Origin of the sequence: Paenibacillus sp. J2TS4, from assembly GCF_018403245.1 — a bacterium.
In the GTDB taxonomy this organism is placed as follows: Bacteria; Bacillota; Bacilli; order Paenibacillales; family NBRC-103111; genus Paenibacillus_L.
The window spans coordinates 115,344-173,014 of sequence record NZ_BOSH01000015.1; the positions used below are offsets into that span (position 1 = coordinate 115,344).

The following is a 57,671-nucleotide window of genomic DNA, read 5'->3' on the forward strand; positions in this document are numbered from 1 at the left end:
TGAGAACGAAAGGAATGCAGGAATATGGCTGTCTGCCATGGTTCTGGCATTGGGTTCAAGCCTTTACCTGCACCTGGGAAATGACGGATCAGCCGCAAGTTAAAGAAACGGCGGCAAGTATTCTGGAATGGCTGTGGACCTATCGAGCCAAATGCTACTTGAAAGGAGTATGGATCGGACCCCGTTCCCGCTCCTTGGGCCATGATGCCCCGGCCGATCGAAACTTCATTGCGGACTACATTCAATTCGGGGATTTCGAGCTTCCGTCCACTATTTACCGACTGGAAGGATTCGCCTTATTCGACTATGAGGTGCCAGCCACAATTGTAGAAATGGCTCTCGACGAGACTCCCACAGAGTGGAACTTTGCCGTTCCTCCTCATCCGCATACCGCCAATAAAGAACCGCTGTACCAGACGATTTATCGGACGGGACAATTTGCTGTTGGCGGAGTATACAAGCGGGTGGAGGAATTCGATAACGAGCAGATTCGCTGGACAGTCTCGTTACCTATCCGGAAGGACGCTACCGCCAACCAGGCCTATTTCTTCCATCCGGGCAAACGGTACAAGCCTTTGGATCTGCGCCATGCCAGCGATTATGGAGAAATCCTGCTGCATCGGCAGGCAGTGGCAGCCTTGTACCCCGTTCCCGAAGGGGAAGACGGTACGATCGTCGGCTCCTTGCCTCTCGGTCAGTGGACGACTCGCGGCAACGATTGGTACGGCCGCATAGACAACCTCTATCTCGCGGTTTACCTGGCTAACCCGGCTTCCGCTTCGATCGCGCGGGATCAGCTCGCTCTTGGCTGCCCGGGATCAGATAACGGCGTCCTCATGGAAGTGATCGAAACGGAAGCCGCTGAAGCCCAAGGGATAGCATCCCTGGAACAGCTGGCCGAGAAGCTGGCGGGGAGACGGCCGCAGTTCGTGAGAGACGAACAAGGAACCGCAGTTTCCTACCGCACGTTGCGGAACGATGACCTGCTCCTCCACGTTGCCGATAGCGGACAGGTTGAGCGGAAGATTAACGGCCGTGATCTGGCCTTCGACTCTTTTGAATCGATGACGCGAATAGTGACGAGGGATTAACGATTTCCAGGTATTTGCAAATGTAAATGACTATCTTCGTTTCTCCACAGTCTGGTGAAAAATAAGTAAGACCTGCAAAAGTGCAGGTCTTAGGCAGGATTTTAGTCGAAATCAGCCTATATCATGCAAATGTGCAGGTCGCTTTAGCCATTTGGCCGATTTTCTCCTTTTGGCAGGGAATGAACATGCGCTTTTGCACGTCTTCTTCGATATTTACCGGATTTTCGCAAATCGACATGCACTTTTGCATGTCGATTTTTGCTCATGTCCTTGCGCATGTGATTGTGCCATATCTTGGCACCTTTCGAGTAAACATTTATATATTAAGGAGCCATTCCTTCGGAACGGAATGGACAACTGCCGCTATAATAATCAGCCGTTCACTTGCATAAAATATACGAGAATTTCCATCTATCGAACAGACTTCCAATAGTTTTAAGACCCTAACTTACATTATTTTATCCTGCTTTCCATCACAGAAGAGGAGACAACAGCCGAGCCGCCGATTCCATGAAGCGGATGTACCATTTTTTGACAAATTTATCCCTGTTGATTTGAGTCGAATCTTGAAGATCCGCCTGAAAATCGGATACGAGCGTACGGGTGCTTTCCGTCTGATAAATGAAGGCATTGACTTCAAAATTAAGATGGAAGCTTCTCATATCCATATTGGCGGAGCCGATCGACGCCATTTCTCCGTCGATAATTAATATTTTGGAATGCATGAAGCCTTTTTCATACTCATAGATCTGAACCCCGGCATCCAGAAGCTCCCGAAAATAGGAATGTGAAGCAAAATAAGGGAGCCATTTATCCGGTTTTTTGGGAAAAAGAAGCTTAACATCTACCCCGGACAGCGCCGCTACTTGCAAGGCCGTGTAAATATCATCATCCGGGATAAAGTAGGGGGTGGCGATCCAGATCGAGCGTTTGGCCGAAGTAATCATCGAGAAGAATAAATTTTTGAGTGTCCGCCACTCGTTGTCCGGACCGCTGGCTATCATTTGAACCGCCCCGTCCCCTTGCGTTTCCGTTAAAGAAGGAGATAAATATTCCGGATTCAGATGCGCCTCCCCGGTCATATAATGCCAGTCCTGCAAAAAAATAATTTGCAGCGTGCGAACGGCTTCCCCACGAACGAGAATATGTGTATCCCGCCAAAATCCGTAGGTGGTGCTGCGGCTTAAATATTCATCCCCTACATTCAACCCGCCAATAAAACCGACTTCCCCGTCAATGACGACTATTTTGCGGTGATTACGGAAGTTTACTTTATTCGACAACAGCGGAATATATACAGGAGCAAAGGCGACTACCTCCACCCCGGCCTGTTTCATTTCATCCAGAAAAAAGGTCGGCAGCTTCAGACTTCCCACCGCATCGAATAAAAAGCGGACCTTTACCCCCGCTTTGGCCTTCTGAATTAAAACTTGTTGAATCTGGGTGCCGATCTCATCATTTCTATAAATGTAATACTCCATATGTATATGGTGAACCGCCTTCTCCAGCTCATTCAAAATAGCCGAAAAGGTCGCGTCTCCATTGGTCAATATTTCCGTTTCGGTCGAGAACGATATCGGACTTTTGCCCACCGTCTGTGACAAGCGGAACAGATTTTGCTGACTTTCGGGGAATTTCGCCAGGATATGCTCATTAGCTAAAGAACGATTTTCGATAAAAGTATACGCCTGCGCGTCCCGTAATGCTTTCCGATTAAAGTTGCGGCGCTTTCTGTAGTTCTGACCGAACATCAAATAAAAGAAGAAGCCCACAACCGGCACTAACGCCAAAACCAAAATCCATGCCACCGTGCTGGAAGGATGACGATTCTCCATAAAAATAATCAATCCGACAAAAAGGACGGCCAAAGATGTCGTCACACTAAAAAAAGTGGCGAGAGTATGGCCAAAGTTTAGATTTAAGTAGTACAGCAAGGCAGCTACAATAATAGTTAAAATAGCGATTTGAATAGACCGTCTCATCTGCTTCCCTCATTTATCTGGCACCTTTTGTCAAAACATCACGGTGATTAACTTGGGCAGTCCCGACCCGTTCGGCTGCGGGTCTCCAAATTCCGATCCCGCTCCGTTATCCAGAAAACCAGCTTCCTTGTTCACCGCAACAGCCAAGCTATTTCATTATAACCGATAAATTCACAGATTATCGGCTTTTGGAGGAAAATTTATCCTCCATTCTATAGGCAGGTTACATTTATCCTCTCAAAATGCGAAGAACGAGCTTCTCCAGCCACCGCCACGGCAGAATCCGCCGTCCGGCGCGAAGCAGGAGCGAGCCCCGCCCTGTCGGATAACGAAGTCCGGGCCGGGAAGTGCGGGCGATCTTGGCGACCATCTCCGCAACATGCTCGGGTCCGGGAGCAGTATCCGCCGCCCGGCGGGAAAAGCGCAGCACCGCCTCCATCCATTCCCGGTAAGGGGAGCCGGAGCGGATCGTGATCGTGTCGAATCCTTTTTGCCAAATGGCGGTGTTGTAGGCGCCCGGCTCAATGAGCACCACGTGCACGCCGAACGGGAGCAGCTCCAGCCTCAGCGCTTCGCTGAAGCCTTCCACGGCAAACTTGGAAGCGGCGTAAGGAGCATACCCGGGAAGCCCGAACAGTCCGCTTATGCTGCTCATATTAACGATCGTTCCCTGCCGCCGCTCACGCATATAAGGGATCACCGCCTTGGTGACAGAGACGAGGCCAAAGAAATTGGTCTCGAATTGTTCACGCCATTCCTCCAGCGGCACTTCTTCCGCATATCCTCCGCAGGCATATCCGGCATTATTGACTAACAAATCAATATGGCCATATTCCTGAACCGTCTGTTCAACGACATCGTCGATAAGCTGTGCGTCGGTGACGTCCAATTGCCTGAGTTGGATGGCCGATGCTACTTCCGCTCCTTCCTGCTGCGCCATCTGAAGCAAGGCGGTTCCTCTGCCCGTGTTCCTCATCGTGGCCATTACCGTGTATCCTTGCTTCGCCAGCGCGATACAGATGTGCATACCGAAGCCGCTGGAGCTCCCTGTCACGAGCGCCACAGGCCGGCCGTGTTTACCAGCGTTCATCCGACACCCCCCTTTGTCTAATGCTTTATCCAACGATTTTGTCCACTTCCTTACAGCTTTCGTTTCTGCATGATCGGCACTCCCCAGCGGTGCGTAATGTCCGCCAGCACCGTCCAGCGCATTCTCCTAGTGGCAGGCAAATGCTTGTCGTAGACGACGGTGTACTCGATTCGGGGAACAGCGCCGCGACACCGCTTGAAGCCGGCCGCTCCCGAGCTCTCATTCAACAGCAGCCCCTGCCGCTCGGCCTCGCGAACCAGCACTACCGACAGCATCCGGTAAAGGCCTGTTTCCATAGGCAGGCTCGTATCGTAGCCAAAAATAGGGGTCGTCATCACACCATTGCGGGTAAAGTACCCCAATACGGCGTCGATCTTCCCCTGCTTGCGCAGAACGTGATAACGCAGCGTCCCTTCACGGAGAGTCGTCGCGAAATAATGCTCGGTGAACTGCGGATTGCACCGGGAATATTTGTCCAAATACAAAGCGTTATAAAGCTCAGCCATTCGCGGGACGTCATCCGGACCCAGATCTTCGGAGCCGATCACTTCATAGCCGCTCTGCTCCAGCAGCTTGCCGTCTCTTTTCAACAGCCAGCGGGCCTTGGACGGAAGAGACTCCGGGTGCACGGTGTCCAACTCATACACTTGCCGGCTGCCGATCATTTTGTAGCCTTCGCGCAGCAAAGCTTCATAGAGGACAGGGTCCGTTCCCGGGTTGACCGAGCGAAAGACGAGCGCGTGCGCCGGAAAGGCTTCTCGCAGGCGTGCAGTCAATAGGGAGACCTCTTCCGCGGTCAGAGCCGGATACAGGTTGGTGGAGACGAGCCAATTGTTAAGGTGCACCACCTGATTGATCCGGCCCATTCTGAGCCACAGACCCATCGACCGGAGAACCGCTCGCAGCGCAACCTCCAATCCGGGACTCTTCAATAGAGCCAGCTCCTGAAGCGTATAGGTCACATAATGAGTATACGGGGAGCAAACATACGAATTATTATACTCCCCGTCATTGACGGTCAGAGGCACCACTACCCTATCGTTCACCTTCGCCAACATACAGCGGGTCCGTACATTGTGGATGTAGGCCTCTGTTCCTCCGCGCATCAGCGGCAGCCAGTAACGGCAGGCATACTGGCCATCCTCTGTGTCGGGCCACCTCATCCGCTCCATATCATTCCGATCGTACAGCTCCACCGATGTCAAGGAGCAAACCTCCTCTCCACTCGCCTTAGCTTGCGTTCAAGTGATCCCCGTGCGTATTCCCGGAATCGGATATCCGGGGCTTCGCAGCGCAGCCGTCCCCACAGCTCCAGCAGCGCTTGGCGAACCTGCTCCTGGCAGATCATCTCAAGCTCCGGCTGAACCTTAAGCGCACATTCGATGAGACGTTCGGAATGCTGTACGATCGAGTATTCCTTGATCTCTGACGAGGCGCTCAGAACCGCTCTGCGAATGAAATCCGGGAAGACCGGCCTCCTGCGGCCGTCGGCAAGGGAACGCACATAGTAGACATCATCGCTGCGGCCCTCTATTTGTTCCAAGGCAAGCCGTTGGGACCCGCATGGACAGGGCTCCTTTCGTTCTGTCAAAATATCGTTAAGCCGATAACGGATGATCGGCTGGGTCATTCTCCGAAAATCAGTCAGAATCGGAATAAACTTGCGCTCAGCGCCTTCCAAATACTCCTTCTCAAAGATGACCAAATCTTCATTGAGGTGCAGCGTGCCATGAGTGCAGGTAGCCCCCAGGAAGCCTTCCGTACATTGATAAACCTGGTGGATCTTCCCGTTCAAACGCTCACTTATGTATTGCTCGTCCAATGGATCGAGAACCTCGGCTACGGATACGATTTTGTCCGGCTCCATACGCAGGCTCCCCTCATCCGCCGCTTCGGAGAGAAGCCTCAGCACCGATGGCGGAGCAACGAGCAAGGTCGGGCGGTAATGATTTAAGGCAGATACATGCTTCTCGACCGGATCCAGCATATCGAAATACTGGAACCGAATCGGTCCCTTGCGCACCGAATTATACAAATTACTGTTCGCTCTTAGAAAAAAAGCAACCCGGTGCTTGCGAAACGGGCTGCCCGGCAGTACCTTGGCCATTATGGTGCCGGCCCAGGCCATTTGTTCCCGCCTGCTGACCAGAAAGACTCCCCTATGTCCAGAGGTACCCGAGGATAAGCCGACGGTGACGCCTCCGAGGGTCGGCGAGAAATCCCGGCTCTTTTCCGCTTCCCACGCAACCTGCAATGCTTCCTCCAAACGAATTCCTACCGTATTCAACCGGTCAAAATGGTCCATCATCACTTGTTTATCGATAATGGGCAGCTCTCTCCATTGTTCCAGCAGCAGCCCTTCCGAACGCTCCCGGTAAAAAGGAGTCTTCGCCAGCACAAGCCGAAGATGCTCCCGTACCTTCCGTTCCTGCCATAGCAGCAGATCTCGCCGGCTCGGCCAATGTTGTCCGTAGCGAGTCCACAGGTAATCTTTCATTAGTGTTAACGGCATCCGGGCATCTCTCCTTTCCGGATATGGGACCAGACCTCCCCGCAATGCGTCGGCACAATTCTCACCCCTGGATTGGCCTGATGCAGACGGTGCAGATGATCCAGGTTGCGCACATATTCCTGCCAATCGCTTTTAATGAGCTTGGCCAACGGATGGGGCAGGCGGTTCTCGCGGTAGGCCCTGCTCGACCAGGCGGAATCGGCGCAGAGGAACACTTCTTCTCGTTCGGTAGAGAAGTAAAGGCCCAGCATGCCCGCGGCATGACCCGACACCTCGACAGCGATCAAGCTGCCGTCTCCCAATAAATCGTAGCCTGTCCTGAACGGGTGCATCCGCGCATCGAGCTCAATCGGCACGGCATACTCCTCCACGAGAAGAGAACGGGCCTCAATGTTCGAAGGGACGAGCCCTGGAAGAAAGCCGGCCAGTAAAGCGGACCAGCCTCGCCGTGAAGCAACAGCTCTGTACGCTTTACGCATATAGATGAAGGTAGCCTCCGGGAAATCGATCAGACCGCCAATATGATCGGCATGAAAATGCGAGACAATGATGTATTTGATACTGCGGGCATCGATCCCTTCCCTCTGCAGCTGATTCACGGCGCTTTCTTCCTCGCGAAAAAAAACCGGGGTCATCCGTCTGTACAGACTATAGGGAAATTGGACCGTTTCCGTAAAGAAACGGGACGAATACCCGGTATCGTAAAGGATCGGACCCAGGACCGGGTGCTCGACGCAAGCGAAGACAGCGGGAAATCCGATTGTGCGGCGAGTCCCCCCGCGCAGAGTTAAGTACTCCGAATGCGTGCAATATCCGGCGGCGAATAACCGGTACCGTACGTTGACTCTATTATTAATCATCGGTCCCTTTCCTCCACCAATCTGCAAATTTAAGGATACCGTCGGAAATCGTTACTTTAGGTTCATAACCGAGCTCAACCCGCGCCCTGGTTATATCCAGCGTCTGATTCGTCCCAAGGACTCCGACGGTATAGCGGGTAATCAGCGGTTCCTTGCCGCCGGCGAACAGTTTCGCCCCCCATTCCAATCCTCCCGCCAACCAATAGACAGCGCGAAAAGGCAGCGGCTTGGCACGCAGAGGTTGCCTCAGGACGTAGAACAGGTTCTCCAACAATTCAGCCAGCATAACCGGTTCTCCGTTAGTAATATTATATTTGCGGCCAAGCGCATCCGGACCGGCCTCGGCACAGAGCAGAAGAGAATCGACGACATTCTCGACATAAGTAATGTCGATCTTCGCCTGCCCCCCGTTAATGAGCGGAACTTTCCCTCGTTCGTTCGCTTTGAGAAGACGGGGGAGAATGGCCTGGTCGCCGGGGCCAAAAACGCCGCGGGGACGAATGGTAATCGTCTCAAGGCCGCGCTCGTAAGCTCGATCCACCTCCGTCTCGGCCAGCAGCTTAGTAGCCGCGTAGAAGTTTACCGATCTCGCAGGCAGCGGGTCATCCTCCTTGATGTTCAGCCGGTCTGTATAATCGAAATAGATACTGGGCGTCGATACGTGAATAAGCCTCTTCACCTTATGCTCGAGGCAGCCGCCGGCCACGTTGCGTGTTCCGATCACGTTGCTCTGATAGAAATCGTCATATTTTCCCCAGGGAGAGGACAAGGCGCCGCAATGAAAGACATAATCTTGGCCTTCGCATGCCTTCATTATAGAGGCTTCATCCTGCAGATCGGCCCGGATATAAGTGATTCCCTCAGCCGCGAGTGCGATCTTCCTGCCCTGCTGTGCATTCCGGCCAGCCGCCGTCACTTGCCATCCCATGCCGGCCAACCGCAAGGCCAGCTTGCCGCCGATGAATCCGGTCGCCCCGGTTACTAAAGCCCTCATGCTTCGCCATTCCATTCCATATCCATAGTCATCGCCTCCGCAATCGAAATTCCGTTTGCCCTGCTCTTTCGCCAAAAATACAGCAGCACCGCCCCTTGAGCTGCAAATGGCATCGGGTCGGCTATCCGAAACACCGCATCGCGGCTGTTAACTAAGGCAGACAGCCAGTCGCGGAAACAGGAAGAAGCCCCTTGTTTCCATCCGTACAGCAGCATCGCTCCCTTAATGACGGTGGGCCGGTTATCCGATGGGAGGACGATTGGCCTGTTTCCAGAGTTCAAGAAGGCCTCGTCCAGTCTGTCCTTCAGACGGAACAAGTGGATGCCGCTGGTGGAACGGGGATTGCATTCCAGCGGATATAGCTCCCCCTGCTCCGTCTCTATAAAATCAAATGCGATCTGTCCGGTAAATCGGATGGCCGTCACAAATCGGGTTACCCAATCGAGCAGTCCCGGGTGGTTCATCAACTTAAACCCAATGCTGGCTCCTTGGCCCGCCGTGAATTTAGCGGCATAAACGGCGTGGGCCGCCAGCTTGCCGTCATGAACGATGCTGTAGGTGCAGTAGGGCGTCCCGGAGATGAATTGTTGACCGACCCAAGGATAGCGGGGAGAGATGAGAAGATCTTGTGCGCTTATGTCTACGTTCTTCCCGCCATGAATGACTCTTACCCGGGAGGCAAACCGCGAATAAACCGGCTTCAGCACATATTTCATGTCCTGGCTTCCTTCCTGCAGGTAGGCCTCGACTTCGGAGAGCGATTGGAGCAATCGTGTCCCCGGCGTCAGAAAGCCCAGTTCGTCTGCCATCCTTATAAATTGCCACTTATTATGGAGCTGGCCCAGATTGGCAATGTCGTCCACAAGCACCTCGCAATAAGGAAGCAGGCGGTCCCGATACCGGGAAATAGCAAATACCTCTTCGCACGTAGGAATTAGCCATTGCACCTGTTCGGATCGGACAATTTCTACTAAAGCATCAATATAGGCGGCCGGGCCCCGATTTATCTCTGGCAGCACATAATTGCGGGCGGTGTGTCTGGATGCCCCGCAGAGCGAATGAGGGACACTGTCCGCCGTCACCACTCTATGTCCTGCACCCGCCCACAGTCTTACCAGTTCCAGAGCCGCAGGAGCTCTGCCTCCGGTAATCAGAATGGTGATCGGACATTCCCGGCCTGTGGACCGATCAATAGACAAGCACCATTCCTCCCAGCGATAATCCTGCGGATGTACCGAGCAGCAGCACGCGGTCTCCCCTGTTCACTCTTCCTTGCTTAGCCGCTTCATGAAGCCCCATCGGGATCGAGGCAGCAATCGTATTCCCATGATTCGGTGTAATATAAACGAGCTGTTCTCTGGAAATGCCCAATTTTTCTGTAATCAGCCGCATAGCCATAGCACTTCCTTGATGAGGAACGACAACATGAATGTCTCTCATGGTCAGTCCAGCAGACAGCAGGAGCTTGTCGACAAATGGCGGGAGCAGCTTGGCAGCCATCTTAAAAATTCCTCTGCCATTCATATGAAACAGAAAGTCTTCTTCTCTGTCCGCCGTATGCTCCCTAGGGTGAATCCGCGTTCCACCGCCTCTGATTTCCGATAGATGGGCACCCTGACTGTAAGTCTCCATACTGGAACACACTATTTTCGATACTGCGCCTGCAGCCGATCTTCCGATCACTACCGCTGCTGCCCCATCTCCGAACAGCGCTCCGCTTTCCTTATGGCGCCAATTCAGCCCTATGGAAGCGACCTCCGTAGAAACTAGCAGCACTCGTTCATATCTTCCTGCGTCTATTAAATAGGAAAGCACATCCAATCCCGTCAAAAAGCTGAGACAGGTAGAATTCACGTCAAAGCAAGGGATTCCAGAGGTCTCCCCGCCCATCGCCTTCTGGATCAAAGCGGCCGTACAGGGAATCGGCTGCTCCGCGGTGCCGCTCGCACACACCAGACAATCGATATCGGATAGACGGAGCCCGGCATCCTTAAGTGCTTCATAAGCGGCGGCTGCTCCCATTTCTGATGCCGTTTCCCCCACCGCGAAATGGCGGACATGCACATCCGTTTTGCGCAATGTCCATCCCTCTGAGGTGCCTAATCTCCGATCCATTTCATCAGATTGGACTCTTCTAACAGGCAAATACTTCCCTGTTCCTAGAATTACAACGTTTCTTGCTTGCATTATCGGATTTCTCCTTTTATCCCACCGGAGTTTATTCCATGAGTTCTACCTTTTTGCTTCTGCTGCCATTTCAGTGTTTAATTGTTTAATAATGATTGCCTCTCTCTTTTCCAATATCAGTGAGTTTACATTGAAATAATCCTATTATATCATGCTGTACATAGATTCCTACACAATTTGTACCATGGTATTTCCAAGTATTACTTAATATTGCTAAATAACACTAAATCCTTAATTCTTAGCCGATATTTTTTAGTGATAAGTTTTATTTATGGACCAAAAAAAGCATTTAATTTCCTTTTATCAGACATTTCCTCTATAATAAAGAATTACTAAGCGGTGAGTTGGTCGTCAAGTTCAAAAAAGATTATATCCAGAAAGGTTGTTGATAACCATGCAGGCACAAGTTGTAGGACAACAAGAAGATCTAAACCCATTTGATATTGTGCAGAGGCAAATCGAAGCTGCAGCATCGATCCTCGATCTGCCTAAGCATGTTGTTGAAATTTTAAAGAAGCCCAAACGAGTGTTAGCGGTGTCCTTCTCGGTAAGAATGGACGACGGATCGGTCAGAGTGTTTGAAGGGTACCGCTCCCAGCACAACGATGCGATCGGACCTACCAAGGGAGGCATTCGCTTTCACCCGGACGTGACGATGGATGAAGTGAAAGCATTGTCCATGTGGATGACCTTCAAATGCGGAGTCGTCGGCCTTCCTTATGGCGGCGGCAAGGGCGGAGTCATCTGCGATCCCCATACCTTAAGCAAGGGCGAACTGGAAAGAGTCAGTCGCGGTTTCATGGAAGCCATTGCCGACATTGTCGGACCGGAGAAAGACATTCCCGCACCAGACGTATATACGACCCCTCAAATTATGGGCTGGATGATGGACACCTACAGCCGTATCAAAGGTCAATATTCCCCTGGAGTCATTACCGGCAAGCCTCTAATCATCGGCGGATCCAAAGGACGCAACGAGGCCACAGCAAGAGGCTGCGTCTACACTATTATCGAAGCACTTAACGAATTGAATCTATCCCCCGGACAGACAACGGTCGCTATCCAAGGGTTTGGTAACGCCGGACGTATTGCTGCAGACCTGCTATCTGAGATCGGCTGCAAAATCGTAGCTGTAAGTGACTCCAAAGGAGGCATCTACAATCCGGAAGGACTGGACTTGAAAGAGGCTGAACGACTGAAGGACAATGCTTCTCTTCTCGATTACGGCACTTCTTATCATATATCCAACGAAGATTTGCTGGCATTGGATGTGGATATTTTAATTCCTGCGGCTTTGGAGAACGTTATTACTTCGGCTAACGCCCACCGGATCCAAGCCAAAATCATAGCAGAAGCGGCTAACGGACCGACGACCCCGGGTGCCGACAAAATTCTGATCGAGAAAGGAATCATTGTCATACCGGACATTCTGGCTAATGCCGGAGGCGTTACGGTTTCCTACTTCGAGTGGGTTCAGAACCTTATGAACCATTACTGGAGCGAGGAAGAAGTGAATTCCAAGCTTCAGGAAAAAATGATCAGCTCCTATCACGCCGTTCGTAAGCTGTCCAAAAAATACAATACCGATATGCGTACAGGCGCTTTTATGATTTCCTTGCTCCGAGTTACCAAAGCTATGGAAGCCAGAGGCTGGGTCTGATCGATTTTTTGGAGCATACGTAGCATTAACTGCAATACCTGAAGAATACCTCAAGATTTACACCGCTGATGCGCAGTTCGAAGAGGGCTATCCCGAGGCAAATGTGTTGCTAATGGGATGGCCCTTTTTTAATTACATATTGAACGTCCGCTGCTCCCAAGGACTCTGACAGAAGTTTTTCTCATATGTATTGACAATTTTAACCTGGACATAATAACGAAAGAGCATTGATTTATCCATAGAAGCTTCTTGTATTCTCCAGCACTAATTGAGCACATTCACGAGAATCCACCCTCTTAAGACGGGCCAGCTTATCGACAACGGCGGCAAGCATCCATGGATGGGTTCTTTTGCCCTGGAACGGTCCTTCGAATGGCCATGGCCCGTCCGTTTCCACCATCATTTGCTCCAATGGATACCGAGCGGCCAGTCGCCAAATCTCTTCCTCATAGACGATATCCGGCGTTACAGATACGTAGTATCCATTGCGGATCATTCGTTCCGTAGTCTTGTCACTTCCTTTGAACCAGTGAAAATGCGCTTTCGCCACATTATGCTTTTCCAGCAAGTCGCAAACCATCTCTGCATCCTCGTAGACCGCATGCAGAACGACAGGCTTGTTCACCTCTGCCGCCAAACGCAAACAGGATTCCAGCCATTCTACATAGGGCTGAAGGTCTAAACCGCCCTCATTCTCCTGAGCCCACTTCGCCCGGCGGGTATAATACGGCAAGCCCACTTCCCCGATGGCCGCCATCGTTCCCTTCTGCTCTTTCATCCAGCTCAGAAGAGCATCCTGTTCCTCCTCCGGCAATAAAGGCTGTTCGGGGTGGAAGCCGTATGCGGGCCGAATCAGCCTTGGGTAGTCCGCATGCAGTACCTGAGTCCTCCGACAGGAAGGCCCATCCGTCGATACCGCCACCAGCCCTTCGATACCGTTCTCGGGCATTTCCCGCAGCATGCCCGCTAGTTCATCATCAGAGTACTGATCCAGATGAATATGAGCGTCTATATAACTCGCTTTGTCCATTTCCGCTCACCTACTTCGGCTACCGGCTTGCTCCCGCATCTTGTGCTGTTCTTCCTTCATCCGCTCGTAAATCTCCTGTCTTAGTTGAATAAAAGACGGCTCAGACAGCAGCCGTTCCTCTCGTGGGCGGGAGAAAGGGATCTCTATCCTTCGCAAAACCCGAGCGGGCTTACTGGATAAGAGATACACAGTATCCGACAACAGCAAGGCCTCTTCGATATTATGCGTAATAAACAAAACCGACCGTTGGTTTTCTTCCCAAATGTCCAATAGCCAGCGCTGCATCTCCGCTCTCGTCAAAGCGTCCAAAGCGCTGAACGGCTCATCGAGGCACATCAACTCTTTAGGGCTCAGCAACGCTCTAATGAAGGCGACGCGCTGCTGCATCCCACCGGATAATACATGCGGATAAGCTTGCTCGTAACCGCTTAGTCCGACCTTTGCCAGCCAGGCTCTCGCTTCCCTCCGCGCCTCCTGCTTCGGCAGCCCGACAATTTCCCGAGCCAGGATGACGTTATCTTCAATCGTCCGCCAGGGAAACAAAGCCGGCTGTTGGGGCATGTAGCTGATATGACCTTTTTGCCCGGTCACTTCCTTTCCTTCAAGGATTACCTGACCTTCGGTAGGCTGGATCAAACCACCGATAATATGAAAAAGAGTGCTTTTCCCACAGCCGGAAGGACCGATAATCGAGACAAATTCTCCTTTGTGTACGGTTAACGATATGTCTTCCAATATTTGTGAAGCTTTGCGCTTGCTCTCAAACCTTTTGTAAATGTTCCGTAAAGCCAATTGCTCGCTGGCCATTCGACCTTCACCTCCGCATTTCGAGCCCCTGTAAGATTTTGCCCAGGAAGCCGAAAGCTATAACCATTCTCGTGTTAAAAAAACGCCCCCTTCCGGGAGCGTACGCATGTCAAATTAAGCCAAAAGCAGCTTCTTTTCCTACGCTGGCATTACCCAGATCAGGTTTAAGGGTTCGTATCTTGAGGGATACCATCTCAGCCGGCCAATTCCAGCACCCCGAGCAATATTAAATGATAACTACCGCAAGGATACGCAGTGCGGTTCTGATGCCATTATAGCCTTTGCCGCGATGTTTGTCCATATTTATGGTGCTAAGCGGTGCTATGGCCAATCGCGAATTAGCTCTCGCTCCAACCAACGAGAATAATCATTTTACAGCAAAATTGAGCAGGCCTAAAGACGAAGCTTTTTTGCCAGAATAGGTTTATTGAATGGCGAAATCATAGTAATATATTTAGGTAGTCTAATTTGTAGCAACTTGTCGATTCCTGACACCACTATATATTCGTAAAGGAGAGCGTTATTTTAACATGAAAAAAGCACTAACAATCGCAGGTTCTGACAGCAGCGGCGGCGCCGGAATCCAGGCCGACCTCAAAACCTTTCAGGAGCTGGGAGTGTACGGCATGACCGCCCTGACTACGATTGTCGCTCAGGATCCTCACAATAACTGGTTCCATAACGTCTTCCCGATATCGACGGATGTTCTCGAAGCGCAATTAGAGACAATTATTTGTGGAATAGGCGTGGATGCCGCGAAGACGGGAATGCTCGGATCGATCGAAATTATCGAGCTGGCCGCAAGCAAAATCGAGAAATACAATCTGACCAATGTCGTAGTAGACCCTGTGATGGTCTGTAAAGGGGCAGACGAAGCGCTGCATCCGGAAACTAACAACAGCTTGCGTGACGTGCTTGTTCCCAAAGCTCTCGTGGTGACTCCAAACCTGTTCGAGGCTTCCCAGCTCAGCGGATATGGCCCTATCAAATCAGTCGAGCAGATGAAAGAGGCCGCCGCCAAAATTCATTCGCTGGGAGCGAAATATGTGCTCATTAAAGGAGGCGGCAAGCTGGTCAGCGAAACCCGTGCCATTGACCTTCTGTACGATGGGGATACCTTCGAGATTCTGGAATCGGAGAAAATCAGCACCACTTACACCCATGGAGCAGGCTGCACCTACTCGTCCGCTATTACCGCTGAATTGGCCAAGGGTAAGACCGTCCGGGAAGCCATTCACACGGCCAAAGCATTTATTACGGCGGCCATCCGCCACTCCTTTGCACTGAACAGCTATGTCGGTCCTACGAATCATGGAGCCTATCGCAATTACGAAGGCGGCGGCATTTAAACAGATAACATAGTCCGGTTGCTGTGCGAGAATGTTTCGCCGGTTCCCGGACTTTCTTGTTGCGGATATACATAAGATACTGGATAATCGAGCTTTTATCATGAACTATAAAGTTGAGTTAGCTTGGTCAACCGGTGCGAACCTCTTTTAGGCCATTGAAGTGCAGTAAGTACCTCTTAAATTTCCTCGTTTACTCCTCTTGAGCGTTTGAGGTGCAAAAGTACCTCTTAATTTCCTCATTTATCCCTCTTGAGCGTTTGAAGTGCAAAAGTACCTCTTAAATTGATGAAATCATCCTTTTTTCGAGAAAAGTGGAAAATGGAGAGCATTTTTACACCTTACTCACAAAAAATGCGAAAACAGCACTATTAAAGTGCACATTTGCACCTTGATTTCATTTCCCATGTCAAATCGGCTTCGTGGTATACTTCGTGATCAAAGTCGCCTTATTTGACCTATATTTTGGCACTATAGGTACAAGAGCCATCGCACGGAAAAAGACGTCTTTAGGATGGGTTTTAACTTTGCAAGCCTACCGCGCGAAGGCCCATTCGCGACCTAATGGATTTGTTTTTGGTTTTTGGTTTCTGATTTCCATATAATGTGATAAAGTGATGAAGAAACAAACTATAACCGTTTTCAAGGGAGGAATAAGAAGATGGCTGAGCTAGACACAACATTACAAATGCTTAAAGCTTTAACGGATGCGAATGGAGTGCCGGGTAACGAGGACGAGCCCCGCGCCGTAGTGAAGAAGTACATAGAGCCTTATGCTGACGAAATCTCCACAGACCGGTTAGGGAGCCTGATCGCCGTCAAGAAGGGCAGCTCCGAAGGACCCAAAATTATGGTGGCCGGCCACCTCGATGAAATCGGATTCATGGTTACCCATATTGACGATAAAGGCTTTCTCCAATTCCAGACGCTGGGCGGCTGGTGGGAGCAGGTTATGCTGGCCCAGAGAGTCACGGTCGTGACTCGTTCCGGAGAAAAAATTCCTGGAGTGATCGGCTCCAAGCCTCCTCATATTCTGCCTCCCGAGGCGCGTAAGAAGCCAGTGGAGAAGAAAGATATGTTCATCGATATCGGCGCCTCCAGCAAGGAAGAAGCGATGGAATTCGGCGTCAGGCCGGGAGATTCCATCTTCCCCGTCTGTGAATTCACCGTGATGAAGAACGAGAAGCTGCTGATGGCCAAAGCTTGGGACAACCGGATTGGCTGTGCGATTGCCATTGATGTGCTACGCCAGCTTGAAGATACGGACCACCCGAATACGGTTTATAGCGTTGCTACCGTGCAGGAAGAAGTCGGCCTTCGCGGTGCGAAAACCGCTACCCACCTGATTCAGCCGGATATCGGCTTCTCCGTGGATGTCGGAATTGCCGGAGATACTCCGGGAGTAAGCGATAAGGAAGCATTGGCCAGAATGGGACTCGGACCGCAAGTGCTGGTCTACGATGGCTCCATGATCTCCCACCGCAGATTGCGGCATCTGGTAACCGATACGGCCGATGAGGTTGGCATTCCTTATCAGTTCGACTTTGTCGCCGGAGGTGGAACCGACGCCGGAGCTATCCATGTGACCGCTAACGGAGTCCCCGCGCTCGCCATTTCCATTCCGACGCGCTATATTCATACGCATGCCGCTATTCTCCACCGCGATGATTATGAGAATGCCGTGAAGCTTATTGTGGAAGTGATCAAGCGGCTCGATCGCGCCAAAGCGGATGAAGTCATTTACGGTTAAATTACCCTAAACAGCGCCCCACTCCTCTATTCCAGAGAGTGGGGCGCTTATTGGTTTCCCGTAATCAATCAGCCATGCCACATCAGCAGTAGCAGAGTTAACAGAAGAATATTAATGAGGATCATCCCGCCCAGAATCGGCTTGACGGCGCTGCGGTTTCTCCGCTCTCCAGCAGTGGCTCTCCCATCATTCCCTGTCCGAATGGGATGACGCGGAGGCGATTCTTCCTCCAGAAGATTCCTCATTGCGGAGCGGGCCTTTAACGAATAAGGAGAAGATAAATCCGGTCCCGCTTCCAAGTAATGATGCAGGGCTTTGGAATAATTCCCTTGCCGTTCGTATTTCTGGCCTAGATGATAATGTGCTTCTGCCGACGAAGGGTCGACGTAACGAAGCACTTTATCATAATAGGCGGGGTCGCCCCGGTTCAAATATAGATTGTGACGGATGTGAACCAAATTCTTTTTTAAATAAGAGGGGAATCTTCCTAAGCTTCGATCGATCACACTGCCCGTCCCCAGCCTGGCGTTGTCCATAACCTGCCGTCCCCTTCCTCACCCTAGCCATAGTTTGTCCGATAGAATTATCTTCCTGTAATCTATAGCTATGATTAAGAAAGCCATACTATGACTTCCCATGGTTGGCAGCCAGCAGATCCATGGACAAAGACTTCACTCTGCTTCCTCTGATTAACCCTGCTGTGCCGACTTCTGCTCCCCCGCATTCCGAGGCAGGAGAAGCGAAATAAGGAAGCCTGCAGCCGCGATGACCAGCAAAGCAAGAAAAACATGATTCACCCCGACAATGAGCACCTTGCGAAGGCTATCCTGAACAGCAGGGTCCAGCTGGCCGGCCAACTGCGGGTTGATCAGCCGGTTCATCGCGTCCATATCGACTGATTCCCCGGCAGCCTGCTTCTCCTGAATGCCCGTAAGGAGTCTGGAATTGAAGTACGTTCCCAATAAGGCGGCTCCGACGGTCTGACCCAGGTTGCGAAAAAACACGTTGGAGGAGGTAGCTACTCCGCGCATCGACCAATCCACCGCCGACTGAACGCTCACGGTACCCAGCGTTACGATGAGACCGAAGCCGATCCCCTGAATCGCTGTGATCAAATAGAGCTGGAACTGCGGGCTTTCCGAGCTCAGCAAAGAAAGCCACAGGGTGATGACAATAATCAAGCTGTATCCAATGACGGAAGTAAACCTCACTCCCCGCTTCATCAGCAGCTTCCCGCAAAGAAAGGACCCAAACATCCAGGTTAAGGACATAGGAGTCAGCACAAAGCCCGATCGAGTAGCACTAAAGCCGAGCACCCCCTGTACCCAGATTGGAATGTATACGGTCAATCCAATCAGAATCGCGCTGACCAACAAAGAGACAATATTCGTTACCGATATAGCCCGAATGCGGAACAGCTGAAGCGGGATTAAAGGGTCCTTCACCCTCGACTCGATGAACAAGAACAGCACCATCAACACCGCAAAGGCGACTAACAAGCCAACAACAGCGGGAGAGGTCCATTGATCGCTTTCTCCCCCTTTCTGCAGAGCATACAGCAGCGAGAACATAGCGGCCGCAAAAACAGCGGCTCCCCAGTAATCGATATTTTTCTTCGTCTTTTCCACCGTCTCCTTAAAAGAAATTCCAAGCATCAGCATCGCAGCAATGCCGAAAGGAAGATTAAAGAAAAAGATCCAATGCCACGAGATCTGGTCGACGAAAAAACCGCCCACCAAAGGGCCAAGAACACCGGAAATTCCCCACACCATTCCGAGCATCCCGATCATCTTCGCTCTCTTCTCTACCGGGAATATGTCCCCGATAATGATGGAGGCTATAGGAATGATGGCTCCGGCTCCAATGCCTTGCAAAGCCCTAAATACAATCAGCTGCTCCATCGTCTGTGAAACGCCGCACAAGGCCGAGCCAACTAGGAAAATAATCGTTCCGACAAAAAAGATCCGTTTGCGGCCAAACAGATCGGACAGCTTGCCGAAAATAGGCACCGTTATGGCGGAAAGCAGCAGGTAGATGGAAAAAACCCAGTTCATTAGCTGAAGCCCCTGGAGCTCGCTGACGATTTTGGGCATGGCCGTACTGACCACCGTCCCTTCTATCGCTGTCAAAAAAGTTAGAATCATCAGTGAGCTCATCACTAGACGCGCATTGCTTTTCATTGTATTCCCCTCGAACTCCCCTCAATTCCATAATTTACACTGTCCTCTAGTATAGCAAATCACCCTATGTAAAATGAACCAAAGGATTAACCCAAATATATAAACTGCCCTCAACCTGCTATTTCTTCGACACCTGATCCCACAAGACAGCGACCATTCTTCCATACATTTCTACAGCTTCCGCCGATATTCCTATCTACCATTTCTCGGAGAGGACTCCCCCTTCTATAAGTGGCGAGGTGAATCGGCAACTTCCCGAATCTTCCTGCGAGATGTTCTTCCCTTCCTAAATCATTAGCGATACAATTATAACAGGAACGTGCATTCGTTTTTGGGTAGCGGAAGGAGGTGAAGTCATGCCAGATTCAACGTTCATGTACAGAACCCAGCAAGTGTGGATCAAGCCAGGCCATCGCTTGTTTGCTTACTTGGATCAAGCATGTCAGAATGCCAAGAACGTATATAATACGACGAACTTTTACATCCGACAGGTATTTACTGCTTTTCGATCGAAGAAGAAGTTGCAGCCGTTGCAGCAGCAAGTTTTGGATACGATCACAGCGCATGTGGATTTGATGAACGAGCGGCGAAGCAACAAGAACCGTCTACATCCGTTCCAGTTGCCATCACAAGAAAAACCCTTTATTCATTACCACTTTTTGGACGCCTTGTTCAAAGTGATAGATCAAACCGATTATCGGTCGCTCCCGGCGCAGAGCAGTCAGGGGATCATGAAGGTCGTCTTCCACAATTGGAAGGCCTTTTTCCAGAGTGTCAAGGACTACCGCAAGCATCCGGATAAGTACAACGGGCCGCCCCGTATTCCGGGCTACGCTCGAAGCAAAGTGAAGGAAGTTGTGTTCTCCAATCAGGATTGTGTCATCAAACATCAGAAGTTTCTCAAATTTCCAGGGACCCAGCAGCAACTGAACATCGGCAAGCTGGGCTGTACCGACGGGAAACTGATGCAGGTGCGCGTCATTCCCAGCCATGGCCAGTACGTAGTCGAAATGGTCTTCGCGCATTCGATCGAAAAGAAGGAAGTCTCGTCAGAACATGTGCTGGCGATAGATCTTGGTGTCGACAATCTTGCAACCATCGTCACGACGACCGGGGCCAAACCGGTGGTGGTGAAGGGCAAGATCGTGAAATCGATCAATCAGTATTACAACAAAATAAAAGCGTACTATACCGGTATTCTTCGACAAGGGAAGAAGCCGCGTGAAGGCATACACACCTCCAGACGATTAGAACGGCTGCATCTAAAGCGTCAACGACGAATCAAGGACCTGTTTCACAAAGCGAGTCATCGTATCGTCCACATCGCCGTGGAGCAAAAGGTGGGTACGATCGTCATCGGTCATAACGATGGATGGAAGCAAGCCCCTGCGATGGGACGGCGTAACAATCAAACCTTCTGTCATCTTCCCCACAAGAGGCTGATCGAAATGATCCGGTATAAGGCGGCTGAACGGGGGATGAAGGTGATCCTGACCGAGGAATCATACACTTCTAAAGCCAGCTTCCTGGATCAAGACCCGTTGCCGCGCTATGATGAAGAAGGAACATGGTCCTTCACAGGCAGACGGATATATCGCGGGTTGTACACAAGCCCACAAGGATTGATTCATGCCGACGTCAATGGCGCAGCCAATATCATGCGAAAAGTATTCCCAAACGTTTCTGCCAAAGAAGCGAATGGGATAGAGGGGTTGGATGGTCACCAGACCATCAACGTGTCAACTCCACTGGTGTTAAGCCTCCTGAGATAGCTCAGGAAGAGACATCAGAAACCCCCACTTCCATCGAAGCGACAGCGTGGATAAGTGGCGGAGTATTCATTACAATAGACATCGGTTATTATATTTTATAGGAGCTGCCGAATGGATAAAAATGTGAAATCTTTATCTGCTAAACATAAATATTCGACTGTCGATCTGCTAAAATTTATTGTTCCTTCAATCGTTGGCATTCTATTGTTTATGACGCCCATCGTCTGGCAGGGGCAAGTGACGATTCCGATCGCGATCCTGGCCAAAGAATTGCAGGCCCTATTGGTCAACTGGCTTCCGCAGCTCACCGCTCTGCTCGCCATAATCAGCTTTATCGGCAGCTTGGGGTGCAGACTGCTTCAGCCCGATTGGCTTGCCCGCAAGCCTTTTCTAAATAGCCTGTTTAACGTATCTCTTCTCTGGTTAATCATTAGAGGTCTGGGAGCCGTGTTTGCACTCGTCACTTTATTTCATGCCGGACCGGAGTGGGTATGGTCTGAGAATACCGGGCAAGTACTGCTGTTTGACCTGTTGCCGTTATTGTTTGTCGTCTTTCTGTTAGCCGGAATGCTGCTGCCGCTGCTGGTCAATTTCGGGCTGCTGGAATTTATCGGGGCACTGATGATTAAAGTGATGCGGCCTCTCTTCACTCTTCCAGGCCGATCTTCCATAGACTGTCTTACCTCCTGGTTGGGGGATGGAACGATAGGAGTCCTGCTTACCAGCAAACAATATGAGAGCGGATATTATACGAGGCGTGAAGCCGCCGTCATCGGAACTACCTTCTCCGCCGTATCGATTACCTTCAGCTTTGTCGTGCTTGCGCAAGTGAAGCTGGAGCATTTATTCGTTCCCTTCTATATAACCGTCAGTCTGGCAGGTGTCGTGGCTGCGTTGATTATGCCGCGGATCCCTCCGCTGTCCAGGAAGCCGAATACGTTCTATGGTTCCATGCAGGAAGCGGACCAAGAGGTTATTCCGAAGGGATATACTCCGATGCAGTGGGGAATGACCCAAGCTGTAAGCAAGGCAAGAGAAAATACCCGTCTGGGCAGCTTCATAGCAGACGGATTCCGAAATATTCTCGATCTGTGGATCGGCGTTATACCGGTCGTTATGGCGGTAGGAACTCTGGCGTTAATTTTGGCGGAGTATACTCCTGTTTTCAAATGGCTGGGCCTCCCGTTTTTGCCTTTGTTGGAGCTGATGCAATTGCCGGAAGCCGAGGCCGCTTCTCAAACGATGGTCGTAGGCTTTGCGGATATGTTCCTGCCGACCGTCCTGGCGAGTTCGATCGAGAGCGAACTGACCCGTTTTGTCATCGCTGCTCTGTCCGTGACTCAACTAATTTATATGTCGGAGGTAGGAGGATTGCTGCTCGGCTCCAAAATCCCCATATCGTTGAAAGATTTGTTCCTTATTTTCATTGAACGGACGCTCATTACTCTACCGATCATCGTGGTGGCCGCTCACCTTATTTTTTGATTCCCGGAATTGCTCGATAGACGCATATCAAGCAGTGAATTTTTAGTAGAAATCGGATATATCAGGATAGCTAAGTTACCTGCCTATCTGCTAAACTTATTTCATCCCGGTCTTTCTAACCGAATAGCTATCATCATTTAATAATATAGTTGAACTTATATTGGTTTTCGACTAGACGCAATTGAAGCTTGTAACATCATGAGGAAAGGAGCACGGCTTATAATGAATGAACATTCCAACGTTCTAATCCTGACTGCCGGCTACGGGGACGGCCATCTTCAGGCAGCCAACGCCTTGCGGAACCAGTTTCATGCCCAGGGAGTCCGCGGCGTCCATGTGCTCGATCTGCTGGATGAAGCCCACCCCCGCTTGAATTCGTTGATTCGATATATGTATTTAAAAAGCGGCTCTTCCTCCAGTGCCGGGTTCGATTACTATGGATGGGGCTATTATTCCACCCGGAATTTGGACCACAACAAATGGCTGGCCAAGCCGCTTCTTTCGTTAGGAAAACAAAAATTCAAGCAGGTCGTTCGAGGCTTGCAGCCTAACGCGGTCATCAGTACTTTTCCCTATCTGCCGGTATCACCGCTGTGCCAGAAGTCGGGAATGGCCATTCCAACATTTACCGTGCTGACCGATTTTGCCCTGCATAATCGTTGGATGATTTCCAAGTCGGATCGATTTTATGTAGCCACCAAGGATTTGAAGAATGCGATGATTCGAAGGCAAGTCCAGCCCCAACAAATTATGGTCAGCGGCATCCCTATACGTGAAGCGTTCTATGCTTCGATCGACTCCCGGCTAATCTTGGAACGTCACGGAATAGACCCGGCCAAGCCTGTCGTTCTTATTATGGCTGGAGCCTATGGAATTCTACAAAATATGAAAGCCATCCTGGAGAGCTTGTCCGCTATTGAAAATATTCAATTAGTTGTCGTTTGCGGCAAAAACCGCAAGCTTCATCAAGAGTTGGAATCAGGCTTCGGTCAACAAGCGCAGGTAAAGCTGCTTGGGTATGTGGAAGCTATTCATGAATGGATGAGAATCGCTACCTGCATCGTAACGAAGGCGGGAGGGATTACTCTATCGGAAGCCATCAAGCTGAACCTTCCTATTTGTATCTTCAAGCCGTTTCCCGGTCAGGAGAAAGAAAACGCCTGTTATCTGGGATCCAAAGGGGCTGCGCTGGTCTCGGGTTCGACGACCGAGCTTGGAGAGCAGGTGAAGCATTTGCTTGCCAATCCCTATACTCGTAAAAGAATGAAAGCGGCTCTGGCCCGCATCGATTCGCAGCAGCAGGCCCACGCCGCCCGGTCCATCGCTCTGGACGTTCTCTCCATCGTTCACCGCGTGGATGAGCGGGGTCCTTCGTTTGTTTCGACGATGGATCGAATGACGTTCTGATTAGCACAATCGGGTCAGAACTTCGATGCTACTTTGGGCCTGTTCCAATTGAAAAAAGCATCTGATATACTAGGTCCATAATTTTATTAATTAAAGCAGGTGAACCAACGTATGTGGAATGAGTTCAAAAAATTTGCATTAAAGGGGAACGTCATTGATCTGGCCATCGGGGTCATTATCGGAGCGGCCTTCGGCAAAATTGTCTCTTCGCTGGTCGATGATGTCATGATGCCGATCATCGGCTTAATAATGGGCGGAGTCGATCTGACCAGCTTAGGATATCCTCTAGGCGAAGCTGTCTTGAATTACGGCGCTTTCATCCAAACGATTATTGACTTCTTTATTGTCGCTTTCTCGGTCTTCATCTTTGTCAAAGCCTTTAATAAATTGAAGCGAAAAGAAGAAGAAAAACCGGCCCCGCCGGATCCTTCCAAAGAAGAACTGCTTCTGACCGAAATTCGGGATCTGCTTAAAGCTCAAAGCAATAAATAACCCTCTTACCCTCTTTAGCCTTAAAACCAATTTGCCGGTGGGGCTGCGGTCTTGCCGGCAGATGATCCTCTCTCCTCCTCCCTTTACTTTCTTTAGGCCCTTATGCTAAAATGTAACTGGTTAGGTTACAAAGGAGGGGTGGCATGTTCTGTAACAGTCAGTTTTCCGTCGCTGTTCACATGCTGGCTTTTATTGCCAAAGACCAGTATGACCAAGTCACCTCGGAGCAAATGGCCGAGAGCGTGAATACCAATCCCGTCGTTATCCGACGCATCCTATGCAGACTGGCTAGAGGCAATCTGGTCGTATCCCAACCCGGCGTATTGGGTGGAACCAAGCTGTCCCGACCGGCTGAGCAAATCACTCTTCTCGATGTTTACCGGGTCATTGAAGGCTGTGGAGCTTATTCCCTGCATAGAAGTCAGCCGAATGAAACGTGCACAGTCGGCAGGAATATTGTCCCGGTAATTGACGGAATCATGCAGGAAGCAGAAGCCGTGATTAAGGATAGATTGTCGCGGTATACAATTGCAGATGTGCTTAAGCAAGTGCTTGTATTACCGCAATAGACTTGCCTTCCGCTGGCCGGACTGACATCAGCTTCCATTGGCGATAAGAAAAGCTTCTAAACGCGGAGGCCCATTCTTGAAGTGCTCAATCAGGAGTCTGTCCATAGCACATTTGCTTTTATTAGATTTGTAACTAAGATAGTGACGGATAGTGAGTGGTAGAGAACCTCGCTTTATCTTATTTGTAACCAAATCAGTTTCTAATCTAGGCGGATTCACTACTTAAGGAGGAATTATGCAAGATGTCAACTGTTCTGTTCATTAAAGCCAATAACCGCGCAGCCGAGCAATCGGTCAGCGTTAAATTGTATGACTCTTTTCTTCAGTCGTACCGAGAGGCCAATCCCGGCGATGAGATCGTAGAATTAGATTTGTTCGCGGCCAATCTCCCCTATTATGATGCTACTATGATCAATGCCATGTTCAAGTCGAGAAGCGGGATGGACTTGACTCCGGAGGAGCAATCCGCAGCTGAGCTGGTGCAAAAATATGTTGACCAGTTTATATCCGCTGATAAAATCGTCTTTGCCTTCCCGCTGTGGAACAAGACCGTTCCTGCGGTGCTTCACACCTATATCGATTATTTGAATCAAGCCGGACAAACCTTCCGTTATACGCCTGAGGGTCCTGTTGGTCTGGTAACCGGTAAAAAAGTGGCCATCCTTAACGCCCGAGGCGGGGTCTATTCCGAAGGACCCGCCGTTGCCCATGAAATGGCTGTCAATTTCGTTGTCATGAACCTGCAGCTGTTCGGATTTACCGACTTTACCAAAGTCATCGTTGAGGGACATAATCAATTCCCCGATAAGGCCGCTGAGCTTATTCAACAGGGATTGGAACAAGCCGCTAAAGCCGCCGGAACGTTCTAATCGACTCCTTCTATATAATAACCCCGGACTCCGCTTTCGCGGACTTCCGGGGTTATCTGTTATTCTTATCTGCTTCCTCTTTACCTGCGGTACCAAGGGGTTCCCAAGTATTGAAGCGCCCACCGGTCTACACCATACCAGCCGGCTACTTTCCATGCCAGCACAAGCCAGGTGGCCAGAATAAAGAGAAGCGGGTTCGTGCTCACCGTTCCGGCAAATAAGAACGCAGCATTCATCATTCCGCCAAAAAATGCGGCGATTCCCGTTAATAAGCCGACAATTAGTCCAAGTCCGACCAACACTTCCCCATAAGCGACCATGAAGGAGAACACCTTCGCATTCGGCAGCACGAAATCTTGCAGGAAGTTAGCATACCAGCCCGATACGTCCTTTCCTTCCTCTGCCTTGGCCAACGCGCCTTTAACAAATCCTTGAATAGCGCCTCCGGCATTCTTTCCGGTCCAAGCCTCGCTCGTCACCTTTCCCCAGCCCGCCATCAGCCATTGGTAACCGAGATACACCCGGATCACCAGCCAGATTATAGCCGATCTCGTACTGCTGAACAAGAAGTGAGAGAGCGGATTCTCGGGAATAACGATTTCATTGCCCACTTTTACTGGATTCATTTCTTTTTCCGTTTGTTGATTCATCGACTTTTCCTCCTGCACCTGTAAGATCATTCTACTCCGCGGTCCCATCGAACTCATCCCGCGATCACAAATAAGCCTGTCATAGATATGGCGAACTTCTTCTTTTTCCTCCTATTCCATTTTCATCCAAGCCCTCTCATTTGCCCTGGGGAAAAAGGAACGCAGGATTAGAATCCTCGTCCGTTCTGACAGAATAGTCCCATTCCGCCTTTTTGCGATATAGGACACGAGACCTATTGTAACTGTTCTTACCTATTTATAAAAGAGGTATCGGTAAAATTACCCTTTTATTTAATATAAATTTTTAGAGTTGATCGTTAGGGCTCAGATCACAATGTTTGAAGCTTTGAACATTTCCCTTCGGAACGAAATCGAAGGTTTTCCATTTCCGCATCTATAATCGAGGCAGGAATAGGTGGTAAGTGATTAGATGCATTTTGAAGTATATGTAGCAAACACAACAAAAGTGCTTGTCAACCGTCTCCGAGCAGAGGATTCTCCGCTGCCGTTCTGTTAACAGGCACTTTTGCAAAATCGATATTTATATGATGGTAAAAAGCCCCTTATCCCGTTCATTGCTATTGGTTTAGGCTATACCCCGCCTTCCATTTCGGCACAGGCGAGAATGAACGCCCCGACTCCGTGGAGGTCGTTGTCTTTGACCGGCCGGGTTACATAGTTGTTATAGTCACCGGCCGAGGTGCCAATGCAAATATCCGGAATAATGACGTGACCCTCCTCATTAAATCGGACTCTGTTAAGCAAGCCTTGGTACCCCTGGACGGCGCTCTGCAGAAGCTCCTTGTCTACACAACCGTGCTTGACCGCTTTAGCGATCGTATACACGAACAGACTAGATCCTGATGTTTCCAGCCAGTTATCCGGAAGCCCGCCTTTGTCCACAACTTGATACCAGAGCCCGCTCTCCTGATCCTGGCAGCGAATCAGCGCCAGCACGAAAGATTTCAGTGCCGCCTCCAGCTCCTTCCTCCCGGAATGAGCTGCCGGAACATGATCAAGGAAATCGGCGAGAGCCATGCCATACCAGCCTAGAGAACGCCCCCAGAACTCGGGAGAGCAGCCCGTTACGGCGTCCGCCCAAGGAAAGCTTCGGCTTTCATCCCAAGCATGATACAACAGCCCGCTTTGTTCATCCTTCATATATTTACGCATCAGCTTTTCCTGATAAAGCACCATGTCTATAAGCGAAGGCTCCTCGTATTGCTCAGCATATTTCAGAGCGAACACCCCGCCCATATAGAGTCCGTCCAACCACATCTGGTAAGGATATTTATCCTTATGCCAGAATCCGCCCTCGGAGGTTCGATTCAGCGTCGCAAACAATTGTCTAAGCTTGTCTGCCGCAATCCTGTAGCGCGCTTCCCCGTAATGCTTATCCAGGGTAAAGAGCAGCAATCCCGGCATAATGGCGTCGAGCTCATCTCTTGCAAAATAAAAGTTGCCATCGGCATCGATCAGCTTGTCGACATATTCTTTGGGATAGGTTAAATACGCTTCCTCTCCGGTTTGCTCCCATACCTGAAGCATTCCGTATAGGAACACCCCCTGATGGTAATGCCAGCGGTTTTCCGGCGGCAGCTTCTCCGGACAGGGATATTGAGCCCTCAAGCCGTCACAAGCGGCTTTGGCCCATTGGAGAGGAGAATAATCGGTGCGCGGCACCGTCGGATCCAGTGTGTTCATAGAAGCTTGCACTCCTTTTGCATCATGTTGATCATTTGGCCATGAAAAGAATAATTAAGTCGCATGCGTATAAGAACGGAACAAATCCGGAGGGGAAGACAGCGGCGGGGCATCGATCCCGGCGAGCTCGTAACATAAATGCCGGATTAAGATCGCCTGAGTGCCGGCGTTCATATCTCCTTCCACCTTGCCGAGCCCCAGCCTAACGGGCTTGGGCATGTCGGGGTAGAATTCCCCTGGCTTCACCTGTGCTACATTAGGGGCGGGCGGAGAATGATCCAGCTCTCTGGAGAACCCGCCATCCTTACGTTTAAGTCTACTCATATTGTAGACGGTTATTTCAATAATCTCCAGCAGTTCGTCTAAGGGGGTGCTTCTCCTCATGGAATACAGTAGATGAATAGGGTTACGAATGTAGCACATATCTACAGCCGTCTCCTTGCGGAGGCAGTGCAGCAGACTGTTATACATCTCACGCACCCGGGGGATGGGCACCCGAAACCGCTCGTAGAACGTATGGAGCTTGAACGTTCCGGAAACTTTTACATACCAAGAGCCCTCACCCCACAGGCCGCTTTCCGGATCCTGAAGCGCCTCAAAATAGCGAAGGGCGGCATCCAGATACGGCTTCCTGTCGGCTTGCGGCATTTGGGCCAAATAAGCTGCCGAGGTGCACAGCCGATCACAGCCCCTCCAACTGTTGCTCAGCTCTACGCTTTGCAGCCACCCGACATAGGTGTCCGGGGTGCGGATATAATCGGGCGAAGCCTGTCGATCATTAGGCAGCGGGTATAGCGGCTTCGCCCCCAGCTTCCACAGCGCTCCGAGGCTGTACCCGATCGCTCTGGCCACCATAACCTCGTCTTCCCTCATGAGCGGATCAGCATCATAAAAATATCCGGTGGAAGGCTCCTGCTTTTGCTGAAAAAAGGTAATCATTCGCTGCTTCATCGTATCATCCAAAGCCCCAAAGAGCTGGCAGCGCGCCAACAGATTTAAGGCCTGGGCGGTAGACTCAATGTCCGGAATAAATTGATCCGAGGCTTTGGAGCTTTGCGCGTAGTAGAACGCTCCATGCTCCGGATCATACTGCCCTTCCAGCCATTCAAAGAACCCGTGGAACAATCCGTCCATTTCCTTAAGAGCGCTGCGCAGCCGGTCATTCATCGAATCTGTTGGTTGCATCCGCTTACCACTCCCCTTGAATTGCAACGTTTTTGGCCAGTTAAACAAATACATCCATCTCACTTGGACCACACAACTCGCCAACAGCCTCGCTCTACTCTACCCTTCTCTTCCGTTACCCTTTAATCGATCCCAGTAGCGCTCCTTTGGCAAAGTGCTTCTGAAGGAACGGGTAGACCAGCAGGACCGGAAGGGTCGCCACGACAATAACAGCCATCTTGACCGTTTGCTCCGGTGGAGCGATGAAACCGTCGTCAAAGCCGGAGGTGTCGGCACTGATCCCGCTCGCGAGAATAACGATCTGCCTTAATATAATCTGCACCGGCCACTTGGCCGAATCGTTCAAGTAAAGAATCGCCGGCATGTAGGTGTTCCAATACGTTACCGCATAGAACAGCGAAATCGTGGCAATGGCCGGCATGGACAGAGGGATGACAATTCTGAACAGAATCCCCCAGTCGCTGCAGCCATCTATTCGCGCCGATTCCTCCAGGCCATCCGGCAAATTCTGAAAGAAATTTCTCATAATAATAAGGTTAAACGCGCTGATGGCACTTGGGATAATTAAAGCCAAGTACGTGTCGATCAGTCCCATTCCTTTGACCACCAAGAAGGTAGGAATCATTCCGCCATTAAACAGCATAGTGAAGACGACCAGAAACATAATCAGATTTCGCCCGTCCAAATCTCTTCTGGCCAGCCCGTACGCCATCAAGGACGTAAGGAACATGCTGAACAGCGTGCCGAACAACGTCACTCCAACAGAAACCCCCAATGATTTGATCAATACATTGGTTGAGAATATATACCGGTAGGCATCCAGCGAGAACACGGTAGGAAACAGGACGAAGCGCTTTTGTGCAAGCTCTTGAACGGTCGTGAACGAACCGGCTATGATATGCAAAAATGGAATGACCGTGATCAGCGCAATAATAAGCAACAGCGTGTAATTGACGCCATCAAAAATTCGGCTCCCCCATGATTTGTCTTGAAGCATGATGTTCAACCCTCCATTTGCGCAAAATTAGAAAATTCCTTCTTCGCCTACCTTCTTCGACAGCCAGTTCGCGATAACAACCAGTATCAGTCCGATAAAGGATTTGAAAAAGCCTACCGCCGTACTAAAGCTGTACTGCCCTTGTTTTAACCCGGCCGTATAAACATACGTATCAAAAATTTCCGCGACCTCCCGGTTCATGGAATTCAGAAGCAGATAGACATGCTCGAAGCCAAGCTCCAATACATCCCCGATTTTCAGAATTAACAAAACGACGATTACACTGCGGATGGAGGGCAGGGTTATGTGCCAAATCTGCCGAAAACGGTTAGCCCCATCCATTCTTGCCGCCTCATACAATTGAGGGTCAATGGCGGCCATCGCAGCCAAATAAATAATCGTTCCCCAACCGGCCTCCCGCCAAATAACCTGCAAAATATACATAGGCCGAAACCATTCGCTGCTCATTAAAAAGTTGATCTTGTTAAGGCCTAACATGGCGAATATTTCGTTAATAATGCCCCGATCGACAGACAGCATAACAAAGGTGATAGCTACAATTATGACCCATGACATGAAGTGGGGAATATAAATCAGCGTCTGTACAGACCGCTTGAATATATTGCTTCGGACTTCATTCAGCATAAGTGCCAATACAATCGGAACCGGAAAATAAATAACGAGATTCAATAGAAACAAAACCAACGTATTTTTCAATATTGTAAAAAACATCGGCTCGGCGAACAGGCGCTCAAAGTGCCTGAACCCGACCCATGGACTTCCCGTAATCCCCAGATATGGCTTGTAATCCTGCATAGCAATGACAAGCCCGCCCATCGGGATATATTTAAAAATAATAAAATACAACAGTCCCGGTAAGATCATTAGATAAATCGCGCGATTTTTGACGATTCTTCTCATGAGGCCCGACTTCGTAGCCGGTTTGGTAGATTTGATCTTCTGCACCGCTGCTTCGCCCATGATGGATCTTCCTTTCAACGATAAAGAGATGACAGGCTGTTGAACCCTCAACAGCCCGTTTGGTAAACCTTCCGAATGGAGACTTCCCAAGTGAGAGTCTGGATTTCTGGCTGAATGACCGTTGTATAACCGTTTATATGGCCCGCGTATGATTAACTGCGCCGACAGTTATGTGACTGCCAACTCTTAGCTTAAATCTTATGCATTAACCGTTGCTTTTCGCCTTTTGGTAAGATTCATTGAATTCTTCTATAATTTGGCTGCCGCCTTCTTTAAGCCATCTGTCCACTTCGTTCTGGAATCCAGCCTCGTCCAGCTTTCCGAGAATGAAGTTATAAGTGGCATCCTTAATAATTTCTTGCAGACGAACGCCTCTTTCCGTGTAGGTTTGAGAGTCCAGCGGAGCCGTCGGATCGTGAATCAGGAAATTTTCGTTATCGATAATCAGCTCCTCCGCTTTGGCTTTAACCGGCAACTTGAAGTAGCCTTCCAGCATATCAATGGTGCTCGGTCCGCCGACCATAATGGCCTGATACGGCTTCACTTCCCGTTCGGTCAGTTTAGCGTCTTCCACAGGAGAAGCTTTTCCTTCCACTATGTTGTAATGTGTGCCTTCTACCCCGTAATAAATCAGGTTGGCCAGTTCCGGGCTCATCAGCTGATCATAGAAGCTGAGAATATCCTTCAAGTCCTCCTCCGTCTTGACGGAAGATTTAGGAAACAGAACCGCGGATCCATACCCCGGAATAGCCCATATCCCCAGCCCGTCCGGTCCTTCGATCCGGTTATGCACTTCGAGCTCGATATCCGGATTGATCTCCACCATCTTCTGATGCAGGCTGACTACGTCACCCATAGCTCCAATGTACATTCCCGCCGCTCCGGTAATAAACAGATTCTGCTGGTCCGTCTTGCTCGTGACCGGAAAATCCTGATTAATCAGACCTTCTTCATGAAGCTTCCGGAAATACTTCATCGTCTCCATATACCCCGGATGCATAAATTCCGGCTCCAGCTTGCCATCCTCTTCCGACCAGTTGTTAGGCGTTCCAAAGTAGGAGCTGATCGTCTTGAACGCTCCATAGATCAAATCGCTTCGGTCCGTTAGACCGATCGTATCTTTTTTCCCGCTCCCATTCGGATCGTTCTCCGTGAAGCCCTTTAGCATGTCATACAGCTCATCGACATTCTTCGGAGCACTCAACCCAAGACGATCGGCCCAATCCTTCCGATAGATGATTCCTTGCCTGGATAGAGGACGCTCCTGGTAAAGAGCATAAATCTTCCCGTCGACCGAAGTATTATTCATCACCGCCGGATTAAAATTATTGAGATTGGGATAATCCTTCAGCAGAGGTCCGATTTCCCAGAACTGTCCGTCTCGAATCGCATCTTTAAATAGAATAAGCGTGCTTTGATTCTTCATATAGACCGCTTGAGGCAGTGTTCCTGTTGCAAAGGAGGCGTTAAGCTTCTCTTCATAGCTGCCGTCGGGCACCCATTGGATATCCAATTGCGTATTTGTCTTTTCTTCCACCAGCTTCTCGATCAGATCGGATGGCACCTCAGGAGTATGAAGATTGGCCATTATACTGATCTTTACAGGGCTCTTCTTAGCCTCGCCCTGATCCTGGGCGGGATTCTTCTCTTCCGCATCCTTGCCCCCGCCGGCACACCCGGCTAACAGAGATACGGCAGTCGCCGTAGCGAGTAAAACGTTTCCATACTTAGCGAATCCTGTTTTCCCTGATTTCTTTCTCATTTCTTTCAACGACCTCCTCATATAGGAAATATCGAATAGCGATCTTGCTGTCTCCATAGTAAAAGGAATAACCCGATTACGTATATAATCCTCCAATAAGATGAATCCTTTTGGGACCGCCTGGAATCCTTTTTGGCGTCCTCTCGTGCTGGTCATGTTATCCAAGGATTATTACAGCCCTGGAGAAGATTACGATAATCTAATCCAAGGATTATTTTCTATAAAATGATTATTGCCCTGCATCCGGGTTTTCTCTAGAATTGGGGGTACTACGAGAACGGTAGGAGAAGATACTTTTGAACAGACTTAACCTATACAAAAAAATGGTTATTTTCGGTTGCCTGCTGTGCATCATTCCCGTTCTGTTCCTCGGCTTCTTTTCATATATTAAATCGGCCGACTCCATTCAAGAGCAGGTCAACGAAAGCAATATCCATCTGATGAAGCAATTAAATGGCAACATGGAGCAAATTCTAAAAACGCTGGATCAATCGTTGAATCACGTCATCAACTCGACTCTAGTTCAGGAAGCGCTTTATCGCCCCATTAAATTTTACGATTTTCAGCTATATAACAATCTGAGAAAAGAGCTCAGTCATCTCCAGTCGTTCGACACCAGGGTAACGGATGTCATAGTCGTGAATATCGCCCACGATTGGGTAGTAAACAACCAGGGGCTGTACGAGCTGGAGGCTTATTCGGCCAAAGACAAGCTGCTAAGCTTTATGTCGCTTCCTTTCAATTCAAACTGGGTTCTGCTGGAGAACAAAGGATTAGGCTCCTTGGACACAGAGTCCTACAGTTGTAATCACATTATTACTCTAATCAAAAAACTGCCCAATCTCAGCTCAGACAAGCGTGGCTTGGCCATCGCCAATATTCCAAGCTGCAGCCTGTCCAAAATTATAGCCAATAATTCAGACTCCCGGGAAATGATGATATTGGACAGCGATAGCCGTATTCTGATTCACCCGGATGAGACCAAGATTGGTCAATCGGTGTTAGCCACCAATCGGATAAATCCTGACGATTTCACGCTGTTGGATAATAAAGTGGGACAATTCAAGACGGGCACCGGGGACGGCGATTTTACCGTAACCTATGTGCGGTCGGATTTTAACGGCTGGATCTATGTTTCCTTCACCGAAATCCAGCAAATCACCAAAGAAGCCAAAGCGATAGGATGGTTTACTGTCTACGTCTGCCTGGCCATTATTGTGACCTCCGTCTTCTTTGTCTGGCTGGGCAGCCGCAGGATGTACACGCCTATTCGCGGAATCGTGAAAGCCATTTCAGATCGTTTTCCCGATTTCAATGCCAAGAAGAAGGACGAATTGCAAATTATTAATGAACATATTGAAGATCTGTTTATATCCAATTCGAATTTGAAGCATGAGTTATCCCAAAATTCGCTGCAGATGCGATCACTTTTTCTCAATAAATTTTACCTGGGCAATCTCAGCCAGACCGAATTGACGGATCAATTGATTCTGTACGGCTATTATACCCATGTCAGGGAATGGAATCATCTGATCGTTCTGACCCTTCAGGTGGATCTGCTGCTTTTTGCTGCGAATAATATTGTGGAGGAAATCGTTCCTCCCGAGAACAGGCTGACCCCTGTCATTGCGGATCAGACCCAGGTGACGCTGATCGGCAGCACAGAAACGGATATGGAATCTTTTAATGCCTATATTTACGATATGACAGAATCGATTCAGCAGAAGATCCATACTTTCCTGGACCTGGATGTAAGCATCGGAACCAGTCTTCCCTTTAAGCTTCTGAGCAAGGCTCCCCGAGCGTACAAGGAAGGGCTGGAGGCCTTGAAGCATCGAATGAAGCTGGGGAAAGGGGTCATCATCCCCTATTCCAATATCAACTCCGGGAAGCATACGCTGATCTATTCCTACCCGAGGCATATCGAGAACGAATTGATCGATTCCATCAAGCTTGCGGACGAGGAAAGAGCGACAGAGCTGCTCAGGCAATGGTTAGACGAAGTTTTCCATAGAGACCGGTCGCCGCACGAGTACCAAATTTCCTTGCTTCGGCTGCTAAATGACTTAATGATCGTCGTGCAGGAAACCGGAATCCGGCTGCAGCAGTTTGTTCCAGAAGGCCGCTTCTTACATCAGGAATTGCTCAAGCTCTATGTTAGTGACGAGATAGAAACATGGTTCCAAACGAGCGTGATCCGGCCGTTGATCGAGGTTTTCCGGGATCGCAGAGACTCTCAGTATCATAATTTGTCGGAGCAAATTATCGATATGATCCATAACGGCTACGACACCGATCTTACGCTGGAGGAATGCGCTTCCAGGCTGCACTATAATGCCTTCTATTTAAGCAGCGTGTTCAAGAAGGAGACGAATATGTCCTTCAGTGATTATTTGTCCATGCACCGCTTCCATATGGCTAAGGAATGGTTGACGCAGACGGATATGCCGATTAAAGACATCGCCCAGAAGCTGAGATATAACAATCCGCAAAATTTCATCCGGTTTTTCCGCAAACAGACGGGCATGACTCCCGGCCAATACCGGACCCAGCACAGCCATATAGCAAAAAGCTAAATCCGCCCGTGTTATAGCGCTGCCAATGCGGCTTGCAGACGGAGTGCGATGAAAGCGCGCAACGGAGGCGCATGGACGGAACGTAGGAGTGTGCGGGTACGGCGGCACACAGCCCGAGGCGCGGCCATGGTGGCGCGTAACGGCGGCGCATAGACGGGGCGTAGTAGTGGGCGCGCGGGGAGAGGCCGCACGGGGGCAAGGATCAGTGGCAGAAGCGCGAAAGCGGCGACGGAGGCGCAGGCATCGAGGACAACGATAAAACCTACTGCAAAAATACAGTACTTTAAACCAGAATCCGCTCTTTTCCAATGATCGCCTGCGAAAATACAGTACATTTCTTCGATTCAGCCATATTTGGACCTCTACAGGCTGAATCTACTGTATTTTTGCAGTAGATCCCTGGAAAGAGGTCAAAAGTTACCAAAATGGCTGTACTTTTGCAGTCAATATAAAATCTAGAAAGATTTGATCTATCGGAAGCAGTAAGGGGCACCAGACTCGCTTGATGCTAGAGAAGTATGATGCAGCAGTAGTAGCTGAAATAGTAGAAGCAGTTGTAATATTGTAGGGATTGTCATGTCAAAAAAGAGGAATCGGAGTGGCCGCAGCCGCATCGATTCCTCTTGTATATCTGCTGCAATGCAGGGTCATATCCTAGCGAAGGGAGCGGCCGCTTTCAGTTTTCAGCTTTGTTGCTTCAAAACTTCCCAAGCCGTCACTGACTCGCTTGCGCGGGAATTACCTCCCCCTGCGCCCCTTACTCCCCCTTGGCGAGCTATTCCCCCTCGCTCCTCCGGATCTCGTTTGGCCGTGCCTCGCCGGCTTGCTGAGGCCGAGGCTCGTCCCGGCTTCAGGCCGCCGCTTGCCTGCGCGGCCTCCAGCGGAGGCTGCCCGCCCGATCTCGGGCCGGCCGCGTCGCTCTGGCCGACCGGGCCGCTCGGTGCGCTCCGTTTTCCCATAGCGCTCAGCTCGCACAGAGCGCTGGGAACGCTCGGGCTGCCCTGAGGCCGCCGCTCGGTCGTTGCGTCGGTTGCGCCCTTCCTGCGCTCCTCGGAGGCTTACCCGGGCTTCACTCTCGTGACCGATACTGCCGCTTCCGTACCTTATCCCAGCCCGATTCGCACTCCCCTTGCGCTCCTGACCCCTAGGCTCGCCACGGCTTATTCGCCGCTCGCCTCCTCCACGCCGCTCTTGGCTGAGTTCCGAGCCTGCGGACATGTCGTATGCCGCAAGCTTATCCAACGGCTTCCGGCGGATCGACATTCGGATTCCTCTCTCAATGTTGGCCAGCGCCACCCGATCCCTCGGGGAAACAAGCGTGACCGCCACTCCCTCGCCTCCTGCTCTTCCCGTTCGACCAATTCTGTGAATGTAGCTTTCGGCATCCGGCGGAATGTCATAGTTGAAGACATGGGTCACGCCTTCCACGTCCAGACCTCTCGCTGCTACGTCAGTAGCTACCAGCAGTTGAATCCTGGCTTCCCGAAAACGCTCCATCACTTGCTCCCGCTTGGCCTGAGACAAATCACCGTGAAGCTCATCCGAATCGTATCCGGCCTCCTGCAGCTCCGCATTCAGCTTGCTGACCCTTCGCTTGGTACGGCAAAACAGAATGGCCAAATACGGCCGGTACTGATCGATCAACTGGCGAAGAGCCGCCAGTTTGCCCCGGTCGGTCGTCTCCACGACAGATTGCCGAATCTCCTTGACCGGCATTTGTCGCTCTTCTGCCTGGACCGTTACAGGCTCGCGCATATATCGGCTGGCCAGCCTCCGAACCGACTCCGGCATCGTCGCCGAGAATAACATCGTTTGCCTTTTATATGGAAGCTGCTCGATGATCTCTTCCACTTCATTAAGAAAACCAATATGCAGCATTTGATCCGCTTCATCCAAAACAAACATGGAAACAGTAGATAGACGAACCGTCCCTCTCCGCATATGATCAAGAAGTCTCCCCGGAGTGGCGACGATTATCGAAATCCCGCCCTGCAGCTTCTTAAGCTGACGTTCTACATCCTGTCCGCCGTAGACGCAAAGCACCTGGGACTGCTCTTGGGTAATCAACAGTTTGTTGACTTCGTTCGTAATCTGCAGAGCCAGCTCCCGGGTCGGCGTCATGATCAAAGCTTGGACTCCGTCCACATTCGGGTCGATTCTCTCCAGAATCGGCAGCAAGAAGGCTATCGTTTTGCCCGATCCTGTTTGTGCTCTGGCGATCGTGTCCTTCCCGGCCAGCAGCAAGGGAATAGCCTGCTCTTGAATCGGAGTAGGCTGCCCAATTCCATAAGTTTTTAATACCGCGCTCCATTTGGCGCTAATTCCTAATCCTTCAAATCCGGACAAGAAGGTCCCTCATTTCCAATGTGTTATTTTTCAGAAAAAATACGAATCTATGACATAGAAGGATTATCCGGGAGTGTGGATTCAGAAAGAATCGCCTTCACTCTTCCCACCTGCCCGTCCTGCAGGCGGACTTTAATTCCATGAGGATGATACGCCGAATTCGTCAGAATATCTTTGACCTGTCCTCTCGTCGTTTTCCCGGAACGTTGATCCTGCTTAAGGACCACATCCACTTCCAGCCCTGCATGGATATGTTCTCTGTACTTTCCGTTGTGCGCCATGATGGTATCCTTTTCTCCCGTTAATCATATTAGTGGATAAACCAGCCTATAGGTACTTAGTGGTTATTCCAGATTCGAGAGGAACTTAATGAGCCCCTCCCAAGTTAACATTTTCGTATTATACACCTTTTGCTAATCTTTATGGTTCCTTAGAAGCCGAAAGTTTAATAATATTTTTACAAAACAAAAAAGACTCAAAACCGGAATCCGTGCTTGACGAAATAAATATGCCTCATGGTAATCCATGTTTCGTCCTGTTCTATCCTGTTATGTTCTACCCGGTTATGGCTTGGGCTTCATTTTAAGTTGCGGCGTCACTTCACTGGCCTCACAATAAAAGATGCGAATCGGAAGCGAGAGCTGTTTGCTTTTAATGTTATGGCAAATGGCCTGGAGGCAGGTAGGAAAACAAATTAAGGTGCGATTGTACACCCCAATTGTATGGATTTAGCTATTTTCGGGATTAAGGTGTAAAAATTCGCTCTAATTTTCACGTTTTTGGAAAAAACGATGATTTCACCCATTTAGAGGGTATTTTTGCTCTTGAATGCCCGTTTCGTGAGAAAGGTTGGATTTAAGAGGTATTTTTGCACTTCAATCCGCCTCCATTGGGTGAGAAGGAGATTTGGACGTCAAGCACTTAGTATAGTTCGAGCCACAAAAAAAGTAGACCCTAAAGGCTACTTTATCTACATGAGTTTCCTCAGATTTGTCCTCTCGCCCAAAAGTTAATACCTGTCAGGGAAGCACATGCAGGAGGATCGCAAAGAAATGAAAGATCGATCCGGCCAGCACGAATAAATGCCATAAAGCATGATGGAATGGGAAGCTCCGCCATACATAGAAAACCGTTCCCGCCGTATAAAATATCCCGCCGACTACTAATAAAACCAATCCGCTTCGACTTAAATTGGTAACGAGGGGCTCCCAAGCAAAAACGATAAGCCATCCCATTGCAATGTACAAAAGGGTGGAGGTAAAAAGGAATTTTTTGGTGAAAAATGACTTGAATAGGACTCCCAGCGCAGCAATTCCCCAAATGACCCCGAACAGCACCCATCCCAATGTGCCTTGAACGACGTGCAGTAATATAGGAGTGTAGGTTCCGGCAATAAACAGATAGATCGCGGAATGATCAAAAATTTCAAATAAATCCTTGACCTTTCCTTCGGGAAAGCTATGCACGAGAGTAGAACATGAATAGAGCAGCAGCATCGTCACACCGTAGACAATGAAACTGATGACATGAAGAGCCGTCCCCTGCAAGCTGGCAAATACAATTAGCAGAACAAGCGCAGCCACACTCAAAACCGCTCCGATGCCGTGAATGGTGGCGTTAGCTATCTCTTCCCTCTTCGTAAACACATGGGTGTTTGCCATAGAACCATCTACCTTTCCTTACGCCTTTCTATTAATTATAACCCATTAGGAGTGCAATTTCTTCCTCCTGCGCTCATTAGCCGCAAACAAATAAAGTATAAGCTGGAAAGAAGAAGAGTGCGAGAAGACAGCCGGGAAGTCGGAAAGAGTTCTTCAGTTGACAAATGATTATGGAATAAAATATTGAATGACGGATGCTTTACCATCCTCTACTTCTACTTCAGCATACGCCCCGTTGATAAAGGTTATTTGTGGGGGAACATGCCCGCAATCGATATCATAAATGATCGGGATTTGAAGCTCTTCAAAGAGTTCCTTGTAGATATCTTCCACCGTGTAATTATCTACAGTCTGGTTAGCCTCGCTTCTTCCAAACATAAGACCGGAACAATTCTCAAACCAACCTGCCAGCTTCATTTGAACTAATGACCTGCGTAAATCGGTTGTAGTCAGAATTGTTTTAGAACTATAGGTGTTAAGTTGGAAGCCCTTAATAGGAGGGCTGCATGAATCTCCACAAGAGATTAGGCTGATTGATTTGTCTCTACTACCTGAATACAGGAATGTCGGGATTGGGACGGCTTTCTTGAAGAATTTGCAGGAAACGGCCTCAGCGTACGGAAAGCCTATTCGACTCCATGTCATCCGGTCCAATCCTGCCGTATCTTTATATAAACGGCTAGGTTTTCACATGCTCGGGAGCAACGGACTTTACGCAGCGATGGAATGGGAATTGATAAAAACAGGAGGAATCTAAATGGCAGATCCATTTCTGGGTAGATTCGAAAGTTTGGTTTTAATTTTTTGCTCAGGATGGATGGGAATTTTGTGAAGGGCAAATTGTTGCCGATCAATCAAAACCAAGCTTTATTTTCCCTGCTAGGAACAACAATGCATGGTGGTAACTGGATCACCTTACAACGCCGCAACGCGCGCAGAAACCCGCGCGCGTTGCGAGAACACCTTGCAATGACATTATATTGATTCGCAATGATTTGCTTAGCTTTGCTCGCTTCGAGCCAATCGAGCAACGGCCTGGAGCGCGATTTCGATTTCACGGTCCACTGCTTTCGCCACCGCATCCGTATGAGGATCGTACACCTCAGACAAATCTTCATCGGCGAAGCCGTCCACCGCCAGAATCGCTCCGGCACGGGCTCCGCGCAATGAAGAGACGACATACAGCGCCGCAATCTCCATCTCGACGGCCAGGACGCCCGCTTGCTTGTATTTGCGGTGAGGCAGCTCCTCTACCCCGGTGAAGAAAGCGTCATAGCAGACGGTGATCCCTGTCCGAACGACGCCGCTGCCCGGAACGTCTGCAGCTGCCGCCTCCAGAGCCGCCACCACGCCGCTGTCCGCAACCGCCGGATAACCGGAGGGCACCAACTGTTTGGTCAGACCTTCTTCCCTGGCCGCTGCCTTGCTGATGACGAGACTTCCAGCAGGGATGTCTGCGTGATAAGAGCCGCACGTCCCGACTCGAATCAAGGTGCGGACACCTGCGCGGATAAGCTCCTCGAAGCAGACCGCCGCGCCAGGCGAGCCTACTCCGTGGCTAACGACTGCCAGACGCACCCCGTCATACTCGCCTGCGAAGGTCCGGTATTCCCGGGCAAAGGACAACTCTTTAGCCTTATCGAGCTTATCGGCGATAGCCTTGGCCCGCCGCGGGTCCCCACATACGATGGCATAAGGCGGCATATCCTCCGAATGAATCTGTAAGATAGGCAGGTACATATCCATCCCCCTTAAAAATAAATTAACAAGAGTCGTACAACTGCGATTATCGGGAGCTTCCACCCGCTTTAGTGGAATCCCCTATAGACTTCTTTCCCTTGAAGAAGAAAAGAGCCGCAAAAGTGATCACATAAGGCAGCATCATCGTAAACTGAGTGGGCAGAGAGAAGCCCTGCAGACGAATGCTTAATGCATCCATCAACCCGAAGAAGAGGCTGGCAACCATCACTCCAAGCGGATGAGATTGGCCCAGCATCATCGCCACCAGCGCAATGAATCCGCGTCCTGCTGTCATTCCTTCGGCAAACATCGTCAATTGACCAAGCGATAACTGAGCACCGGCCAAGCCGCAAAGAACCCCACACATTATAACGGCGCCATACTGATAGCGGGAAACTCGCATCCCCATACTTCTGGCCGCCACCGGATTCTCTCCCACCGCAAGCAGCCTGAAGCCCGAGACCGTCTTCCTGAAATACATATGCAGGATGATGACGAAGATAAAGGTGATAAAGACAAGCGGGGACTGGCCCGCCAACAGCTTGCCCAGCACCGGAATATCGCTGACGATGGGAAGGTCCCATTTAGGTAATCCAACCATGTCGTTATCACGATAGGCTCCCTTGACATGGAAAATTGTCCGTAAACAGAAGGTGGTCAAACCGAGCGCCAAAAAGTTCAGCGATATCCCGACGACGATTTCGTTCGCTTTCAAATGGATGCTGGTGTAAGCAAACAACAAGGAATACAGGACGACGCACAAGACGGCGAACAGGACGGCCAGCCAAACATTCCCCAAATAGTGATTGCCCACGATAGCCGAGAATGCCCCGACTAACACAAAGCCCTCCAGACCGACGTTGAACAGGCCGACCCGGGCACACAGCATACCGCCGAGTGCGGCGAGCAGAATCGGGGTCACCATTCGGATCATGGAATTAAAGAGAGAAAGGTCAAACAGTTCCATCAGCTTTCTTCCCCTTTCTCCTTTTGATTAACGAATATCCGAATTTAGCCGAGACGAACAGGACGATCGCGGCTTGAATGACACTTGCTATTTCCAGCGGCACCTCCGTATTCCTTTCCACGCCCATGGAGCCGGTTTGTAAGGCGGCAAGCAGCAAGGAGGCCAATGCTGCGCCCAGCGGATTCGAGCTGGCGATCAAGGCGGCCATCAGGCCGGACCAAGCGTAGCCGGGAGTAACCAAGGCTCCGTCCAAATAGCGGTATTGCATGCCCAGAACTTCGACCGTTCCGGCCAAACCGGCCAATCCGCCGCTAATGAACAAGCCGGCAAGCATCATCGGTCCTCTACGAACTCCGCCATAAGAAGCAAACAGCGGATTATGCCCGATCATGTTGATTTCATATCCGAAGACAGAATGTTTGACAAGCAAATGGACGAGCACTGCCGCCCCCACGGCCAAAAAGATTCCGGCATGCAGACTGGAGCCGGCAAACAGCTTGGGCAGCCAGGCGGACGCATCGATCATTGGTGTCTGGGGCAGAGCTGCGGACCCGGCTGTATCCTTAAACGGTGAACTCACTAAATAAGATGCAAAATAAGTCGCTATATAGTTCATAAGGAGCGTAGAGATAATCAGATTTATTTTGAACCGGTCATCGAGCCAGCCGGCAATAGCCCCCCAGACGCCTCCCGTAACGACACCCGCGAGCAAAGCGGCTACCAGCTTGAACCAGCCAGGGCCGGGCAAGTAAAGGGCCGTTAACGCGGCAGCAATAGCCCCCAGTACCATCTGGCCTTCGGCCCCCAGGTTGAAAAATCCGGCGCGAAAGGCAAGCGAGAGGCCAACGCCAATCAACAAAATCGGAATGGCCCGGGATAAAGTATTGGTCAAATAATAAAAGCTGCCGAAGGAGCCCTTCCACATCTCCGCATAAGTGCTTAGGACGGATTCTCCCACCAACAGAATAGCGACTGCTCCTACGGCCAAACCGGCGACCAGAGCCATTAATGGGTGAAGGAGAGACGACGCCCGCTTTTTCCAAATATTCATGCTCTATCGCCTCCCGCCATGAGCAAACCAATCTGTTCCTCCGTTGCTTCTTCACCGTTCAACTCACCGACAATCCGGCCTTCGAACATGACCAGAATCCGATCGGCCAGTGTCATAATTTCCGACAGCTCTGAAGAAACGAGCAGAATCGCTCCCTGTTCTTCCCGCCTGCGCAAGAGCTGATCATGGATAAATTCCATAGCGCCAATATCTACGCCCCGCGTTGGTTCCGCCGCGATTAAAAAAGGCGTGTTCTGCGCCAGTTCCCGCGCAACGATCAACTTTTGCAAATTTCCTCCGGACAGGTTCTGCGCCTTCTCGTCAATGGAAGAGGTTTTGACCGCGAATCGATCCACCCACTCGCGAACCATGGCGGAAATCTTGGTCTTCCGCAGCCAACCCGATCTATGATATCGGCTATGGTGACCCATGACTGCATTCTCAACGACCGATGCATCTTTGGCCGCTCCCCATAAGTAGCGATCCTCGGGAATATGGGCCAGGCCGGCCTCGCGCACCTGCCCTGGTGCCGCCTGGCTAACATCGGCTCCCGCGAGCCGAATCTGCCCCGAGTCGGCTTTGCGAAGGCCGCTAAGCGCCTGAAGCAGCTCCGATTGCCCGTTGCCCGACACCCCGGCGATCCCGACGATCTCCCCGGCTTTGACCTGGAAGCTGACTTGATCCAGAAGAGGCTTCCCTTCCCCTTGAACGGTCAACTCCCGGACATCGAGAACGGCTTCTCCGAGCTTAAGTCTGCTCTTGACCCGATCCGCCAGCTCCCGCCCGACCATCAACCGGGACACTTCCCCGACATTGGTTTCTGCCGCCTCCATCATCCCGGTTACTCGCCCATTGCGCAGCACCGTTATCCGATCAGCAACTTCCATAACCTCATGAAGCTTATGAGTGATGAGAATAATGCTTTTGCCTTGTGCGGATAGTCTCTGGATAGTTTCCAACAGTTCCTTAACTTCCAGTGGGGTAAGTACAGCGGTAGGTTCATCCAGTATAATAATCTCCGCTCCCTGATACAGCACTTTCAATATTTCGACGCGCTGCTGCATGCCAACCGAGCAATCGGCCACTCGCCGTCGGGGTTCCACCGGCATGCCGTACTTGTCCCCCAACTGTTTGACCTCGGCTTCTGCCTGTTTGCGGTCGAACCATATGCCCTTGCCAGGCTCGCCTCCGGCAACGATATTTTCTGCCACGGTAAAAGACGGGAACAGCATGAAATGCTGGTGAACCATCCCGATTCCGCTGCGAATCGCCTCTAGAGGAGTGGCAAATTCAACTTCCTGGTCCCGGAGCCGGATGGCTCCTGAGGTAGGTGACTCCATACCGTACAGGATACGCATCAAAGTCGTTTTACCCGCCCCGTTCTCACCGACGACGGCATGCACCTCTCCCTTGCGCAGGGCAAAATCAACGCCGGCATTGGCTGTAAAATCACCGTATTTCTTTGTAATCTGTTCCATTTGCAACAACATAAGGATAGTGCCTCCATCCGTCGGAGAATGAGGAGACCGACTGCGGGTACGCAGCCGGTCGGGCAGTCGGACGATCCAGTCGGCTCACACATAGGCGACGGCACTGGATTCCAACTGATCACATTCTAATGATTATTATTGAAGCGGATTGTCAATGGTCCGCTTGCCGGATACGATTTCTTCGTTAATCGCTTTGACTTTGTCAATATTTTCTTGACCGATGAACGGACTCAGTTCGGTTTTCGTTTCGTGGGTGACGAACGGAAGACCTACCCCATTTTCTTTCAAGCCGTAGTCCACTATCGTACCCAAGCTAAAGTCATCGTTCATGAAATCCTTCACGGTCTCATAAGTAGCCGTATCGGTCCCTTTGATTTGAGACATGATGATATGTTCCGGGTCTTTGCCAGTGTGGTCCATATCTTGTCCCGAGGTATAGAAGCCTTTTTCCTTCGCGGCTTCGAACACTCCCAAATCTCCTACTGCAGCGGCCCCTACAATGAAGTCCGCTCCCTGAGAGTATTGCAGCAGCGCCAGCTCCTTCGCCCGGCCGGGATCTTCAAAGCCGCCTACATAGTTGACCAGGAACTTGGCGTCAGGATTGGTCGATTTCAACCCTTGCTCGAACGGCACGGTCCATTTCTTAATCAATGGAATGTCATCTGCCGCCACCATCCCGACGATGTTCTTCTCTGTAATTAAACCGACCAGTGCGCCCAGCAGATAGGAGGATTCATACTCGCGGAACACCGCACTGCGGACGTTCGGCTGATCGACAACTGTATCCAGAATAGCGAACGCCTGATTCGGATTCTCGGCCGCCAGTTTGTTCAAAGCATCCTCCGCGTGGAAAGTAGCGGTAATGATTAAATCGTACTTATCCGCTATCGCCGCACGCAGATTTTGTTCAAATGCGTTGGGATCAGTGGATTCTATCGTTTTTACTTTCACATTAAATTCTTGACCAGCTTTTTGCAGCCCGTCCTCCATTAATTGGAAGAATGGATTGACTCCAATTTTCTCCGGGAGAACCATCGCTATCTTTTTCTCAGATGGTTTTTCCCCTTTTCCAGCTCCATCTGCAGACGGACTGTTGTCATTACCGCCCCCGGCGCAGCCTGCAAGGAATAAAACCAGGGCCATCAGCATAAAAAATGATTTTTTCATTCTTTTTTCTCCCCTTCTGTATGATACTCTCTCATGGTACAAAAAACACGAACAATAGTCAATTAAAACAAAGTAATGTTCGTCAATTGTTTATAGTTGCGTGATTGGGAAAATCGGGTCATCTATCAGCTCTTAATTGGATAAGTCCGTTGCTCGGTGCTGAGATGTGCCCCCATCCTGCAAGTTCAAACTAGTATTATTCCTACCATATTACTTTGAATTACTTTATGCTTGTATAATAGCTTCTTCCTCCATTAATGTCAATGACATAAACTATCTCTGACTTAAACTATCTCTGACTTAAACTATCTCCTTAAAATATCTCTCCAAAATAAACTATGCCCTCCCCGCATCCTTAGAGGATTCGGGGAGAGCAGTCATTTGAACTACAATTCTCTGAAGCTTGGATAACATTACGGACTACGATGGAACGCATAATGAGGCCTATACAACCATTATTTATACTTTGCTATATTTTCTTCTCATTGCCAAGCCTGAAATGATAATAGCTCCGAACAGTGCCAGGTTGTCTAAATTGGTAGCTGTCTTTGACAACTTATTCATAGGCGAGCAGTTGGTTCTGTTACTTCAACCGTGATCGTCACTTCCGTCTTGTAGCCCTTTACCATGTGCAGGGGTGCCTTCAAGGATTTATAAGGGTCAACAACTCATGACTCAAGTCACGAGCTTGTAACTGCCCGGAAGTGAGTACGGCGGTTAGCCTCCTTCCTTGGGGTGGCGTTACCATAGGCAGGTTGACTGCTGCCCGATTGCATAGGTATACCTATACAGCCACTTCAGCGATGTACTGGATTCCAATGCGCTGAAGATTCATGGCGCCAATGCGATCATCATTCGAGCGATACCCGCACTTCTGACAACAGAAGCGGTGCTTTTTCTTATCCCGATTGGCTCTCTCTGTATGCTCACATTTGGGGCAGGCTTGTGATGTATAACGGGGATCAACCGCGATCACTTTGGCTCCATGGAGGTTGGCCTTGTACGTGATCATCTGGCGCAGCTGATAGAAGGACCAAGAAACGGTTTCATAACGATCCTGGACCCGAACCCGCTCTGTACGGTTTCGAACACCCGTTAAGTCTTCCAGTACAAACAACGTATGGGCCCCATATCGGAGGACGAGTGCCTTGGATATCCGGTGATTGATATCTGTCATCCAGCGGTTTTCTCGTCCCCCGATCCGCTTTAACTTACGGCGAGCGGAGGCTGTCCCTAGTTGCTGCAATTGCTTTCGCAAATGCTTGTACTTCGAGCGTTTATTCTTAATGGGTCTACCGTGAAAGAACGTACATTGACCTTGGGAGTCATAGCTGGTCACAACAAAGTTGATGCCCATATCTAATCCAACCACTTGATTCAAAGATGGATCCGAGACTTCTTCCACTTCTTTGGTCATTGGAAGGTGTAAGAAGAACTTCCCTCGCTTGTGGACCAACTTGGCAGTCCCGAAGGACCAGGATCCATCGAAATACGTTTCCATGCCTTTCGTTTCATAAGCCACCTTGATGCGGCCATGCACGGTATTGATGGAAAACATCCGCTTCGCAAGCGAGTAATCTCGACGCCAAACGAGGTCAAGCTCCGGTTTCTTGAACCGGACGAATGTCCAGGGGTGGCGATTGCCGATTAACGACTTGTACCGAGCGATCACCGTTCGCATGACTGATTGAGCCATTTGAGATCGTAAGGAAAAGGTAGAACGCAGTTCACGATACGTCCGTTGATGTAGCTTCGTCTTGGAGAGAACTTTCTCTTCAAATACAAGCTTGGACAGGTGATCGCTTGCCAGACGGTAAGCCCCTAAGGTCTGTCGTAACCATTCGATTTGTTCAGGAGTGGGTAAGATTTTCACTTTGGCGGTTAAAGTGATCTTCAAGTCAAGTCACCTTGCTTCACGTTAAGATTCGACGAGGCAGTAAGTTACTCACCTACATCCTACACACTCTATTATATCAAACATATGTTCCTGTTTGAAGCAGAAATTCAGAAATAAGTGGAAGTTCACTTATCTAATCAAAAGAGGAGGAGTAAAGGGGCGTGACTAATAAGAGAAGGGCGTAAATTCCTCTCACGACTCAAGTCGCGAGAGGAATTTACGCAGATCATGAACTGGCGGAAGTTCATCTCCCAAACTTTATTCATGATTTCGAATAAACCGGAAGGGGCTGTAGTATTCCAACCTGGAACCGCATTGTTTGGCGCGTCAAACCATCCTATCTTTTTGGTTAGTCTGGAATCATCTGCCGAAGATGGCGGCTCCTCAAAACTGCAGTTAATCAGCGGCACAATCGTTCCACATGCAGTGGGTGGAATGGGGGGCGGATCCATCGGAATGATCGTTACAGGATTCGTAAGAATCTGCTCCTCTTGTGATTCTTCCTCAGGATTTTTCAACAAATTTTTGTAGGTTACAAGCGCTTGATTGGCTAAATTTTCACCCATTTTATCCAGCAAAACTTTAACCTTGAATTGTACCGTCACGCCTTCAGGCAATGTATCCGTGTTAGGTAAGTCACCCAAGCGGATCGTTACTTTCTCCCCATCAAAATGCCCGGGGTCGCTGTCCTCTTCATCGGTTAAATTGCCTGCAAGGGGATCATTAATGATTTTCATCGATCCGGAGACGTATTCCGTACCTTCAGGGATAAGATCCTCGAAAATAGCCCCGGCAGCAATATCGCCACCTTCGTTTTTCACGGTGACCTCATACGTTAACTCGTCTCCCACATAGACTACTTCAGATTCATCGAGCCTATTTCCAGCCTGGTCCAATACAGACTTTGTTGCTGTAACACAAGGCCCTGTACCCAGAAAGATGTCATCTAAAACATTTCCATGGGATAACGAATCATTTCCTCCTGGCATAGGAGCAGACGAAACAGACCCAAAAGCAAACCGTGTTACCTCTTGTCCCTCCGGAACTTCATTGATCAAGGCCACTCTTTGCCCGCATGCATTAGTCGGCGGAGAATCCACCGGATTCGGGCTTGAATCGGCATAGACCGTTTGGACATCACCCATAATGGTTAGAGGAGCGAGGGGCGACCAACTGCTTGCGAGCAGTATTGTCATAGCAGCACTTGCTAACAGTTTCTTCAACCATCTTGTCATTGTCATTCTCGCCTCTCATCCAATAAATTTCTCAAGAACCTAAGCTATATCTCCTTTCTGTTCGTCTTAGTAGACGATTATTTATTTCTTTAAGCCAATCACCACCTTAAACAAGTGTATAAAACAAGGTGGAGATTTTTTATCAATATAAGTCTGAGGGAAGCATGAAAAGATCATTTTTAGAAAAAATAACCCTTCGGCTTCACACTCCAATTAAATACATGTTTTAAACAATACGACATATTTCAATCTAATCCTCCAAAAATATAAAAAATAAGAAAAAATAACTAAAATTTGTGGCTCAAAACCATAATCAGTCCTTGACTTTAACAGGCCATCCTTGACAGATTTATCTTATTAGAATTTCACTTGATAGATTGGCCCTCCAGATGGTCCGATTAAATGTAATTGATGTAGTTAATTCTCGCTAAATCTCGCTAGATCTCCGGACTAAATGTAAAACCTACCGTTAGAAATGGGGTTAAAGAGGGATTGGATAGATTGGGACCGAATTAGCTGTATGATTTCCAGTTAGATTGCCAAAAATCGTCTGATCTGGCTTATTTAGCTGTATAAAATCCAGTCTGTTTGGTGGCGAAAGAAAATCAAGCACTGATTATTAGGTTGAACCAAATTTGTTAAACTATTTTACTAAAGCTGCAAGGGAAGAAGTACAAAATACCCACCCCTTAATAGCAGCCTATTCTTATTGAATTCCTGTTCTATCAAAATTAAACAAACCCTCCTGCTTCCCAAATGTGGGGAAGCAGGAGAGTTGGCAAATCGTATTATTTCCATACCCGAGATCACTAATGAAATTATGACCGGGATTATTGCATTTTATTGCTTTTCCTTCTCATTAACAACAAGCCTGCCAACAGAAGTACGGCCCCGAGTAATCCCAAATTATATAAGTTTGTAGATGTATTCGGTAATCTGTTAAGTTGTTGTGTATCCGTTGAATCTGCTGGCGAATCATTTGCAGGTACCTCTGGGCTTGCCACATCCTCGGAATCCGAAGGTGATGCTGGTTCTTCAGTTTCTGCCGGAGGCATAACTTTCCCGGGTTCTTCCGAAGATTCAACATCTTCAGATTCTGATGGAGGTGTTCCCTCCTCAGGCTTGGTTGGCGGCGTTCCCCCCACGGGTCTGATCGGCGGCGGTAATTGGCCAGGATCGGTGGATGGGGTTTCCTCATCCGAATCCGTTGGCGGAGTACCGTTTCCAGGAGAGATTGGCGGGATTCCGCCCCCAGGTCCTGGCGACGGGCTTTCGTCATCATCATCGGTCGGCGGGGTCGGCTCCGTCACTTCTACCGTGACCGTCACTTCCTTCTTCCCGCCTTTGCCATCATCCACGATAACCGTGAAGCTGTCCTTGCCGACAAAACCGGGATCGGGCGTATATGTCCACGTTCCATCCGGATTCACGGTCACCTTCCCGTGCTTCGGATCCTTGCCTTTCGTATACGTCAGCGGATCCCCATCCGGGTCTTCACCTTCGATTTTACCGGATACCGGTGTATTCTTCGGCGTCGTTACCTTATAATCCGGCGCGGTCGGCGGGCGGTTATCCGGGTCAACTGGCAGAGTATCCGACTCCGTCACTTCTACCGTGATCGTAACCTCCGTCTTGCCTCCCTTGCCATCATCGACGATAACGGTGAAGCTGTCCTCGCCGACAAAGCCGGGATCCGGTGTATATGTCCAGTTGCCATCTTCGTCCACTACCACCGTTCCATGCTTCGGATCTTTTCCTTTTTCATACGTCAACTCATCGCCATCCGGATCTTCACCTTCGATTTTACCGGATAATGGCGTATCCTTCGGTGTGGTTACTCTATAATCCGGTGCCGTCGGCGGACGGTTATCCGGTTCGGTTGGCGGTTTGTTCTCCACATCGATTTCTACCGTTGGCCGACCCGGCTTGTCCATGTCGTCTCCGGTTACTTCGGCGACATTCACAATCTTACCGCCTTCTTGGCCGTCTAGGATCATCGCTTTGAACTCCAGCGTATGCCAGTTTGTATCTGTTATATCCCCGTACATTCCGACGATCCGACCGTCGGCAACATAGCCGTTATCGTCATAGACTGCGCCGTCTTCACCGTATACACTACCGGTAACTGTGGCTTGGTTGGCGTACACACTGCCGGTAACCGTTGCGCCGTTGGCATACACACTATCGGTGACCGATACTCCGTCGACCTTCAGACTGCCCGGCACGTATGCCAATCCTTCCGGAAGGACGTCAGAAATGACGAAATTGCGGATCAGACTGTCACTTACCGTATTACGAGCCTTAATCGTGTATATAACGGTGTCGCCGACTTCAAACACGCTTTTACCGGCTTCCTGATTGACCGCCGTCTTTACCGATTCCAGCGTCGAATCCCGCGGAAATACTTCGATTGACGTCGATGGCTCATCTGGATCTTCAGTATTGTCACCACCGACTACGGCGATGTTTTGAATATCTGCACCAGCTTGCCCTTGGTCTACGGTCACTAAGAAGGTAACCGTATGTTCTTCTGTATCTGTCACATTGCCAAAGGTTCCTGTGACCTTGCCATCTACCACATGACCCGAATCATCGTCTTCGGCATCCGTTACTTTTTGGCCATCTACTTCAAGACTGCCCGGCACATAAGTTAAACCTTCCGGAATCGCATCGGTGATGATCAGGTTTTCGACCAAGCTATCTTCGATTGTGTTCCTTGTCGTGATGGTGTAACGAATGGTGTCGCCGACTTCTGGATGATCGGCATCTTGATTGCCTTCTGCCTTCTCTTCCAGTTTCGATGACTTTTTCGATTCTAGCTTCGGATCTTTCGGATCCACTGTGATTGGAACTTCTGGATGGGTTGGCGGGACACCTTCACCTTCCACCGTCGCAATGTTTTTCAGTTCCTTCCCGGATTGTCCAGACTGAATTTTGGCGTGGAATGTCAGCGTACGCCATTCCGTGTCTTTGACTTCACCGAAGTTTGCCGTAACGGTACCATTCTCAAATGTTGCGTCTACTTCCGGATCTGCTTTCAAGCTACCTTCGACATATTCCAGTCCTTCCATCAGTTTATCCGAGATCGTGAAGTTGTTAATGATACTCTCAGACACAGTGTTACGAGCTCTGATGGTATAAACCACTGTATCGCCGACTTCGTATTTCTCTTTAGCTTGATCCAAGTTCGCTGCCGTTTTTTCGGATTCAAACTTGGGGTCTCTTGGATAGACCAGTACTTCTTCTTCCGGCTCATCTGGAACTTCCGTATTGTCACCACCGACTACGGCGATGTTTTTAATATCTGCTCCAGCTTGCCCTGTGTCTACGGTCACTAAGAAGGTAACCGTATGATCGTTGGTATCCGTCACATGACCGAAGGTTCCTGTAACTGTGCCTCCGACGACATGACCTGCATCATTGTCATCGGTATCCGTTACTTTTTGGCCATCGACTTCAAGGCTGTCTGGCACATAAGTTAAACCTTCCGGAATGGCGTCGGTGATGACCAGGTTTTCGACCAAGCTATCTTCGATCGTATTCCTTGTTGTAATGGTGTAACGAATGGTGTCGCCCACTTCTGGATGATCGGCATCGTTATTGCCTGCTGCCTTCTCTTCCAGTTTCGATGACTTTGTCGACTCTAACTTTGGATACTTCGGATCCACTTTGACGGTTTCTTCTGGTTCATCCGGCTCTTCGATGTCTTCGCCATTAACGGTTGCGACGTTCTGAATCGTTTTGCCAGATTGACCGCTCAAGATTTTGGCATGGAACACAAGTGTATGCCAATTAGCATCTTCTACATTGCCCAACTGACCAACAACGGTGCCATCTTTGTAGTGGCCGTTGTCGTCGCCTTCCGCATCGGTGGCCGGTTCGCCATCGATTGTCAAGCTGCCAGAGACGTACTCCAGTCCGTCAGGGATGGTGTCAGAGATCGTTAGGTTGGCAACCAAGCTTTCTGTGACGGTGTTACGGGTCTCAATCGTGTAAACGACCGTATCGCCGACTTCGAATTTGGCTTTGCCTTCTTCTAAGTTCTTCGCCGATTTTTTCGACTCTAGAACCGGATCGCGTGGATAAACGATGAGCTCTTCCTCTGGCTCATCCGGCTCCTCCATATTTTCACCGCCAACGATGGCAATGTTTTTGATGTCTTTTCCAGCTTGTCCCTCGCCAACGGTGACGAGGAATGTGATCGTATGTTCGTCTGTATCCGTAATGTCACCAAACTGTCCGATGACGGTGCCGTCCTTGTAGTGGCCGTTGTCATCGTCTTCTGCATCCGTAACTTCCACACCGTCCATTTTCAAGCTGTCTTCCACATACTCCAAGCCTTCTGGAATGACATCCGCAATGATAAGGTTTTTGACCAGGCTGTCGGAGATCGTATTTTTCGTGCTGATCGTGTACAGCAGCGTGTCCCCAACTTCCGGATGTTCCCCATCGGTATTCCCATCCGCTTTTTCTTCGATGGTGGCGGTCTTCTTGGATTCTAACACCGGTTTCTGATAAGTCAGTGATGTTTTCGTCTCATTTGATTCGATTTGTTCTTTTTCATTTGTTAATAGATTGTCATAGCCTACTTGTGCCTTGTTGACAATTTCATTGGTACTATCATTCACTAGAGCCTTTACTTTAAACTGAACGGTGATTCCATCAGGTAAATTGTTCGCGTTTGGCAGGTCTCCTAAATTAACAATAACTTTCTGCCCGTCGAAATGACCGGCATCGCTATCGTCTTCATCTGTTAAGTCGCCTTGCCCTGATCCGTTTGTAATTTTTAACGAGCCTGGAACATATTCCGTACCTGCAGGAATAGCGTCCTCAAAGACTGCATTGGCCGCAATGTCGCCTCCATTGTTCTTAATGGTTACTTCATACGTTAATTCTTGGCCAGCGTAGACTTCTCCCTCTGGAGAAACCGTTTTTTCTGCGACGACACACGGTTCGGTTCCTAGGAAGATATCATCTAGGAAATTTCCTGCTGCATTTCCCCCCGAAGCGCTGGAAACTGCTTCAAAACCAAAGCGAGTTTTCGTTTGACCTGCTGGAACAACATATGAACCAGAATAATATTCCCATGCATCTTTACCACTGGTCATTGTTTCAATCGTTTTCAGGTCTTTCGGATCAACGGTAGCTGAATCTATCTTTAACGCCATTGTATCTTGGCCAGTACGACCTTTGTGGGCCAAACGCCAATAAATCGTTTGTCCTGGTGTCGTCTCTACATCTTGATAAAGCTGTGCCGCTTCTCGGCTGTTCAATTCCGCGAACTGTTGCCCATGTGCTGGGGTAACTTTCAAGTTTTCATATGGATCACCAGGTGGAATTTCATCGCCCAAAGATTTATTCATGATTTCGAATAAACCTGATCTGTCAGTAGTTTTCCACCCTGGAACAGCATCTTGAGGGGCATCAAACCAGCCTCTCTGCTTTTTTAATCGCGAATCATTAGGTGAAAATGGCGGCTCTTCAAAACTTCCATTAATCAACGCCACTGGTGCTGTACAAGCATTTGGCGGATCTGGCCTTTCTACGACATTGTTGGTTACTTCGTTCGACCAGACTTCCCCATCAGCATCTTTTAACAAATTTTTATATGTGACTTGCGCTTTGTTAGTAACAGGCTTTCCTACCTGACTTGACAAAGCTTTGACTTTAAATTGAACCGTAATTCCTTCGGGTAGATCGTTGGTATTCGGTAAATCCCCTACAGTAAAGGTGACTTTTCCATCCGCATAATGACCTGCATCCTCATCATCTTCATCTGTTAAGTCGCCCCTTTTAGGACCGTTCAATATTTTCATCGACCCAGGGACATATTCAGCACCTTCAGGAATGGCGTCTTCGATGACCGTATTTGCGGCAATGTCGCCACCAGCATTTTTGACCGTCACTTCATAGGTAAGTTCGTCACCTTCAAATACGTCACCTTCTGCACTTACAGATTTCTCTGCTGTTACACATGGTTCTGTTCCGAGGAAGATATCGTCTAAGAAGTTACCGGCACCAATGCTTCCCGAAGCAGTGCTTAAAGCCTCAAAACCAAATCTTGTCGTGGTTTGTCCTGCAGGAACCGTATAAGAACCGGTGTAAGTTTCCCATGCCGTATTTCCAGTAGACATCTGAGTTTGTGCCACTGTATCATACGGATCGTTTGTCGCCGGTCCGATACGAACCTGCATCGTATCTACACCTTGACGCCCCATATGAGACAAACGCCAATAGATAGTTTGACCAGGGGTGGTCTCTATATCTTGATATAACATACCATTCTCATAGGCATTTAATTCTGCCCATCTGTCACCGTCTACCGGTGGTGCAAAATTGGTTACAGCTCCAGGAAGCCCCAACTTATAATTCCATATCTCTATAAGTTTTACTCCCATTGCATCATCTGTTGTTAACCACCCCGGAACCTCGGATTCATAAAAATAGAGTCCTGTAGGATCATAAGAACCTCTTTCAGCTCCGTCCTCAAAACTACCGTTTATCAACGCCACTGCTGCTGAACAGGCGTTTGGAGGATTTGTCGGATCAAGCGGGTACACGTCAACAGTATGATTCGGCTCGTCCGGCTTGTCTAGATTGTCTCCAGTGACAGCCGCGATATTCTCAATGCTCTGGCCAGCTTGTCCAGAAGTAACCTTCACTTGGAACGAAAGGATATGCCATTCGGTATCCGTTACATCCCCAAACCTTCCGGTTACTTTAGAACCGGCGAACTCGCCTTGATCATCATCTTGATCATCACTGACGACTGTACCATCTACAGTCAGGGTACCCGATACATATTCCAATCCTTCCGGAATCGTATCCGAGATGACAAGGTTTTTTACCAGACTGTTTTCGATCGTGTTTCGAGTCTGAATCGTGTAAAGAAGCGTATCTCCTACTTCTGGATGCTCCGCATCCGTGTTGCCTTCCGCTTTTTCTTGAATCTCTGCTTCTTTTTTAGATTCAAGCTCAGGAGGATTAGGGTCAAAGTTTGGTGTTACCCGTGATGCTAAATCATATACTAATGGTCCCGTACCGGAGCCAATGAAAGTTGTTTGTAGTGTAGAAGGGTTAAGCACAAAATATGTCGGACCGGTCGTACTCGAACCGCTGGATATCAGCATGTTACCGTTGGGCAAGAAGCTGAGTCCTCGAACTCCTACATAATCAGAAACATTTTTCCCATCGGAACTTGTGACGGGGACACTGCGTAAAACCTCACCGGTATCAGGATCCATCTGGTAAATAAAGTCGGCAGTTAATGAAGTAAACCATACATACCCATGGCTATCGATAACCAAATCTGCAGCACGATCCGTTTTAACACCCTTTATTTCAACGGAAGTCTGTTGCCCGGTAGTCAAGTCATAAGAACCAAGATGGTGAGTCCCTTCGTCATCAGTATACATATAATAATACTTCGTATCGTCCTGAGAAATGACACCATTATCGAGCAGTGGGGGTAAGGTTGCTACAGGTTGCGCAGTACCGTCAAGATTAATCTTGTAAAGCATATACTGCTCATCCGCCCCCACCCCATATGCGTAAAAAACATTCTGTGTCATCGATACGGCTAATCCGTTAGAAATGTGACCTCCGCTGGGAACTCCAGTGATTTGCACGCTGGCCACGGGCGTCGGGCTGGTGTCGCTCCCGCTATATTGATAAATATAACCGTTTGGTCTAAGCCAAGCTATGCCATACGAATCGGTGTCATTAATCGAAAGGGGTTCCGCAGCATGGATTTGTGCCGGCGAAACAAAGGGCAGCACCCCCCCAATGACGAGTAAAAACACACAAAATTTAACGAGGAACTGCTTTAATTTGTATTTGGTTGTTCCTGTTAAGCGAGTACTACTCAAGCGTTTCCCTCCCATTCGTGGTTATTAAGATCGGTCATGTGGTTCAGTATCGATCTTTCCCACTATGCATTACGTTATCAAAATCATATTTTCATAGTTTGTCAATTGCTCAAAAGTTGATTACAACTGACTTTGGTGTCATCTCCCCTATCATTTTGTTTTGATATGAACCCTAAAAATATTAGGGGGTTCATCATCCAAGATTCGACAACCACCATCCTTCCGGATTTAAACACAAGTTTAAACCTCGACAAAATTAAACGCATGTTTCAGATAATACGACATTCATCCACATTTATCCTCTTTGCTAT

41 protein-coding genes, 2 pseudogenes and 1 riboswitch (1 of these 44 only partly in view) are annotated in these 57,671 nt (G+C 49.5%); of the genes and pseudogenes, 13 read left to right on the plus strand and 30 right to left on the minus strand.

What is annotated here, in order from left to right; all coding sequences use genetic code 11:
- On the plus strand, positions 1-1,091 hold the 3' portion of the coding sequence (locus KJS69_RS24540; RefSeq protein ID WP_213586441.1) for a hypothetical protein. 574 nt of this gene lie to the left of the window's left edge; only the last 1,091 of its 1,665 coding nucleotides appear in the window; its start codon lies off the left edge, out of view; the stop codon is at positions 1,089-1,091.
- A 473-nt stretch (positions 1,092-1,564) separates the two neighbouring features.
- On the opposite strand, the gene cls is transcribed toward KJS69_RS24540, so the two are convergent.
- From cls to KJS69_RS24580, 8 genes are all read right to left on the minus strand, one after another.
- On the minus strand, positions 1,565-3,073 hold the full coding sequence (cls, locus tag KJS69_RS24545; RefSeq protein WP_213586442.1) for a cardiolipin synthase: 1,509 nt from the start codon (positions 3,071-3,073) through the stop codon (positions 1,565-1,567).
- A 229-nt stretch (positions 3,074-3,302) separates the two neighbouring features.
- Positions 3,303-4,163: an SDR family oxidoreductase gene (locus KJS69_RS24550; protein ID WP_213586443.1), complete on the minus strand. Its 861-nt coding sequence runs from the start codon at positions 4,161-4,163 to the stop codon at positions 3,303-3,305.
- A 50-nt stretch (positions 4,164-4,213) separates the two neighbouring features.
- Positions 4,214-5,359: a GNAT family N-acetyltransferase gene (locus KJS69_RS24555; protein WP_249730693.1), complete on the minus strand. Its 1,146-nt coding sequence runs from the start codon at positions 5,357-5,359 to the stop codon at positions 4,214-4,216.
- Positions 5,360-5,364: 5 nt separating this feature from the next.
- On the minus strand, positions 5,365-6,675 hold the full coding sequence (locus tag KJS69_RS24560) for a F390 synthetase-related protein (RefSeq protein ID WP_213586444.1): 1,311 nt from the start codon (positions 6,673-6,675) through the stop codon (positions 5,365-5,367).
- Positions 6,666-7,535, minus strand: coding sequence for an MBL fold metallo-hydrolase (locus KJS69_RS24565; protein WP_213586445.1), 870 nt, complete (start codon positions 7,533-7,535; stop codon positions 6,666-6,668). Before KJS69_RS24565 ends, KJS69_RS24560 begins: the two co-directional genes overlap by 10 nt.
- On the minus strand, positions 7,528-8,529 hold the full coding sequence (locus tag KJS69_RS24570; protein ID WP_213586446.1) for an NAD-dependent epimerase/dehydratase family protein: 1,002 nt from the start codon (positions 8,527-8,529) through the stop codon (positions 7,528-7,530). Before KJS69_RS24570 ends, KJS69_RS24565 begins: the two co-directional genes overlap by 8 nt.
- Positions 8,526-9,728: an ATP-grasp domain-containing protein gene (locus tag KJS69_RS24575; protein ID WP_213586447.1), complete on the minus strand. Its 1,203-nt coding sequence runs from the start codon at positions 9,726-9,728 to the stop codon at positions 8,526-8,528. Before KJS69_RS24575 ends, KJS69_RS24570 begins: the two co-directional genes overlap by 4 nt.
- On the minus strand, positions 9,718-10,716 hold the full coding sequence (locus KJS69_RS24580) for a beta-ketoacyl-ACP synthase III (protein ID WP_213586448.1): 999 nt from the start codon (positions 10,714-10,716) through the stop codon (positions 9,718-9,720). Before KJS69_RS24580 ends, KJS69_RS24575 begins: the two co-directional genes overlap by 11 nt.
- 394 nt (positions 10,717-11,110) lie before the next feature.
- Here KJS69_RS24580 and KJS69_RS24585 point away from each other — a divergent pair, with 394 nt between their 5' ends.
- Positions 11,111-12,376, plus strand: coding sequence for a Glu/Leu/Phe/Val family dehydrogenase (locus tag KJS69_RS24585; protein WP_213586449.1), 1,266 nt, complete (start codon positions 11,111-11,113; stop codon positions 12,374-12,376).
- Between the two features lie 232 nt (positions 12,377-12,608).
- Here the strand turns inward: KJS69_RS24585 and KJS69_RS24590 are convergent, their stop codons facing one another.
- Complete coding sequence (locus tag KJS69_RS24590; protein ID WP_213586450.1) at positions 12,609-13,406, minus strand: TatD family hydrolase; 798 nt, start codon at positions 13,404-13,406, stop codon at positions 12,609-12,611.
- Between the two features lie 6 nt (positions 13,407-13,412).
- Positions 13,413-14,213 (minus strand): ABC transporter ATP-binding protein, encoded by an 801-nt coding sequence (locus tag KJS69_RS24595; RefSeq protein WP_213586451.1) that lies wholly within the window; start codon positions 14,211-14,213, stop codon positions 13,413-13,415.
- A gap of 117 nt (positions 14,214-14,330) precedes the next feature.
- Positions 14,331-14,442, minus strand: a riboswitch (TPP riboswitch).
- Between the two features lie 301 nt (positions 14,443-14,743).
- Between KJS69_RS24595 and pdxK the strand changes: the two genes are divergently transcribed.
- Both pdxK and KJS69_RS24605 read left to right on the plus strand, forming a co-directional pair.
- Positions 14,744-15,562, plus strand: coding sequence for a pyridoxine/pyridoxal/pyridoxamine kinase (pdxK, locus tag KJS69_RS24600; protein WP_213586452.1), 819 nt, complete (start codon positions 14,744-14,746; stop codon positions 15,560-15,562).
- A 658-nt stretch (positions 15,563-16,220) separates the two neighbouring features.
- Positions 16,221-17,309, plus strand: a complete 1,089-nt coding sequence (locus KJS69_RS24605; RefSeq protein ID WP_213586453.1) for a M42 family metallopeptidase — start codon at positions 16,221-16,223, stop codon at positions 17,307-17,309.
- 68 nt (positions 17,310-17,377) lie between these two features.
- On the opposite strand, the gene KJS69_RS24610 is transcribed toward KJS69_RS24605, so the two are convergent.
- Together KJS69_RS24610 and KJS69_RS24615 are read right to left on the minus strand one after the other, a co-directional pair.
- The gene (locus tag KJS69_RS24610; protein ID WP_213586454.1) at positions 17,378-17,845 is read right to left on the minus strand and encodes a tetratricopeptide repeat protein; all 468 of its coding nucleotides are present in this window, start codon (positions 17,843-17,845) and stop codon (positions 17,378-17,380) included.
- Between the two features lie 153 nt (positions 17,846-17,998).
- The gene (locus KJS69_RS24615; protein WP_213586455.1) at positions 17,999-19,489 is read right to left on the minus strand and encodes an MDR family MFS transporter; all 1,491 of its coding nucleotides are present in this window, start codon (positions 19,487-19,489) and stop codon (positions 17,999-18,001) included.
- A gap of 356 nt (positions 19,490-19,845) precedes the next feature.
- Here KJS69_RS24615 and KJS69_RS24620 point away from each other — a divergent pair, with 356 nt between their 5' ends.
- The 6 genes from KJS69_RS24620 to KJS69_RS24645 all read left to right on the plus strand — a co-directional run bounded on the left by KJS69_RS24620 (position 19,846) and on the right by KJS69_RS24645 (position 26,083).
- Positions 19,846-21,261 (plus strand): RNA-guided endonuclease InsQ/TnpB family protein, encoded by a 1,416-nt coding sequence (locus tag KJS69_RS24620; protein ID WP_213586456.1) that lies wholly within the window; start codon positions 19,846-19,848, stop codon positions 21,259-21,261.
- A gap of 111 nt (positions 21,262-21,372) precedes the next feature.
- Positions 21,373-22,746 (plus strand): YjiH family protein, encoded by a 1,374-nt coding sequence (locus KJS69_RS24625; RefSeq protein WP_213586457.1) that lies wholly within the window; start codon positions 21,373-21,375, stop codon positions 22,744-22,746.
- A 222-nt stretch (positions 22,747-22,968) separates the two neighbouring features.
- The gene (locus KJS69_RS24630; protein WP_213586458.1) at positions 22,969-24,153 is read left to right on the plus strand and encodes an MGDG synthase family glycosyltransferase; all 1,185 of its coding nucleotides are present in this window, start codon (positions 22,969-22,971) and stop codon (positions 24,151-24,153) included.
- 111 nt (positions 24,154-24,264) lie between these two features.
- Positions 24,265-24,645: a large conductance mechanosensitive channel protein MscL gene (mscL, locus tag KJS69_RS24635; protein ID WP_213586459.1), complete on the plus strand. Its 381-nt coding sequence runs from the start codon at positions 24,265-24,267 to the stop codon at positions 24,643-24,645.
- Between the two features lie 143 nt (positions 24,646-24,788).
- Positions 24,789-25,214 (plus strand): Rrf2 family transcriptional regulator, encoded by a 426-nt coding sequence (locus tag KJS69_RS24640; RefSeq protein ID WP_213586460.1) that lies wholly within the window; start codon positions 24,789-24,791, stop codon positions 25,212-25,214.
- 242 nt (positions 25,215-25,456) lie between these two features.
- Positions 25,457-26,083: an FMN-dependent NADH-azoreductase gene (locus KJS69_RS24645; protein WP_213586461.1), complete on the plus strand. Its 627-nt coding sequence runs from the start codon at positions 25,457-25,459 to the stop codon at positions 26,081-26,083.
- An 80-nt stretch (positions 26,084-26,163) separates the two neighbouring features.
- Here KJS69_RS24645 and KJS69_RS24650 read toward each other — a convergent pair whose 3' ends face one another.
- From KJS69_RS24650 to KJS69_RS24675, 6 genes are all read right to left on the minus strand, one after another.
- Positions 26,164-26,733: a DoxX family protein gene (locus KJS69_RS24650; RefSeq protein WP_249730690.1), complete on the minus strand. Its 570-nt coding sequence runs from the start codon at positions 26,731-26,733 to the stop codon at positions 26,164-26,166.
- A gap of 591 nt (positions 26,734-27,324) precedes the next feature.
- Positions 27,325-28,437 (minus strand): glycoside hydrolase family 88/105 protein, encoded by a 1,113-nt coding sequence (locus tag KJS69_RS24655; RefSeq protein WP_213586462.1) that lies wholly within the window; start codon positions 28,435-28,437, stop codon positions 27,325-27,327.
- Positions 28,438-28,491: 54 nt separating this feature from the next.
- A complete protein-coding gene (locus tag KJS69_RS24660) occupies positions 28,492-29,622 on the minus strand; it encodes a prenyltransferase/squalene oxidase repeat-containing protein (protein ID WP_249730691.1) in 1,131 nt (376 codons plus the stop codon).
- Positions 29,623-29,737: 115 nt separating this feature from the next.
- Positions 29,738-30,619 carry a carbohydrate ABC transporter permease gene (locus KJS69_RS24665; protein WP_213586463.1) on the minus strand — a complete coding sequence of 294 codons (882 nt, stop codon included), beginning with the start codon at positions 30,617-30,619 and terminating at the stop codon, positions 29,738-29,740.
- A gap of 27 nt (positions 30,620-30,646) precedes the next feature.
- A complete protein-coding gene (locus tag KJS69_RS24670) occupies positions 30,647-31,600 on the minus strand; it encodes an ABC transporter permease (RefSeq protein WP_213586464.1) in 954 nt (317 codons plus the stop codon).
- 205 nt (positions 31,601-31,805) lie between these two features.
- Positions 31,806-33,362, minus strand: a complete 1,557-nt coding sequence (locus tag KJS69_RS24675; RefSeq protein WP_213586465.1) for an extracellular solute-binding protein — start codon at positions 33,360-33,362, stop codon at positions 31,806-31,808.
- 296 nt (positions 33,363-33,658) lie between these two features.
- Between KJS69_RS24675 and KJS69_RS24680 the strand changes: the two genes are divergently transcribed.
- Positions 33,659-35,938, plus strand: a complete 2,280-nt coding sequence (locus tag KJS69_RS24680) for an AraC family transcriptional regulator (protein WP_213586466.1) — start codon at positions 33,659-33,661, stop codon at positions 35,936-35,938.
- Positions 35,939-36,676: 738 nt separating this feature from the next.
- On the opposite strand, the gene KJS69_RS24685 is transcribed toward KJS69_RS24680, so the two are convergent.
- The 4 genes and pseudogenes from KJS69_RS24685 to KJS69_RS24700 form a co-directional block, all read right to left on the minus strand.
- Entirely contained in the window at positions 36,677-38,284 is a 1,608-nt protein-coding gene (locus KJS69_RS24685) for a DEAD/DEAH box helicase (protein ID WP_213586467.1), read from the minus strand.
- 47 nt (positions 38,285-38,331) lie between these two features.
- The gene (locus KJS69_RS24690) at positions 38,332-38,565 is read right to left on the minus strand and encodes a YwbE family protein (protein ID WP_213586468.1); all 234 of its coding nucleotides are present in this window, start codon (positions 38,563-38,565) and stop codon (positions 38,332-38,334) included.
- Positions 38,566-39,303: 738 nt separating this feature from the next.
- The gene (trhA, locus tag KJS69_RS24695) at positions 39,304-39,945 is read right to left on the minus strand and encodes a PAQR family membrane homeostasis protein TrhA (RefSeq protein WP_213586469.1); all 642 of its coding nucleotides are present in this window, start codon (positions 39,943-39,945) and stop codon (positions 39,304-39,306) included.
- 168 nt (positions 39,946-40,113) lie between these two features.
- Positions 40,114-40,401 (minus strand): annotated as a pseudogene (locus tag KJS69_RS24700) (LD-carboxypeptidase); the annotation flags it as partial.
- A gap of 16 nt (positions 40,402-40,417) precedes the next feature.
- Between KJS69_RS24700 and KJS69_RS30355 the strand changes: the two are divergent.
- Both KJS69_RS30355 and KJS69_RS30360 read left to right on the plus strand, forming a co-directional pair.
- On the plus strand, positions 40,418-40,702 hold the full coding sequence (locus KJS69_RS30355; RefSeq protein WP_374706730.1) for a GNAT family N-acetyltransferase: 285 nt from the start codon (positions 40,418-40,420) through the stop codon (positions 40,700-40,702).
- Positions 40,703-40,758: 56 nt separating this feature from the next.
- Positions 40,759-40,929: a tail fiber protein gene (locus KJS69_RS30360; protein ID WP_374706731.1), complete on the plus strand. Its 171-nt coding sequence runs from the start codon at positions 40,759-40,761 to the stop codon at positions 40,927-40,929.
- 15 nt (positions 40,930-40,944) lie between these two features.
- Here KJS69_RS30360 and KJS69_RS24715 read toward each other — a convergent pair whose 3' ends face one another.
- The 8 genes and pseudogenes from KJS69_RS24715 to KJS69_RS24750 form a co-directional block, all read right to left on the minus strand.
- Positions 40,945-41,685 (minus strand): nucleoside phosphorylase, encoded by a 741-nt coding sequence (locus tag KJS69_RS24715; RefSeq protein WP_213586472.1) that lies wholly within the window; start codon positions 41,683-41,685, stop codon positions 40,945-40,947.
- A gap of 46 nt (positions 41,686-41,731) precedes the next feature.
- Positions 41,732-42,652, minus strand: a complete 921-nt coding sequence (locus KJS69_RS24720) for an ABC transporter permease (protein WP_213586473.1) — start codon at positions 42,650-42,652, stop codon at positions 41,732-41,734.
- Positions 42,639-43,703 carry an ABC transporter permease gene (locus KJS69_RS24725; RefSeq protein WP_213586474.1) on the minus strand — a complete coding sequence of 355 codons (1,065 nt, stop codon included), beginning with the start codon at positions 43,701-43,703 and terminating at the stop codon, positions 42,639-42,641. The genes KJS69_RS24720 and KJS69_RS24725 overlap by 14 nt, the downstream gene beginning before the upstream one ends.
- Positions 43,700-45,193, minus strand: a complete 1,494-nt coding sequence (locus tag KJS69_RS24730) for an ABC transporter ATP-binding protein (protein WP_213586475.1) — start codon at positions 45,191-45,193, stop codon at positions 43,700-43,702. Before KJS69_RS24730 ends, KJS69_RS24725 begins: the two co-directional genes overlap by 4 nt.
- Positions 45,194-45,328: 135 nt before the next feature.
- Positions 45,329-46,360, minus strand: a complete 1,032-nt coding sequence (locus tag KJS69_RS24735; protein WP_213586476.1) for a BMP family lipoprotein — start codon at positions 46,358-46,360, stop codon at positions 45,329-45,331.
- A gap of 784 nt (positions 46,361-47,144) precedes the next feature.
- Complete coding sequence (locus tag KJS69_RS24740) at positions 47,145-48,257, minus strand: RNA-guided endonuclease TnpB family protein (RefSeq protein ID WP_213586477.1); 1,113 nt, start codon at positions 48,255-48,257, stop codon at positions 47,145-47,147.
- Positions 48,258-48,394: 137 nt separating this feature from the next.
- Positions 48,395-49,492, minus strand: a complete 1,098-nt coding sequence (locus KJS69_RS24745; protein ID WP_213586478.1) for a DUF11 domain-containing protein — start codon at positions 49,490-49,492, stop codon at positions 48,395-48,397.
- An 830-nt stretch (positions 49,493-50,322) separates the two neighbouring features.
- Positions 50,323-56,481: pseudogene (locus tag KJS69_RS24750) on the minus strand (isopeptide-forming domain-containing fimbrial protein); the annotation flags it as partial.
- Positions 56,482-57,671 lie beyond the last annotated feature (1,190 nt).

Coding starts and splice junctions, on each gene's coding strand:
- cls (WP_213586442.1), bottom strand. CDS start 3,073: ATGAGACGGTCTATTCAAATCGCTATTTTAACTATTATTGTAGCTGCC.
- KJS69_RS24620 (WP_213586456.1), top strand. CDS start 19,846: ATGCCAGATTCAACGTTCATGTACAGAACCCAGCAAGTGTGGATCAAG.
- pdxK (WP_213586452.1), top strand. CDS start 14,744: ATGAAAAAAGCACTAACAATCGCAGGTTCTGACAGCAGCGGCGGCGCC.
- KJS69_RS24630 (WP_213586458.1), top strand. CDS start 22,969: ATGAATGAACATTCCAACGTTCTAATCCTGACTGCCGGCTACGGGGAC.
- KJS69_RS24730 (WP_213586475.1), bottom strand. CDS start 45,193: ATGTTGTTGCAAATGGAACAGATTACAAAGAAATACGGTGATTTTACA.
- KJS69_RS24565 (WP_213586445.1), bottom strand. CDS start 7,535: ATGATTAATAATAGAGTCAACGTACGGTACCGGTTATTCGCCGCCGGA.
- KJS69_RS24720 (WP_213586473.1), bottom strand. CDS start 42,652: ATGGAACTGTTTGACCTTTCTCTCTTTAATTCCATGATCCGAATGGTG.
- KJS69_RS24675 (WP_213586465.1), bottom strand. CDS start 33,362: ATGAGAAAGAAATCAGGGAAAACAGGATTCGCTAAGTATGGAAACGTT.
- KJS69_RS24665 (WP_213586463.1), bottom strand. CDS start 30,619: ATGCTTCAAGACAAATCATGGGGGAGCCGAATTTTTGATGGCGTCAAT.
- KJS69_RS24595 (WP_213586451.1), bottom strand. CDS start 14,213: ATGGCCAGCGAGCAATTGGCTTTACGGAACATTTACAAAAGGTTTGAG.
- KJS69_RS24585 (WP_213586449.1), top strand. CDS start 11,111: ATGCAGGCACAAGTTGTAGGACAACAAGAAGATCTAAACCCATTTGAT.
- KJS69_RS24560 (WP_213586444.1), bottom strand. CDS start 6,675: ATGCCGTTAACACTAATGAAAGATTACCTGTGGACTCGCTACGGACAA.
- KJS69_RS24655 (WP_213586462.1), bottom strand. CDS start 28,437: ATGAACACACTGGATCCGACGGTGCCGCGCACCGATTATTCTCCTCTC.
- KJS69_RS24745 (WP_213586478.1), bottom strand. CDS start 49,492: ATGACAAGATGGTTGAAGAAACTGTTAGCAAGTGCTGCTATGACAATA.
- KJS69_RS24610 (WP_213586454.1), bottom strand. CDS start 17,845: ATGGACAACGCCAGGCTGGGGACGGGCAGTGTGATCGATCGAAGCTTA.
- KJS69_RS24650 (WP_249730690.1), bottom strand. CDS start 26,733: ATGAATCAACAAACGGAAAAAGAAATGAATCCAGTAAAAGTGGGCAAT.
- KJS69_RS24660 (WP_249730691.1), bottom strand. CDS start 29,622: ATGCAACCAACAGATTCGATGAATGACCGGCTGCGCAGCGCTCTTAAG.
- KJS69_RS24605 (WP_213586453.1), top strand. CDS start 16,221: ATGGCTGAGCTAGACACAACATTACAAATGCTTAAAGCTTTAACGGAT.
- KJS69_RS24550 (WP_213586443.1), bottom strand. CDS start 4,163: ATGAACGCTGGTAAACACGGCCGGCCTGTGGCGCTCGTGACAGGGAGC.
- KJS69_RS24735 (WP_213586476.1), bottom strand. CDS start 46,360: ATGAAAAAATCATTTTTTATGCTGATGGCCCTGGTTTTATTCCTTGCA.
- KJS69_RS24625 (WP_213586457.1), top strand. CDS start 21,373: ATGGATAAAAATGTGAAATCTTTATCTGCTAAACATAAATATTCGACT.
- KJS69_RS24715 (WP_213586472.1), bottom strand. CDS start 41,685: ATGTACCTGCCTATCTTACAGATTCATTCGGAGGATATGCCGCCTTAT.
- KJS69_RS24645 (WP_213586461.1), top strand. CDS start 25,457: ATGTCAACTGTTCTGTTCATTAAAGCCAATAACCGCGCAGCCGAGCAA.
- KJS69_RS24690 (WP_213586468.1), bottom strand. CDS start 38,565: ATGGCGCACAACGGAAAGTACAGAGAACATATCCATGCAGGGCTGGAA.
- KJS69_RS24570 (WP_213586446.1), bottom strand. CDS start 8,529: ATGAGGGCTTTAGTAACCGGGGCGACCGGATTCATCGGCGGCAAGCTG.
- KJS69_RS24590 (WP_213586450.1), bottom strand. CDS start 13,406: ATGGACAAAGCGAGTTATATAGACGCTCATATTCATCTGGATCAGTAC.
- KJS69_RS24670 (WP_213586464.1), bottom strand. CDS start 31,600: ATGGGCGAAGCAGCGGTGCAGAAGATCAAATCTACCAAACCGGCTACG.
- KJS69_RS24725 (WP_213586474.1), bottom strand. CDS start 43,703: ATGAATATTTGGAAAAAGCGGGCGTCGTCTCTCCTTCACCCATTAATG.
- KJS69_RS24580 (WP_213586448.1), bottom strand. CDS start 10,716: ATGCAAGCAAGAAACGTTGTAATTCTAGGAACAGGGAAGTATTTGCCT.
- trhA (WP_213586469.1), bottom strand. CDS start 39,945: ATGGCAAACACCCATGTGTTTACGAAGAGGGAAGAGATAGCTAACGCC.
- KJS69_RS24615 (WP_213586455.1), bottom strand. CDS start 19,489: ATGAAAAGCAATGCGCGTCTAGTGATGAGCTCACTGATGATTCTAACT.
- mscL (WP_213586459.1), top strand. CDS start 24,265: ATGTGGAATGAGTTCAAAAAATTTGCATTAAAGGGGAACGTCATTGAT.
- KJS69_RS30360 (WP_374706731.1), top strand. CDS start 40,759: ATGGATGGGAATTTTGTGAAGGGCAAATTGTTGCCGATCAATCAAAAC.
- KJS69_RS24640 (WP_213586460.1), top strand. CDS start 24,789: ATGTTCTGTAACAGTCAGTTTTCCGTCGCTGTTCACATGCTGGCTTTT.